Raw genomic sequence first — 57671 nt, 5'->3', positions numbered from 1 at the left:
ATATTGGTCGGGAGCCTTCTTGAATTAAAGCTCCGAAATTCTTGAAAACTTAAAAGGTTCTCTAAAACCTCGTTTTTACATAATGAAGAACATTATTACATAAAATGAACTCCATAGTTATAACTAAACTATAATAATTTTCACCAGTTACATAAGCGTTTAGTTTATGAGTCCGCCCTTCTATCATGGATAAACATTTTGATACATAAAAACCGCCCTCTGAACAGGCGGTAATATTAACTATTTTTCTTCTTTTCTTCAACGAATTCTAAAGACATGTCTCCTAATTTTTCTCTAGTATAACAAGTGAAGAAACCAGTGGTACCAATCCAACTGGACTCTGAGAAACAACCTTCCATCCCTCTTGAAGAAGCTGATTTAACTCGTTTAAGTTATTCTTTTTATCGGATTGATAATTAACTGTTATGGCCTTTTGCATAATACACCTCCTCGAACCCAATATGCTGTACGAAACACACCATTTATTCCCTTTTTATATAAGAGCGACAAACAGAAATTACTTTAGATAATTATATAGCCGTAGCTTATCATAAGAAATAACCTATGGCGCCATCCAGTAAACTCTTCCGTCAGTAATAAAAAGAACATTACTGATTTAGTGCCTGTATCTAAAAAAGGTGTTCAATTTAATACCTTGTACGTTTTTCTCCATTAAAAGGTTTCAAATTCCTGTAATTATCCCGAAACTGAGTCTTCAACAATCCTGCCCGATTGTCGAACATCACTGAATTACTATCTAACGCTAACATTAACATATTTTGGATGTTTTTTCTTTGCCATACTCAGTAATTTTCTATCTTATTCATTTTATTCAAACCAAAGATTTAATTCGTATCATACACACTGATCCGAAATCATCAACAGTAATAGTAATGTAACAAAGGGGTCCAATTATTTAGGTTTATACATAAACTTATTATTTTGATTTGGTTCGTGATCAGTTCAAACAAACCTCTATTACCTATCTTTTGTCTATCGCCTTAATACCCTTCCACGCCAAAAGAAAGCGTTATCATTAAAGGTAATTATGGTAATATATAGTTAAAATGAAATGGGGGACGTTATGAGCACGGTTGTTACACCTGAAAAGCACGTTAAGATCCAAAGAAGGAAATGGCCGTATTATCTACTTGGGGGTTTTTCACTTTTACTGGTCATTGCTATCGCTGTAAGCTTCTGGTTTGTTCAAAACACAGCTCCTAAGACAAAGGGGGAAATGATCCTATCAGGCTTGGAGGAATCTGTTTCCATATATCGAGATGAGTCGGGTATTCCTCATATTGAAGCCTCCTCTACTAAAGATCTCTTTATGGCTCAGGGATTTGTCACGGCACAGGATCGCATGTTTCAAATGGACTTGAGTCGTCGGCAAGCTTCTGGAACGCTTAGTGAAGTCATTGGTGAATCAACAATTGATAAGGACAAATTCTTTCGAACGCTTGGTTTAAGAAGAGCTGCAGAAGATTCATTTGATGCCTACTCTCAGGAAGCGAAACAAATTCTTCAATGGTATGCTGATGGTGTAAATGCCTATATGGCTCAAGCAAAAGAAGAAAGCTCATTACCACTTGAATTTACACTTGCGGGTTATGAGCCTAATGAGTGGGATCCAATCGATTCTCTTACAATCGGTAAATATATGGCTTTTGATCTTGGAGGCCATTGGGAAGGTCAAGCCTTTCGTTATTATCTTCTGCAGAATTTCTCAGAAGAAGAAGCTGTGGACTTGTTCCCAAGTTACCCTGAAGAAGGCTCAACTGTGATTCAAGAAATTAAGGAAAGTAACCTGGATATGTCAAAAAGCTTTACGAAATCAGTAATCCCAGATCAATATAATGGGAGTAACAATTGGGTCGTTTCTGGAGATAAAACCGCTTCGGGACAACCGCTTCTAGCCAATGATCCTCACCTGGGTCTTGGTACTCCACCGATATGGTATGAAACTCACTTAAATTCACCTGAATATAATGTAAGTGGCGTTATCTTTGCTGGTGTGCCAGGTATTATCGTTGGACGAAATGACTCCATTGCCTGGGGCGTTACCAATGTGGGTCCTGATGTTCAAGATCTTTATATTGAGAAAAGAAATCCTGATAATCCGACTGAATTTCAATATAATGATGAATGGGAGAAAGCAGAAGTTATAGATGAAAGCATTTCTGTAAAAGATAGTGAACCAATTCCATATGAAGTCGTTATTACGCGCCACGGGCCTATTCTCTCTGAATTTGCTTATGACGACCAACCTGATACCGCATTGTCTTTAAGGTGGACAGCCCTTGATCCATCTAGCGAGCTTGAGGCCGTTCTAATGATGGATAAAGCATCTAACTGGGAAGAATTCAAAAGTGCCTTAACCTCTTTTCATACACCCGCTCAGAATTTCGTTTTTGCTTCTACTGACGGCACGATTGCCTACCGGGCGAATGGATTAATTCCTATTCGCAAAAATGGTGACAGCATGGTGCCAGTCCCTGGATGGAATGATGAATACGAATGGGAAGGTTATATCCCATGGGAAGAGCTTCCCACAATTGTTAATCCTGACGAAGGCTTCATTTCAACAGCAAATAATAAAATCACAACGGAAGACTACCCCTATCACATCACACATACATGGGCGCAACCTTATCGTCAAGATCGCATTCGAGAAGTTTTGCTTGAAAGCGATGAACTTGAACCAAAAGACATGATGGCGCTACAAAATGATTTCGTGAATTTGCAGGGAAAAGAATTTACTCCTCTTCTCATAGAGGAACTTAACAGTGAAAACTTAACATCTGTTGAAAAAGAGGCGCTATCTGTCCTTAATGAATGGAATTATATTGATGGTAGAGATGAAGCTGCTCCCCTACTCTTTCACCTCTGGTTAGTAGAAATGGAGAAAGTTCTTTTTGATGGTAAAATTGAAAAAGAGATGATGCCGCTTTTTGATGGTAAAAGCCAGGTGGTTGACCAGCTCATAAGACGAGCTGCAAGCGGGGATGAAGGGGCATGGATAAAGAAGTCTGGAGGGTTTACATCCGTAGTCACTGAATCTTATCAGGCTGCAGTTTCGAGAGCAGTTGATTTACAAGGGCGTACACCAGAAAAATGGGCATGGGGTACGTTCCATTCGGTTCCATTTGAACATCCGCTAGGTGCGATTAAACCGTTAAACCTCCTGTTTAACCCTGATGTAAATGCAATGGGTGGCAGCCGCGTTACGGTAGGTGCTGCTGGATGGAACACGACAACTGGACTTGTAACCCATGGTGCACCATGGAGAGGCGTTACTGATTTATCAAACATCCAAACAAGCTACAATGTCATTTCACCAGGTCAGTCCGGCTTCGTTTTTAGTAAATGGTATGATAATCAAATTACGGATTGGGTTGAAGGAGAATATCATGAAACAAAGATGAATAATTACGAAGAAAATGCACAGCACCTCATTCTAAAACCATAACAAAAGGCTCTCTCAGTCAATGAGAGAGCCTTTTAGCATTCTTATTTTACAGAAACGGTCCAATTCTGCGTATCTTCTAATTTTCCAGTTTGAATTCCTGTGATTGTATCATAAAGCTTTTGAGACAGTTCCCCAATTTCATGATCATTGATGACCATTTTCTTACCAGCCCAGTTTAATTCACCTACAGGGGAGATAACAGCGGCCGTTCCTGTTCCAAATGCTTCTTCAAGCTGCCCTTTTTGAGATAGCTCGTACAGCTCTTCAATGGAAACTTTTCTTTCCGTAACAGGGATATCCCATTTCTTTAACAATTCAATAACCGACATTCGCGTAATGCCGTGGAGAATGCTACCGTTTAATTCAGGTGTCACAACTTCCCCATTGATTTTAAAGAAGATGTTCATGCTTCCCACTTCTTCGATGTAACGCTTCTCTACCCCGTCCAACCAAAGAACATCAGCATTTCCATCTTTATATGCTTTCGCTTGCGCTTGATATGCAGATGAGTAGTTACCAGCCGTTTTGGCCATACCCGTTCCACCTTTAACAGCTCTTGTAAATTTATCCTCTACGCTAATTTTCACTGGAGTTAACCCTCCTGAGAAATACGACCCTACTGGTGAGAGAATAATCATCAATTTGTATGTGTGGGAAGGGGCAACAGATAGATTTGGTTCCGTTGCAATAATATAAGGACGTACATATAGAGACGTTCCAGGTGTTGAAGGCACCCAATCTTGCTCCAAGCTAATTAATTCCTTAAGATAGCCCATTACACGCTCTTCATCAATATGTGGAATGCTTAAACGTTCACTTGAAAGGTTCAGTCTCTGTAAATTTTTCTCAGGTCTAAACAATAAAATTCGATTATCAGAACGATAGGCTTTTAACCCTTCAAAAACGGTTTGACCGTAATGAAAAATCATTGCAGCAGGATCAAGAGTGATTGGCTCATATGGAATGATGCGAGGTTCAAACCACCCTTTTTCAGTTTCATAATCCATTACAAACATGTGATCTGTGAATGTTCTTCCAAAAGGAATTTGATCCTTCTCAGGCTTCGCTTTCAAATTAGTGCTTTTCACAATTTCTAAATCTGTACTCATGGCCAGGACTCCTTACTCTCTTGAAAGTGGTTATGATAATGAATTCATACTCCTTCCACATGAAGGCAGTAGATTAACTATTCATCTATTGTACTGCCAAACTCTGCTGAATTAAAGCTTTATAGTACAGAAAGGTAAAAAAATTCAGTTTTTAACACCTAGCTCTATCATTTCATACAAATCCTAGCTTTCCGGTCCTGCTGGTCAGCATTTGAATCACACTTTTTTCACCTTTTACTGTAAGCGATTTCGAGTGAATAATAGCAATGTTTTTAACCAGAATAACAACCAGTTCAGATATTGCCTTTTAATATTTGCTATTGCAAGAGAGGCGATTTTTATGTAAATTAGTCAAGTATGTTTATTAGGAGGTCTCATCATGAATCAAACACAAAATACTCAACGCGTGCAAATGGTTACAGCTGATCCATCCGCTATTGGATTATTCGGGCTTGCTATGGTAACGCTTGTTGCATCATCAGCCAAGCTTGGTTGGACAGATGGCGTCTCATTTGTACTCCCTTGGGCGATTTTTCTAGGGGGCATTGCACAGCTGATCGCTAGTTTTCTAGATGCAAAGCACAATAATACATTTGGTACGACAGCCTTCGCAGCTTTTGGACTGTTTTGGCTTGGAGTAGGAACGTCATGGTTAATTGAATTCGGTGTCTTTGGAGACGCTGCGGCTGCCGCTGTGGATCCAAAGCAATTAGGCATTGCATACATCGGCTATTTGATCTTCAGTGTCTTCATGACAGTTGGAGCTATGGAAACACATAAAGTACTTTTCTTTATTTTTGTCTTTATTGATTTCTTATTTATCGGACTCACATTCTCCACTTTAGGTATTTTCCCTGAAGGCATGCACTTCTTAGCCGCCATTGCTGAGTTCTGCATTGCTATTTTAAGCTTCTATGGCTCAGCTGCGAGTGTTTTGAATACTCACTTTGGCAAAGTCACACTCCCGATTGGCAAACCATTCGGTATTTTCAAACAAGCTTAGTATCACGTAAAGAGACAGATGAATCTAGATTCATCTGTCTCTTTTATAATTTATAAAGATTTATGAAGATCATGGAGCCTTAGAATTGCCTTAGTGCGAATCAATTTCTAATCAAATGATTTGTACCGCCTATCTTCTCCACTGCGTTCTTCCACCTTATCACACTTCTATATAAACAATAATATCATTATGTAAACTTCATTAGTGATTAACTATCAAAAAACTCTATTATCTTATTCCATCTTAGCCAGGATAAGTGAATTGATTCCCTCCAAATCATTTTAACGCATTATGTAGATTATATATTTTCAATTAATTTTGAAATGTTAAAAAGAGATACAAGGCTAACCTCGTATCTCCAATTTATCTTCAACATCCTTATTCACTCAACTTATTAATCTGATCGATAATATTATTTATCTCAGCTAACGTTTGAAAAGCTTCTGTATTTTCAACCATCGAAAAATCTAAATTCCTAGTTTTTATGTTCGTAAGACTCGATCACCTTTGAAGATTAGTTCATATACAATTCAGAAAAATTCAGTTTTATTAACCCTCTTATCATCAAGTAAGGAAGCCTTTTGATTATGCCGAATGATTTTGTGTTAATTCATCACTTAGTTTTGTTCTCATAGCCATTCGCCCACGATGTAGACGAGACTTCACTGCCCCCGGTGATAGCTGCAGTTTATATGCTATTTCACTTTCCTTTAAATGATCATAGTAGTGAAGCTTCATAACCACTCTTAATCTCGGGGATAACAAATAGATCTTTCTTTTCACAGATTCTTCAAAAAGAAGAATCTCACAGTCTTCTTCTACGTTACAATTGTGATCCGCTTGATTCATGAAAGTATCTTCCGTATGGAACAGAGTCACTTTTTTTTGCTTTCTTAATTGATCAATCGATTTTCGAGCGGCAATGGTTGAAAGCCAAGATCCTAGCTTCCTTTCACTTTGCACTTCGTCTAATCGATCATACGCTTTTAAAAAGGTTTCTTGAAGCACATCTTCGGCAAGTCCGTGATCTTTCAAGACTCTTAATGCAGTATAGTAAACGCGGTTGTAGTGTTTTGTAAAGATATCATTAAAACATACTGTTCTCGAGTCTTTCATTGTTGTTGATCCTTAAAATAATCTTGCACAGAGCCTGGAGCATTTGAAGAGTCAAAGGTTAACACTTCATAATACCCTCCTTTTAAATCCTCATAATGAATGCCAACTAAATAATCCCCTTTCTCTCCTTCTTGGCTGCTTAATAATATCGTTTGGATTTGCTTCTTATCCTTTATCTCAAAAGGTTCAACGGATTCATTCTCTACAATTTGATCATAAGCTTCTCTCGGATATTGATTTTGTGCTTCATCCCATGGATAAATGCTTACATGATCAATTTCACCTTCGTCAATAAAAGCATCCTCATAGAAGCCTTCTTCTTTCAACCAATTAACAGTATTTTCATAGGAATTATAGATCGAATTGTCTTGCGGATAATAGTATTCCTCTGTCCAATCGGAACCTTCTCTTACTTCAGATACATGAGATCGAATCCCTTTTGGATGAATCAATTGATCATAGGATAAATTGTAAATGTCCTCTCTTACATGTTGATAGAATTCTTGAATTTGCATTGGATCAAGTATAGATACTTCTTTATTAACGGGTCCTCCAGGTTGAAGAGTGACTTTTTGAACTTTTGAGGGGTCACTATTTAAGACAGGGTAAGTTAACTCTTTGTATTCCTTTGTTTCCATTACACGCTTAAGAGCTGCCTGGACGTTCTTTCGATCGACTTGATACGTACGTTGCACGCGATCCCCGTTTTTTAATTCATAAGAGATGAAATACATCATTCCTGTAGAATTAAACTCATCGTTCTGGTTAATCATCTCTTTTTGTAATTGTATAACTGCATTAATTGCACCTTCTGATTCAATTAAATCAGGTGAAGTATTTTCAATAAGTTCTTCTAACTGATAGATATTGTCACCTATATAAACATTTTTAACTTCACTCGTTTCTGGAACGTAACTTTCATAGTTTAACCAGAACAATGGCAAAATCCCTATAATTAAACCAGCTGTTGCTCCGTATACGAACAAGCCTTTAAAGTGCTGCCAGTGAAACACACGCCAGCTTTTATCTAACACCATTGAAGAAAGGAAATATCCGCAGATCCCACCTATAACGTACCCAAAAATCAACCACGATAACATTAGTTGAGTTTCTCCAAAATAGGTACCACCGACTAGAGCAAAGCAGAAGGTCATTCCAAACTGAAAGACTGGCTTTAACACGTTAATGGCAATCGTCTGTGTAGCTACTTCTAATGGACGTTTCTTATAGATGACTTTTCCACTAAAGTAGAATACTATTGAAGCGATAAAATAGATACCCAACAATATATACTGAACGGGGTGAAACCCCTCCTGTGGGTCATTAGGGTAATATTGAAAAACGTTGACAAGGGGTGAATAGTTACCTACCGTATGATTGATTACCACCAAGTCTGAAAACCCAGCAATAAAGAAGCTAAGATGTACCGCTACAAGAACATAGATCCCTGCCGGAAGAAGCATAAGGATATAAGTTAAAACAGCTTGAACGGTTGATAATCCAGTTAATGTACCAGCAAAGACACAAATCATAAACGTTAGAATGCTTACAATGATCATCATCAGCGTCCAATAACCAAGCTGGCTAATTGAATAAAAAGCTGACACGTCAGTAAACAAAAAGAACATGAATAGAATAAGACTAGTCAACAAAACAGGCGCAATGAGCAAAATCATTCCTGATAAAGCGTGATGGCGAAATAGATGCTCTCTGCTAATTGGTAAACTGTGAATAAAGTCTGAAGCACCTTTCACGTGAATGTAACGAAAAAGAAATACAGCCATTAAAACGGGCATTAGAAATAACAGCATAAATTGTACTTCAAACATAAATATCGGATCAAAAAGCCCAGCTCCGCTTGCTTCTATCCTATATTCATCGTTAAACGCCATGAATAATTGGAGCGGCAAAGTAAAGGCAAGACCACAAAAAAACAAAATACTAATCCAACCAACATTTCTAAAATCTCTTTTGAACATTTCTCTTCTAAACAAGGACGTTTTCGATAGCATATCCAACACCCTCCATTTCATAGATGAATATTTCTTCTAATGTAAGTGGTAATCGATCCATTAAGACTGGACCAATTTTCTCGATTTCGGTCATCACTTTCTTTTCTTCTCCTTTTACGATCAAGAGAATAACACTTCCCCGTTTTTCTTTATAGAGAATATCAAGATCGCTAGAAGTCAAATCGTGTTCTCCTGAATCTTTGAATGCGACTTGTACTTTATGTACGTCTTCCTTTAATGCATCTAAATCACGTTCAAGAAGAATTTCACCATGGTGAAGAATCCCGACATGATCACAAATCTCCTCAACTTCTCTTAAATTATGTGACGAGAGCAACACAGACATTTCTCTTTCAGCCACATCCTGAATGATCATGCTTCTTACTTTTTTTCTCATAACGGCATCCAAACCATCAAAAGGCTCATCTAAAATAAGCACATCCGGCTTAACTGACATAGATAAGATGAAAGCCACTTGTCTTTGAAGACCTTTAGAAAACTGGCTTACTTTCTTGTTCTCATCGAGCTTAAACAAATTCGTTAGATTTGTGTAGCGCTCCTCATCCCACTGTTCATATAAACTAGCATAATAATTGGCTAGCTGCCTCATTGTATATTGTGGTAAAAAATAAAGGGCATCTGGAATAAACACCACTCGTTGCTTCGTAGAGACACTTTCATAAATGGGATGGTCCAGTACGAGAATTTCTCCTGAATCTTGTCTCAGAATACCGGAAATCATTCGCATAAGTGTTGTTTTTCCGGCGCCATTTGAACCAAGCAAACCATATATTGATCCAGGCCGCACAGCAAAACTAACTTGATGGATGATTTTGTTAGTCCCAAAAGACTTTTCAACACCGTTTACTTCAATCATCCTTTTTCCCCCCTTCAATTTCAGTTAATAGTGACTCAATTTCCTCTACTGTCATTCCAAGATAAATGGCTTCAGCTAGTAGCTTCTTTAACTGATCTCGCACGTTTTTTAGCTCCTCACTCTCAAGCTTTTTTGAAGGATTAACAAAACTCCCCTTCCCTTTCACTGAATAAATGTATCCTTGAGACTCAAGCTCTCTATATGCCTTTTGGATGGTATTCGGATTAATTGTCAGCTGATGCGCAAGTTCACGGACAGAAGGAAGTTTCTCATCGTCTTTCATAACATCTTTAATGATCAGCTGCTTCAAACGATCAACTAACTGTTCATAGATCGGCTTTCGACTTCTAAAGTCCAATTCAAACATCAATTCACCTCCACTCTCACTAGCTATAACTGTATTAACTGTATTAATATATGTAGTACAGTTAAAGTATATCGAAAGCCGATTGATTTGAGAAGTCTTTTTTTGTAATTTTTTCTATTAATGATCAAAAATGACTTTATCAAAATAAAAATAAGCCGTAACTCAATTCCATACTTGGGATTGAGTTACGGCTATTAGTTAGTTTTCAATAGACTTCCTTGTCTAAAGGTTTATGTAAATTCGCAAATAAATCAGATCATTTTCTTTCCAATATATTATTTACGCAAAATCTTTTCCATCGCTTTTCCTTTTGCTAACTCATCGATCATCTTATCCAAATAGCGAATTTCCTGCATAGTTGGTTCTTCAATGTTTTCTACTCGTACACCACAGACCACTCCTTTGATCATCTTGCGTGAAGGATTCATTTGGGGAGCTTCCATAAAGAAGGTCTCAAAGTCTGTCTTTTTTTCTAATTGAGTTTCAAGCTCATTTTGGCTATACCCTGTCAACCAACGAATGATTTCATCCACTTCTGCTTTTATCCGCCCCTTTTTTTCCGCTTTCGTCACATAATGGGGATAGACGCTTGCGAAGCTCATTGTATAAATTTTATGTTTTGTCATAAAAAAAGCCTCCTTTGATTACTAAAGTAAAGATTTGCAACAGCTTACATATTCGTCTTCACATCTTACTGTCCCTCAACCTTTAATGTTATACAATTTCATCAGTCAACGTTCCCTGATGAAAAATCATCTCCCACTTTCCATTATTGTTTCTCCATATGGAACTTCTTAAGGTCTTTTGTGATCTTGTTTTATCATGGATGCGATATGTTGCAAGAACGGCAGCCTCTGATATTGGGTGTATTTCGAATTCACTTAGAATCATTTCTCTATTGGAAAGACCATTAATGTGATTCCCCTCTTTATGCCACACTTTCCCGGAACTGCCAAACTCAAAGAAATCATCTGCAAGTAGCTGATTTAATCTATCTGGATGAGAACGTATTTCAGGCTTTAATAGTTCTTCTTCTAATTTCAATAAATGATTTTTTAACTCTATTTCCTCGATGATAATCACCCCCACTTTTTACTTATTCATCCATATTGTACTCTTTTAAAACGACAGAACGTGATATTCTTCACGAAATTATTGATGTAAGCGGTTAAGTATGAGGCTATGCATTGAAATTCGCTCAAGGATAATTTAACCTATTAGAGTAGGTATAAAAGATGACTGGATGATGGACACTTTATAGGGAAAAATAAACAGAGTGAAGTCCAACTTTTCTTCTATCTCTTGATTAGTAACTTCGTTTCTAATCGGGTATAAAAATACCTTAACATGGTTTTGCCTTACTATATAACAAATAAGCGTAACTGCTTAAAAGAAGGAGAAGTGACTATGTCAGAATCAATCACAACCGAAACAGGCGAAAAACGCGTCCCTACTCAAGACGAACGCGAACTGCTTGATCAGCTTTTGGATCCTAAAGTTCAAGAGTCACTAAGCGTGCTTGTAAAGGAACTTCCTAAAGTAACGGAACTTGTTAATATGATGTCTAAATCATATGATACGGTCCAAGCTCTTGCAACAGATGATGTATTGAAGAATGATACAGTAGAATTTATGTCTGAAATTCTTCATCCTGTTACAAACTCCGTGAAAGACGTTGCAGCAAATGCAATTGAAGCAAAAGATGAAGCTGAAAAGAGCTCAGAAGTTATTGGGGTATTCGGTCTTTTGAAAATGTTAAAAGATCCTCAAGCTCAGAAGCTTTTCAGATTCGTGAATGCTTATCTTAAAGTTTCAGGAGAAAAAAGTAACCAAAAATAATACTGATCTGCTAGAAATGGAGGAACAATCATGTCAAAACAAATAGTCATTTTGGGCGCAGGTTATGGTGGGCTTCTTTCTGCTTTATCCGTACGTCAATACTTAAATGAATCAGAAGCTACTGTTACATTAATTAATAAAACACCTACTCATCAAATCATTACAGAGTTGCACCGTCTAGCTGCTGGTAACATCTCTACAGAAGCAGCGGCACTTCCACTGGACAAGTTATTAAAAGGAAATGACATTAACCTTAAAGTTGCATCGGTTGATTCATTTTCTGTTGATAATAAAGAAGTTAAGTTATCTGATGGTTCTACACTTTCTTACGACGCATTAGTTGTAGCACTAGGTAGTAAAACAGCGTACTTCGGTATTCCAGGACTTGAAGAAAACAGCATGGTACTGAAATCTGCTGAAGATGCAAACCGTATCCACGCTCATGTTGAAGAACGCATCAAGAGCTTTGCAGCATCAGGTGACGAAGCGGATGCTACAATCCTTATCGGCGGTGGCGGTCTTACAGGGACTGAACTCGTAGGAGAACTAGCTGATGAAACACCAAAGCTTGCTCGTAAATATGGCGTAGATCCTGCCAAGATCAAATTGAAGCTTGTTGAAGCAATGCCTAAAATTCTTCCAATGCTTCCTGATGAATTAATTAACCGAGCGATGACTAGCCTTGAAAAACGCGGTGTTGAATTCCTTACAAACCTTCCTGTAACGAATGTAGAAGGAAATGTTGTTGAATTGAAAGATGGCCAAAAGATTGTTACAAACACATTTGTTTGGACAGGCGGCGTTCAAGGGAATCCACTTGTTGGCGAATGCGGTATCGAAGTAAATCGCGGCCGTGCAACAGTGAACAATTACCTACAATCCACTTCTCATGAGGATGTATTCGTTGCCGGTGACAGTGCCGTTTACTTCAAACCAGGTGACGAGCGTCCACAACCACCAACTGCTCAAATCGCTTGGCAAATGGGTGACCTTATTGGTTACAACTTGTATGCTTACCTTTATGACAAAGACTACAAAGAATTTGAACCAGTTAACTCTGGAACATTAGCAAGTCTTGGTCGAAAGGATGCCGTTGCTCAAATAGGTGGCAACGCAACATCCCTTAAAGGCCTTCCTGCATCTGTGATGAAAGAAGCAAGTAACGTTCGTTACCTTTCACACATCAAAGGATTGTTTGCATTAGCATACTAGGATATTGAATATGATTAAGGGTACTGTGTTAGCTACACAGTACCCTTTTTTAGTGCCTTATTATTTTAATAAGGCACTCTATTAAAAAACCACAAACAAAGCATTCATAAAAGCAGAGAACGATTACCTTCTAAAATCGCTCTTACTTCTTCATTAACTTCTAACTTTTGCTATAGCGCTATTCTCCTAAACGTACCTTCACCATACGATCATCCTCTTTAACCGGGTCTCCCCGACCATCTTTATTGTTTGTTATCGCAAATAATATGTCCTCGTCCAATAATAAGGAGCGAACTCGTCCAATATCTTCTGTCTCCGCAGTAGTACCCTGGCCCTTCAGTTCAAACGACCGAATTTCCTCGCCTCTTAAGCAAGCAACGTAAAGATTGTCATCTTGAATAATTATTCCTGACGGAGCCCATGTATCATCTCCAGAGTGATAGATCGGCTGCACCATGCCATCAGCAATTTCATCTCCTTCAATCACTGGCCACCCATAATTGTTTCCTGCTTCAATTTGATTGATTTCATCATGAGCAGACTGCCCATGCTCTGAACTAAAAAGCTGTCCTTCTTCATTCCACGCGAGTCCCTGAGGGTTTCGATGACCATAAGAATAAACATAGGAATCATTAAATGGATTATCTTCTGGTACGTTTCCTTCCAGATCCATACGCAAAATTTTGCCCGCTAAACTATCTTTATCCTGTGCAAGCTCCGGTTCTCCAGCATCACCTGTTGTAATATAGAGCATACCGTCTAGTCCGATTTTCAGTCTTCCTCCGTTATGAAACTGTGAGCCAGGAATATTCGCAAGAAGCTCATCCGTTTCTTCCCAGGTGTCCTCTGTAAGTTTAACCTTCACCACCCTATTAAATGTGTTTCCACCTTCTAAATAAGTATGGTAGAGATAGGCTACTTTAGACTGAGAAAAATCTTCAGCTATTGCCATCCCCAAAAGTCCGCCTTCACCTTCACTATGCACAGGTTTTGTAAGTTGGATCGTTTGCCTCTCCAGGGAATTATCGAATTTCGCTATCTTACCCGAACGTTCTGTGAGATAAAACGTTTCTCCTGTTTGGACGATCTCCCATGGAACATTTAAATTTTCAATATAGGCTGACTCTATTTTAGTCTCCTCATCCGCACCATCGCTAGAACTTGAGTTTGGATCATTACTTGAGCAGGCTGTTACGAGGAGTAACGCACAAAGCACGCCCCCTATTTTCACCACGTCTTCCTCCATTTCTTCCAGATCTTATTTTAAACATTGCTACTCACAAATCATGAGTACATTCCCATCAGGATCTTTAAAATTAAACCAATGACCATTCTCAATATCAGTGACAAGCTCGATTCTTTTTTCTTTCATAAAAGAAAAAGCGGCTTCAATGTCTTTCGTATTGAAATGAAGAGGTGGAGTTTTGTAAAGGTTATCCTCAGAATAAATTTTGCTATCTAATACAAGGCCGTTATCTTTCATTGGCAAGACATACAAATGTCCTGCTACTATGTCGCCAGAGGCAGGAATCCCAAGTAAATCACAATACCAATTTTTTGCATCTTCAATATCTTTTACGGGAATAAAAACAGCACCAATTTCATTTAAAATCGGATTCATTTGAATGACCTCCCTTCTCAAATCATTTTTCAGTACTTACTCCTTCTTTCTTATTTGATCCGATCCTTCTAAAACTCACTAAAAATATGTACACCACATTATTGAGGAAGAAATGATGAACATGTATGATATGCTTGATTTAACAAATATCCCCACAATAAATCACTCTACAAAAAGGAGGGGACTAGTCTGAGTACAATTAAGAATATTTTCTTAATCTTTTTTTCAAGTGACCATTCTCAAAACGACCTTGCAGAGCTTCTGGTAATGCCTATAGGACTATTTTTAATACTATCGATTCATCATTTTTTTCATGTTGTTCCGCTAAACTGGAACTCGTTACGGTCAGCTGTCATTTTCATAGCTATTTTTACACTCTTCTATTCTTTCATGAAACTAATTAGAAAAAAACTAGGAACCAAAAACAAAAAGCTCTCACCTTATGTCATTTACATGGCCTATTTTGTTGCCATACTCGGCGGATCAGTGATCATGGCCTCATGAACTAAACCGCACTTTCCCTTTAGTAATCTCCCCAAAAAGCTCGAAGCAGCAATGCTCCGGGCTTTCAAATCAGGCATGAAGAATACACTCATCCACAGTCACTGAAGCTACCTGCGGCTGGTTAGGAATTATTATTATCTCTAATCATTTAATCCTTTTCCCTGTAGAATTTGCTGCATATATTTCTCGATCCTCGCTTCTCGTGTTTTGGATTGTTTAGCTTTAGAAAAGTAAAGGACATATGCTCTTTGCCTTCCTGGTGTTAAAGCTTCAAATGCAGATTGTAACTCTGGTACTTCATTGAATTTATTTTGAAGTTCTTCAGGGATTTCTATATTCTTCTCAATATTCACTTCTATACCAGCTTTTTCAACGGCAATGGCGTTATAAATATATTCTTTCAATATGTTTTCCCTATCCACTATTTCTTCTATATCGGTGAATCTTATCTGACGGCTAGACTGTACATTTTCCGTTTGTTGAATGAGCATGTTATGCGTATCTTGTAATAAGACTCCTTTAAAAAATAATAGAGCACAATATTCTTTAAATCCATGTATTAAAACGATATTTTTCCCTTGGAATGTGTAACATGGAACCCGCCACTTCAATTCTTCAGTCAGCTCACAGTCAAGAATGATCATTCTCAATTTCTTGAATTCTTCCTGCCACTTTTGGGACTTACTGATAAAGCCATCAACTTTAGGATTCATTCTACTATTTGTCATTAAAGCACTTCCTTTCGCAGTTTTTGGATCAGCCGAAAGTTTTAAATCACTATTTACAATTGCCCCATTCATTTTCATTTACAATACTTTCATATTTACTTCTAAATAATACCACAAACCTATCCATTATCTTGAGCAGGCTTAGTCTCATTTTCGATGACCTTCCTTATTAAATTTATCGTGCAAATACAAAAAGCAGTTCAATGTAGGTGACTAATCTATCCTTGCACGCTACACTGAACTGCTTCATTTTCATGTTATCTTAAGTTTCTTGTTTAGTTATGGCTACTTCAATGTCATAATCTTCCGGGTCAAGTTCTGTTTCCGTTCCGAGCGCAAGTCTAGCGAGCTCAAGTCCTAGATACGGGCCAACTGTGAGTCCAGAAGCCCCAAGACCATTAGCAGCAAGTAGATTCTTACTACCTGGCACATAACCAAACACTGGTAAAAACCCTGGTGTGAAAGGACGGAACCCTACTTTCGCTCCTAGAAACGTACTATTCGCTAATCCTGGGGCGACGGATAGGGCTTTAGTGAAGATTTCCTGCAGTCCTCCAGCAGTCACACGCTGATCCATACCAGCTTCATTTTCATGAGTTGCCCCAACAACAACGCGTCCATCATCAAAGCTTAATAAGTACTGATCGTTAGGCGGCATCACGACTGGCCACTCATTCGTTACCGAGTTGTTCATTTCAAGGTGGACGATCTGAGCTTTCTGAGAAGTAACATTAAATTGAAAGCCCATTGGAGATAAAAGCTCTTCCGCCCAGGCTCCAGCCGTCAATATTACTTTGTCCGCTATAAAGATCTCGTTACCTAACGTAACACCATTCACTTCGTCTTCTGATAAATAAAGCTTAGCATCACCATACAGGATGGTAGCACCATATTTTTCAGCTGAGCGAAGTAGCGCATTACGAAGAGCTGAACCGTTCACTCTTGCCGCTCCACTAACAAATACAGACTGGTAATCTTCAGCTATAGGGGGGAACATCTCTCTTGTTTCCACAGAAGATAGCTTCTTGATGTCCCCGATTTCTGGGGCATCTTCTCGACGCTTTTTAGCACGTTCGATCATTTTATCTAATTTTGTCTCATCAGTGTGGAGGCTGATTGCTCCTACTTTCTTATAACCCGTTTCTGTTTCTCCATCCTTTATTAATTGTTGAATCAAGTCTGGATAATATTTTGCTCCCCCTTTAGCAAGTCGATACCAGACTTTATTTCGACGTTGGGAAAGCCATGGACAAACAATACCAGCTGCCGCTTCTGTCGCTTGTCCAGGTTCATTACGATCAATAATCGTAACGTCTATTCCTTCTTTTGCAAGATGATAGGCCGTTGAAGCTCCAAGGATGCCGGAGCCGACAATAATTGTTGATTTCATATGTAACACCTTTTTCATTGATTTCGATTCTTTGTTCATTTTACATAAATTCAGTTAAGCACACAAACCGACTGTATTGACTAAAACTCTTTAAATGAAAACCTACCTTTTTTCAACCTATTTCTTCAGGTGAAGCCTTTCATTATGCTAAAATAACACCATTACATGAAGAAGGAGTCTCACTATGAAAAAAACATTAGACCACATTGGAATTGCAGTCAGACGTTTAGATGAAGGAGTTCAGTTTTATACAGAAGTATTAGGTGGCGAGCTTTTCGACCGTTACCGTAGTGAAGCAACAGGTGTAGAAAGCGAAATTGCCGTTATAGATCTTGATGGCAGTCGTATCGAACTGCTGATGCCTACGAATAATTCCACTTCGCCAATCGCACGTTTTATGAAACAAAAAGGGAAAGGCGTCCACCATGTTGCCTATGTTGTCGATAACCTTGATGAGGCAATAAAGGAATTAGCCGTACAGAATATTCGCGTAATGGAAGATACGCGACGAGTGAACAAACACGGCAGAAGATTAATTTATTTAAATCCAGCTGACACAGAAGGAACAATCATTGAATACTGTGATTATCCTGAATCAGCTAAAACTACAATTGAATAACTGCCAGTCGAATGACAAGAATCATAAACAACAAGAATGTAAGTACAAGTAGTACATTCAATCTTGTCGGTAGGTCATTATTCCGATTATTTTTATCGCTCATATGATTTCTCCTTCCTTATATGTTAACTACGATCAAAAAGGCGGTGCTTATGAAGCATATCTATAATCTTTTTTACTTCGGTTACTTGCAAGCCATTTCTTGTCTGTTTCCATTAATTATTTTTGTAACGCTAGCATTAAGCGAAAGAATGACGCCATTTTTTCTACCAAGGTATGATTTTATTCTTATCGTTTGCATTTTAGCACAAATCTCCTTATTAATAACCAAATTTGAGACAATTGATGAAATGAAAGTGATTCTTGTTTTTCACATTATTGGTTTGGCACTCGAGATATATAAAGTTCATATGGGTTCATGGTCTTATCCAGAGGAAGCTATTTTCAAAATAGCTGGCGTTCCACTATATAGCGGATTCATGTATGCAAGCGTGGCTAGTTACATGTGCCAGGCATGGCGACGACTGAATTTACAATTAAAGAATTGGCCTACATCTTGGATGACGATCGGTTTAGGAATTGCCATCTATGGAAACTTTTTCACCCATCATTTTCTATATGATTTTCGCTGGGTGTTGAAGATCCTTGTTGTGGTTCTTTTCTTTCGAACGATGGTGTACTTTACTGTCCATCAGACAATTTACAGGATGTCTCTCCCTATATCTTTCGTACTCATTGGTTTTTTCATATGGATTGCTGAAAATATTGCGACGTTTTTCGGAGCATGGGCGTATCCAAATCAACAAAGTGATTGGGAAATCGTACATATTGGTAAAATTAGCTCGTGGCTTTTATTAGTTATTGTGAGCTTTATGATCGTAGCTCAGTTAAAGCATACAAAATACGAAAAATTAGCTCATAACAAAAATGCAGCTCTTTAAGAGAGCTGCAATTTATATTCCACTTATTTCTAAGGCGATGTTCATCTCCTGACGAACATTACCTTTTCCTACGAACTATGAATGCTACGATATGGCAATTTCCATCCATAACGGAGGGAGAGCATTCTGAGAAAGACGATGGCACCAAATAAGAACATGAGCTGAGGCAGTTCTTGTGGATAACCAAGACCAATTAACAACCCTGCCATCATGGCCCACACAGCATAAACCTCTTTTTGTAAAACGGTCGGTTTCCTTCTCGCTAATAGATCACGAATAATTCCACCACCAGTTCCCGTCATGGCTGCAGCAACCATGGCAGCAATAAAAGGGTGACCCATTTCTTCTGCGAATAGCGCGCCCTGAATCGCAAATGCAGCAAGCCCAATTGCATCAAAGAAGCTCCCCCACTTCTCCCAATAGTAGTTAATCCAGCTTGCAGGAAAAACAAAAATGATCAGGATTGTACCGATCGCAATCATAATAAGCACATCCTGTTCCCAAATCGAAGCAACCGGCACCCCTATTAATAAATTCCGTATAATTCCACCACCAAATGCTGTAGCAAGTCCAAGAACAATCACACCGAGAAAATCAAACTCCTCCTCTAATGCAACGAGTGCTCCACTTGCAGCAAAGGCAATTGTACCAATGATATTTAGTATTTCCCAAGTCACATCATTACGCCCTTTCACGATCTATTGAAAGTTAAAGTGTACGTCAGCTTTCAACTGTTATCAACCCTTATTTTTGGATAGCAGAATTAAAAAAACCTCCTAATGGAGGTTTAAGACGAAAGATGATAATACATTTCGATGATGTCCTCATCTGAATGAGGAATTTCATTTCCTTTCACAATTTGAGCACCGTTGATACATCCACTTGTTAGAAGGATAATATCCTGTTCGCTGCCAAGTTGTAAAGACTTTAAGACGCCCTCTCTTCTTGTATTCGTTCGATAAATATTAGGGTCATTGGGATTCGAAAATCCTGACATAACCTTGTCGACAATGAGAGATGGCTCATGGTAGCCGGGATGATCAACTGTGACGATAATTTCATCTGCTCTACCTTCAATTGCTTTCGCCATTTTAGGCATCTTCTCAAAATCCCTGATCCCAATTCCTGCAATCATTACAATAAGCTTGCGATGATCCATCTTTTTCACTTCATCTACAAGACGTGTTAAAGCTACTGGAGTATGCGCGTAGTCCAGGATGATTGTTTCCCGGTTAGGCCCACTAATTACTTGGAAACGACCTTCAGGGCTTTCTAATTGCGGAAGCACATTAATAATCGTTTGCAATCGGTATCCAAGTAACAAAGCTGTTCCGACAGCAGAAAGCACGTTTGCAACATTATAATCAGCAAACACTGGTACAAAAACATCGTACGTTTCACCATGTGAGAGCAATTTGAATGAGGTACCATCTAGTGTATATTCCAACTCAGTGGCTACAAGATCCGCTTCTTCATGTGGATTTAAGCTATAAGTCACTATGCGATGTTCATAAGCTCGGCTAAGCTCAACACCCATTTCATCGTCTACATTGACCACAGCCGCTTTTGCTTGATTGAAAAGTTTTTCTTTACAAGCTTTGTAGTGTTCAAAAGTATGGTGATATTCCAGGTGTTCTGGAGAAATGTTAGTGTGAATAGCGACATCAAATTCAATTCCTTCTACGCGCTTTTGATCAAGGGCAATAGAAGAAACCTCCATCGCTACTCCCCCATCTCCTTCGCTTATCAAATCCTTGAAGATGCGATGAAGGTCAAGTGACTCAGGAGTCGTTGGCGTGCTTTTCTTATAGGGAATTTTCTTTTTGGAGGACCAAATACCAGTTGTTCCAATAGATCCTGTTGGCAATCCAAGCAGTGTAAGTAACGAGCGTACATAAGCTGCAACGGTTGTTTTACCATTTGTACCTGTAACGCCAACCGTCTTTAATTTCTCATCTGAAGAGCCATAATATTGTTTCGAAAAGGATGCCATTGCTTTTCTAACATCATCGACAAGAATAAAAGTACAATGAGGATAACTGTGAGCAAGACTTGTAATGAGATCATCTTGATCTGCTACTACGGCTACTGATCCATTCTTAATCGCATCTTCTATGTATTTATGTCCATCGTGATTCTCGCCTTTAATTGCAAAAAAAACAGAAGAAGACCCTGACATTTTTGAATGAAATGTAAGGCACTTAATCGTTTGAATGTCTGGTCCATATATATGGATGATCGGAGTATATTGAAGTTGGTTAAAATTAATCTTCATGGTGAATTCCTCGCTTCAGTAGTATCATTTACTTTTATTGGAAAATTTTTATATCGAAAGTAAATAATATATTTTTACTTAAATTCCCCATTTTTCCTTACTTAAAACAACATCGTTACATTTAGCATACTCAATTAGTACCATGCTTCATTCATGCAAAATCAACAGACAGCTAATGAGCTGTCTGTTAGGTTAATTATTCTGCCGCGTTGTAATGATTGCGAACTAGGTCTGTTAAACTCAGTTCATCCAATAAGTGTACAGGTACTAATAATGTAATCGTGACAACACCAGGATGCCTTCCTATTTCAATCGATCCAGTGATCGTCGCTCTATTCATAACTTCTGGAACTGATATTCCGAGAGTTTCTGCTGCACGATTAAGGCCGTTATCTGTTGCCTCATTAAGGTTTGCTCCTGTGCCTATAAAAGAAAGAGGCAAAGATTCTTCTATTTTTGCTACCCCATACATATCTGCTACTTGTTTAGCTGATGCTTTTTCCTTATCGGTGAAAGGTTTAGCTAAATGAGGTAGATCTTCTAGCACCGGGAGTAAAATAGGGCCTTCAATGTTAAGGTTCTTAATTACCTTTGCTTGAAGGTTAACGATACCGGATACGTCAGCAGTATGCCCAGCGATTTCTCCATTCCCCTGCATAGCATGCATATCCCCAATATAAACGCCTCCACCTGGGACCTTTACAGGACAAATGAGAACCGCACCTTCTCTAACGCGATTAATATCCATATGCCCATCTGTACGATCTTCTAATTCCTCTTTCGTTACGCCATAATCATGCGGAGCATCAATGAGAAATTGACCGAAGTCTCCTGCATTATGAGAATCGGGCAATGGACGTGAAGGAGTTGTTCCGAGCTGCCCTAAAAATGGACGGAGCCTAGCCATTGTTCCAACGAGGTCACTTGGCGCAAAAGTAACGACTGGATTTTGTACAGAGTTCTCAGGAGTAGCCATAAATGATTTCCCATGTTCTGCTATGTACTTCGCAGCTGCCTCATCCACTGTCACACCTATTGTTCGATTCGAATCAAATGCCATTGTATATCCATTCGTAAACACAAATGGCGTCACATCTTCTCCACAATTTGAACACCGAATAGCTTCTGGTCCTGTACCTTCAATCTTAGTCTCTGGATATAGTTCCCCACAGCCAGGACACTTGACAGCAACGAAAGGATCACCGACAAACCTACCATCAACGGGTCGATCATTTCCTGAAGAAGTAGCCATAGATGTAACTTGAACGGATTTAATACGAATCGCTATGGCGTCACCAACTTCAGCTCCTTCCACAAAAACAGGTTTTGTTACTTCATGGCCACCTCTTAAACATGGGGTGATCATGGGTCCCCAACAGCCAGGTGCAGTATTTGCAATAATATGACCACCGTCTTTCAACGGTCCTAACATCTCTTCCTTTGGATCCAAAATACCATTCGTAAACTCATTTACAAAAACGGTTTGCTTCGCTTCCATTGCCTCTCCCCTTTTCATCATTATTCCTACCTACATTATAAGAGTAATGTCGATTCATGTAAAAAATTAATTGGCTAAATACAAAAAAACTTTGAATTCAAAGAAATATCCCTTCTCGAATTCACTTCTTATCAGTGATTGACGAAATGCAAAACCTTCCCTATACTGAATAAACGCAAACGTAAAGACAGGTGATGAAATGGAATTTAAAATGCAGTATCTTTCCTTTTATTTAATACAAGTAGAAGGAAGCGGAGAAAGTGAAGAACGACGTTACAAGCATTATCAAACTCTTGACGCAGATGCTTATGAGGAAAGCTCGTTAAAAGACTTTCTAAACGGTGAGTTAACGAAAATCATGAAACGTAAAGTCGATCGGCATGCGAAGTCAGAAGGAGCACCTACGAAAATTGGGCGCTTTATTGTTGAGCAAGGTCATGATTTAACATCTAATCCAAATTATAATTTATTCGATCGGACACGTTATGCTGAATCAGCAGATGATTTCGAAACTTCATCCGATCAAATTGTTCAAATGTATTTGGATACTAGCGCAATCAGAGGTGGTGTGTTAATTGTGGCCACATCAAAGCTTACAAAACTCTTTGATGACCCTTTTCTCTTCATCTTAAAGTGCGATTTTGAACCGAAAGTAGCAACAATTACTGATGAAGATACGCTAATTCAGAATGTGGAAATGGCGATCACAACAAAAAGTATGAAATCCGTCCAATACCCCTACATGCCAGAAGAAGGCATGATCGACAGTGCTGAAATCAAAGTCCACCAGTCTTCTCATGCACGCTACTTCGAAGACTTCTTGAAATGGGTCGAATATGAAAAGTCGATGCCTGAAATTGTGAAAACGCAAACGATGGGCATGGTTCAGGAGCACATACAGGAAACCTACCAGGAAGAAAGTGAAGAGAAAGAAGAGTTCGAACAAGCGATAGAGGAATGGTCTCAGAGTCCAAAGCGAGAGCTACAAGAGCGGTTTACGACCGAACAGGTCGTTGAAGCTACTTCACAAATCGTGGAGCACTCCCCTGACGTTGAGTGGAAGCTAAAGCTTGACCATGTGTCCGTCAAAGCGATGCTGTCTGACTTCGGGGAATCGATTCATCTTGCGAAGGTGAACGGCAAGTACGTGCTTGCGATTGAAGCTGATTCGATAACGTTTGAGAAGGGTTTTTCTCCTGTCGAGTTTCATAAGCCTGATACGCTTCAGGAAGTGGTGGAGCGCATTTATAAGAAAAATGAGAATGAATCATAATTAAAGCATTTTGGTCTCATGAAAGTCCTGATAAAGGAATATCCATTTAATTTCTTAAATAAGGTGCCTCGCAAATGGAAAGAACATTTTGCGAGGTATTTTCATTTTCGTATTGCTCAGTGAAACGAACAAGTTAGAAAAAAGAAGCTTAGAAAGCAAAACCGATTTCCTATCCTCACCAAATGCCGTTATCGATTTCTTACTACTTAAGACGGAATAACTCCTTAATGGATGATAAAACTAGTAATCTATTTTGATATAGTGACTGCATATTCTCTTGCCATTTCTTATTCTATCGCGTTTATTTTTCCCTTTTTCTGGGTAGAAAATTATATCATTTAATTAAAGGTGGAATTGAACTTATGACATCCTTCGAAAATGCATTAAAACATCAAGTAGGATTAGGCACTGCTCCTTTAGGTAATATGTTCAGGGAAGTTCCAGAAGAAGAAGCACGCAAAACGATTCAAACCGCGTGGGATCAAGGAGTACGTTATTTTGATACTGCCCCTTTCTACGGTGCAGGTTTGGCAGAGATGCGCCTTGGTAACGTACTATCACAATATAACCGTGATGACTACTTATTAAGTACAAAAGTCGGTCGTTATATCACTGAAGATACAGAAAATAAGGAAGGTTTATTCCAATATGCCCGGAATAATAAAGTGATTACGGACTACACGGAAGATGCAACGAAACGATCAATTGAACAAAGCCTGGAACGATTAAAAACTGATCGATTAGACTTTGTCTTTGTGCATGATGTTTCCCCTGATTTTCACGGGGATGAGTGGCTAGCCAAATTTGATGAAGCTCGTGAAGGAGCTTTTCGTGTGTTGACACGCCTGCGCGAAGAAGGAGTAATCAAGTCGTGGGGCCTTGGTGTTAATACGACAGAACCGATTGAAAAAGCAATGGAACTTGAAGAAACTCAACCGGATGTATGCTTGTCGGCTACCCAATATACATTGCTACAGCATGAACAGGCTTTACAAAAAATGATGAAAAAAGCTGTAGAAAAAAATGTAGACATCGTCGTTGGATCACCTTATAACTCCGGTGTATTGCTAGGCGGGGATCATTACAATTATGAGAAGGCGGATGCTGATATTATTGCCAGAGTTAATCAGCTAAACGAAATAGGTCAGAAATATGATGTCCCATTAAAAGCAGCAGCTCTTCAATTTTCAACTTCTCATCCTGCCGTAAAATCAGTCATTCCGGGATCAACACGTCCAGATCGAATTAAGGAAGATCTCGATATGATTCAACTCGATATACCGAAAGAGTTCTGGGATGAATTGCTCAGCAAAGGGTTCATTTCATCAAATGCCCCTTTGCCTAGCAATGTTAGCTAAATTATTTTTCTCGGTAAGTTGCGCTTAACTAAAAGAGCAATAATTAAAGCTCAATTAAAGAATGGACTTCTCTTCTTGAGAAGTCCATTCTTTATTTTATATTTTCAAATGGCACTTTAATCCTAAACAGATATTTTATCGAGTTCAACTCCATAGCCAAACTGTAACAATTACTTTCTAAATATCTTTCGCTTATGCCACTTGAAATACACTTTATTTTCCTTATGAATGCTGATTTTTGCTCGCTCCACTAATCCGTATATTTCGTAGTCTTTTTCTTGCATGATCGAAGAAATATGCAAGCGACCCTGACCATCAAACGCAATTAGCCCTTCCTCATATAAACCAGCGTGGTTTCGACAAAGTAACAATCCGTTATAAGGATCCAACCGCTCATCATTTGAACAATCCTTCCACGGTTTAGAGTGACTAGCCTTCAATAATTCCGGCAAGTTAATCGCACATAATGCACATTGTTCTTCCCATAACGGGGCTACTTCATTTCTAAATTTAAGCTTGCCCCACCTCATTTTCGTTTTTGCTTCTGATTCCGTTTCTGTAATCACCGGAACGAGCGTATTCCGATCCGTTCGTCTTACTTCATCGACTGTAAGCTCTAATTGCTCTTCATTTACTCGATAAAAATTCGACTCACTAATAAGCTCAAGCATTTTAATCGTTAATGCTTCATTACAAGGATATAAGTATCCAGGATTCCCACTAGCATCAGTTTGAAACGGCGAATATTTAAGAGGTAATAAAGGAGAAATCTCTTGAAACTTCTCTTTCACATTCACCGGAACATCTAATTCTTGATATTCCAACTTCACTAAATATCCCTGTTTGGATTCAGTTTGATTCCAAAACGTTGACGGTTGCATTTCTTCGCTACAGTCAACCTTTGCAATACTAACGGCAACAATATCTCCTTTAACATAGTGGAAAATAGGATCTCCTTGCCTCACTTCTTTCAGCCTTTTCCAAGAATGTGGTACCTGACCTCCCCTGTCTTCTTTAGGAGACCAGATCACTCCCGCTTCTTTTTCCTCATGGTATGTATCTCCTTGCATGACAATAAAACTATTCATCTTTCTTCCCCCACCTGACGAGCATATTCCTCTAGTTGTTATTCTACATGAAACATAAGGTTATTTTCCTTCTAAAACGTTATTCCTTGTCTTAGTATGAGTATATGGTGGATGAAAGAATCATTCAAGTAAAGTCTACGCAATTTTTCTTACAAAAAAACCCAATAAGATAGTTTCTATTGCATCATTTGCATGACCACACACAAATAATCGCACCACCACACGAGCAATATCATCTGCGTATAAAGCTTTCACTGAAGAAGTATGAACGAAGTCAGAAAGCCTTTCTTGTAGTTGCCCAATAATCATGCGTTAAATTCATACGCGAACTCAAAAGAGACCAACAGATTTTCCTTTGTTGGTCTCTTACTTGGTATATCCATGTCGTTTGAACTCTATAAATTGAGAGCTTCTCTTAATTCGTTCTTCAATAATTCTAGCTGATCGAGATCTGGAATAAAGTAAGAAGGACCACTTACCTCAGGCGTCGTTCCCTTTATTTCTTTCGTTTCAATCGCAGTTGAACTAAGTGATGGGAACTCTCTCTGAAGAGCGAGGATCTCTCCAGGTGTAATATTTGTCTCAACATTATTTTTCAATACATTTGAAATTTTATTAATCTCAAAGATCGTGTCTCCAGACTTCATTTCGTCGACCGTTGCTTTAATAAACTGCCTTTGACGCTCTTCTCTTGAATACACCGTATTTATATCACGTTTCCTCATTCTTACAAAGGCTAGTGCGTCTTCACCATTCATTTCGGTTAGGCCTTCATCGAAATAGATGCGATCATTTGAGTAGTAGTTTTTTTCCCAGAATGGGTATTTAACATCAACTTCCACTCCGCCGATTGCGTCAACAATATCATGAAAACCATCAAAATCCACGGCTACATACCGATCTATCGGAATATTCAATAGATCTTCCACTGTTTCTACGGCTAATTTCTTCGCCCCGTAATCACTAAGATATCCGTATGTATAAGCAGCGTTTATTTTATGACTACCATCATATTCCTCTCCTACTTTCTCTATAGGAACTTCTACCTTTGTATCTCTTGGGATACTTGTCATAGTAACATTCTTTGACACAGGATCAAGTGTGAGAACAATTTGGGTATCAGCTCTTCCACCCTTTCCATCTGAAGAGTAGTTTTCAATTCCAAGAAGTAGAATCGAGATCGGCTCTTCTCCAATGTCCACTTTTGTCTCTCTCAATTCTGAAATATCATTATCCCTATCAAGCTCACTATAAGATTGCTTTGCCGTGTTATAAACCTGGAAGCCTAGATAGCCACCAATACCAACGATCACCAGTAATAGAATTGAGACACTAAACAGGATTTTCTTTTTACGCTTCTTTTTCCTTCTATGAGCTAATCTATTTTTCATATCTTTCACTGCTAATTATTCCTTTCTTTCACTTGTTCTGTGTTAATGACTATCGATACTTTTGGCTCATTTACGCTCTATGTTGAAAAAGGATTGAAGTAAATGTTTCACTCGAATATAGCAAAAATCATACTATCAACAATATAAGTTCATATCGTTAATTGCACAAAAAAAATTATCTAAAACAAACTCATCTACAACATGAGCCACTCTCTAAAGCTATCATCAGAATACCACTATTTATCGTAACATTAATTTACCAATTATTTCATGATTTTTTAATAGGTTATATTCACTTTTTATTTCGTTGATCTGAAAAACAGATGAAAATCCTTGTGAATCTAGTATTAATTAATAGGTATATTCAACTTTAAACTATACATTTCAAACTATTAAGAGGGGGTTATCATTTCCTTAATTTGGTATATTTTAAACGATAACCTTTCTAGATGTTTTACTGAAAATAAAAAATGAAATGGTGAAAAGATGAGAAAAATTGTTGCATCTCTTATTATAGCTCTGATCAGCGTCCTGCTTATATCCGTTTTTTTGTGGTACGAAGGAATCATTATCCCTAACGCTTCTAATATAAAACCTTTTCCTGTGAAAGGTGTCGACGTTTCATCTTATCAGAGGGAGATTGAGTGGACCAAAATACAGGACCAAAGTATGTCCTTCGCTTATATTAAAGCGACAGAAGGAAGCTCATTTATCGATCCATATTATCAAACGAATTGGAAAAATGCTCAAAAGACTAACTTACGAATCGGCGCCTATCATTTCTTCAGTTTTGATAGTAAAGGAGCGACTCAAGCCAAGCATTTTATCGAAACCGTACCGATTGATAAGTATGGATTACCACCTGTTATTGATGTTGAATTTTATGCTGATAAAGAAAAGAATCCTCCTGATAGAAGCGAAGTAGAGTCAGAGCTTCAGACAATGATAACGATGCTGGAAGAACACTATGAAAAAAGGTCATTCTTTATACCACTCACGAGGCATATGAGCTCTATATCAAAGATTCAATCAGTGTGATCTTTGGATAAGAGATGTTTTAACTAAACCAACCTTACCTGATAATCAATCTTGGACTTTTTGGCAATATACTGACAGAGAACAGTTTAATGGGTATAACGGAGAAGAAAAGTTCATAGATGTTAACGTATTTCATGGTAACAAGAAGGAGTTTGAAAAATATGGTTATTAATTCCGAACCTTTTAAAAACTCAAATGAGCTAGAGTTGTTATTTACAGAATATCCCTTATAAAAACAACCCACATTTCTGTGGGCTGTTTTTATAGTAAATCGCAATTGTAAATTCGTTTATACCCTGGCATGTGATTCCTTTAATTTACATAACGATATTCCATTAAACTATTTAAGAAATAGACTTCCTGTAACAATTCTTCTCCAACATTCGTTTCGCGAACCTTTTTCCTCTCTAACTCCTTATCTACCAACCTTTTTACCGATAAAACATCTGCTCCATTTAGTAAAACCTCATCTTTGGAATTAAAATGTTTATGTGCGACAAGTTGCATGCCGTACGAATTAAACAGTAACGTGTATCCTGCAATACCTGTGGTTGATTGGTAAGCCTTAGAGAAGCCACCATCTATCACTATCATTTTACCATTTGCCTTAATTGGGTTCTCTCCGTCTATTTCTTTTACTGGTGTATGCCCGTTAATAATATGACCTTGATCTGGATTAAGATCAAATTCTTCAAGAATATCTCGGCAGGTATTCTCGTTTTCACGTAAATAGTAATATGGGTTCTTTCTTTCTTTATGAGTTGCTTTATCCTTAATAAAATAACGTTCAAAAGTGGTCATTTCTCGTTTACCAAAAAGTGATGAATATTGGCCGGTCCACAAATACCAAACCATATCCGTTGCAAGATCGTCTGTTTCATCAGGATGTGCAAACGCATGTCGAAGATAATTTTCAAAAACGTCAAGCAGTTCACGACCTCCATAGGATTTGTTTTCGATCATCATTTCTTCCATATTACCTTTTTCATCTAAAGGAATACATCCATGTATTAATAAATTCCCGTTGTACTTCAAATATAGAGAACCTTTTTTCATCAAGAAATTCATATGCCTTGCCAACTTTTCAGAGTGTTGGAGAGAAAAAAGCAGCTTATCGATTACTTCCTCCTCTTCTTCTAATAACTGATCCGGTCGCTCTGGATTAACGGTCGCAAAACAAGTGTTTTCAAGCGGATACGTTTTACCATGAAGCGTAATGTTATTCTCATCAAAGTCTATTTTCTCAAGCAACAGCCTTTCCGACATATTAAAATACGAGCGCCTCTTTATAATCGGACTTTCAAGTTTGAACTGTATCATAGTTATCGCCTGATGAATTTTGGTAATTTGACATTTTTCATGATTCGATTGCTTCTCATCTGGATCTATTTTAGGTGTAAACGCTGGATTGTCATGATAGTATTTCTCTGCAAGATTTAGAAGCGGTCTAAGATTGATTCCATACACATCTTCAATAATCTCCAGATTGTTATACCTTGCGCATATACGAATGATATTAGCGAGACAAACCTTAGAACCAGCAAACGCACCTATCCATAGAACATCATGGTTTCCCCACTGGATATCAACTGAGTGATAATTAATGAGTGTTTCCATAATTTTGTCAGGTTCTGGACCTCGATCATAGATATCCCCTACTACGTGAAGATGGTCAACAACTAATCTCTGAGTCGTATATGCAAGACCAATGATGAGTTTATCAGCTTGTCCGAGGGAAATAATTTGCTGGAGAATTTTCTGGTAATACGTCTCCTTATTTGTAAGATCGTCCGTTTTGTATAGCAGTTCTTCAATCACATAAACAAACTGAGCAGGTAAAGCTTTTCGTAATTTGGAACGTGTATATTTGGAGGACGCATAAGAGATGAGCTTAAGCATCCGCTCTATGATTTCAGCGTACCATTGGAATAATTCTTTTTCATTGTCAAAAGCATTCTTAATTAACTTTATTTTTTCTTCAGGATAATAAACTAACGTGGCAAATTCATTAATCTCATTCTCTGGTAATATCTCTTCAAAAAGATCAGTTATTTTCTCCTTCACTTTCCCAGAACCGTTTCTTAAAACATGTTGAAAGGCTTGATATTCTCCATGTAAATCACTCACAAAATGCTCCGTACCCTTTGGTAAGTTAAGAATGGATTTAAGGTTGATTATTTCAGTGACTACCTTTTCTTCACTATCATATTTTTGAGCTAATAAATCTAAGTATTTCGTGTTCATGATTATGTATCCCCTTTCAAAATTAATGACTATGTAAGTTGGATTACCGTCTTTTATAATCTGTTCTAGTAGGTGATCGCATGTTTCTTTATTTCCGGGCTCATTCATTACTGCTGAAAGGAAAAGGCACTCACTGATCATCACTTCTGTGTGAAGCGATGAATAAACAATTCATTATCTATGATAGTATCACATTTTTATCTACTGAAATAAGAGACTATTATAAAAACTATGTTCGTTCGTATAATTGATCTCCTTACTTGATTCCATTATGTTCATAACCAAGATGGAATGATTGAATTAAAAAAGCAGCTTAACTTGAAGGACAAATTAAGTATTTGTCCTCCTACATTAAACTGCTTGTCATATCTTATATTATTTTAACGAACTGTTTTCTCAGCTGCAATAACTGTATGCTTTAGTAGCATAGCAATTGTGACAGGTCCAACTCCACCTGGGACAGGTGTGATATAGGAAGACTTTCTAGCAGCAGCCTCATATTCAACATCCCCGATATTGCCTTTGTTGTACCCGGCATCGAGCACAACCGCTCCTTCTTTGACCCAGTCGCCTTTAATAAATTCTGGTTTCCCTACAGCAGCTATCACAATATCTGCTTGACGAACATGAGAAGCAAGATCTGCGGTTCTTGAATGACATGTTGTAACTGTAGCATTCTGATTTAATAAGAGAGCGGATACTGGTTTTCCTAGAATTGGACTACGACCTACAACAACAGCGTGCTTTCCTTCAGCTTGAATATCATATTCTTCCATGATTTTCATAATAGCTGCAGGAGTACAAGACGGGAAAGTTCCAAACCCAAGAGCTGTTTGGCCATATCCAGCACTTGTTACGCCATCAACGTCCTTCTCAATAGCAATGGTTTCAAAAGCAAGACGCTCATCAACTTGCGATGGCACTGGATGTTGAAGTAAGATACCGTGAACGGATGTATCATTGTTTAATTCTTCGATAGTTTGTACTAACGTTTCTGTTGTCGTGTCTTCAGGGAGATGAATTTTTTTAGACGTAATTCCTACCCGTTCACAAGCGTTGCCCTTCATTCTCACATACGTTTCAGAAGAAGGATCATCTCCAACTAGAATCGTTACAAGACTTGGTGTAACTTCTTTTTCTTTAAGAGAGGCTACTCTTGTTTTCAGATCTTCCTTTATGCGATTTGCAACTGCTTTACCGTCTAAAATTTTAGTTTCAATTGTCATTTCTATTCCTCCTGAAAAATGGTAAAGAATGAGGTCACTCAGTTCTTCGCCCAGACGACCGGCATTATACACCGCAGCTCCCTCGTGGTTATTTCCACATTTGTCGTCAGTTACTGCAATGAATCTTTTCTACGGATATAGTAGCATAATTCATTAAAAAACAAAAGAATCACACCTAAAAAAGTCTTTAAAAGTGAATAAACACTATTATATTATAAGTATCGTTCGGTTTTCCTAATTTTCAGCCATGTTCGCTCATACTATTGCATTTTGATTTTGGCCCATTCGAGTGAAATCTTCGTTTCACTCGCCTTTCATTCCGATAAGTGATGATCTACCGAAAGACGAGGTAGCTTCATTTCAAATGTAGACCCTTTCCCTTCTTCACTCTCAATTAATAACTCTCCTCCGTGTTGTTCTATAATCTTCAAACACACTGATAACCCTAGCCCAGTACCACTCTCTTTTGTTGTAAAAAATGGTTCCCCTAGTCGATCAATATCTTCTTTAGAAATGCCTGCTCCATTGTCGGTAATCCTCACAGATATAAACATCTCTTGAACATCCATACTCAAATGAAGATATTTCGATTGTTCCATATGACTCATTGCTTCAATAGCGTTTTTCATGAGATTAATGCATACTTGCTTCATTTCGTTAGGGTTAGCAAAAACAACCGCTTCTTCATCCCCAAAACTCGTTTGTAATGTCACATCGTTCAATAGAGCATTAGACTCAATCAAGGCCGAGACCTGCTTTAATAAACTTTTCATTTCAACATTCGTAAATAACGTACTATGCGGCTTTGCTAGTGTTAGAAGTTCACTTAGCACTAATTCGATACGTGATATTTCTGAAAAGATTATTTCAAAATACGGCATAGTGGATTCCTTCTTCTCAAGCAGTTGAAGAAATCCTTTTACTGATGTTAGAGGATTCCGAACTTCATGAGCAATGCCAGCGGCCAGCTGTGCAGCTGATGCTAAATTTTTCAGATTTAACCGCAAGGGCTTCATTTGTTTTAAGCAATCGCTCTTCTGATTGCTTTCTAAAGGTTTTATCCTTAATCGTTCCGGTCATTCCTTCAAATCTTCCTTTAGAGCTATATTCGTATTTAATAAAGACCTCACACCAGACGAATCCCCCGCCTTTTTTCTGAACCCTGAATTCAAATACTTTAGAATTACTGGCGCCATCCTGGAATCGAGATAATTCTTTATGTAAATTCAGCCGATCATCTGGATGTATATAAGATAAGCTGTATGTGCCTAATGATTCCTGAACGTCGTAACCAGTTAACTCTCCCCACGCTTGATTCAACCAGATCCAACTACCATCTATTCCAGTTTGAAAAACAACTTCGTTTAAGCTGTTTATGACACTATTATAGTTTTCTGATAGTTTACGATATTTTTCCTCACTATCTTTTAATTTGGACAGAAGTATGACAGAGCGATCATAATATGACGAGTACCACCAAACAATTACCATAACTGAGATCGTAAAGAATATGTCCATTAACCAATTGATTTTAATTTCATTAACAGAATAAAGCCAATAATCCCATAATAAAATCGCTATAAAAAACGTTACAACAGATATAATTCTTCCTTTATATCGCTTCATTTCGTCACCATTTCCTAAGTGATATATTAATTACTAGTTTATTGGAAATGGAGCGTATGTGCAAACACACATGTGCCATTAATAGGATAAAAAAACTCCTTGAATAAGTCATCTTATTCAAGGAGTTATAAGTATGCGCCTTAGAGGATTCGAACCTCTGACCCACAGCTTAGAAGGCTGTTGCTCTATCCTACTGAGCTAAAGGCGCACGATATGAATGGTATTTCATCTCAACAAAAGTATACCATGATTAAAATCAGGTTGTGAAGTAGCTTTTAAAACTCTTCTACAATATGTAATGGAGCGGGTGATGGGGATCGAACCCACGACATCAGCTTGGAAGGCTGAGGTTTTACCACTAAACTACACCCGCAAAATGGCTGGGCTAGCTGGATTCGAACCAACGCATGACGGAATCAAAATCCGTTGCCTTACCGCTTGGCTATAGCCCAATCATGGTGGAGGGGGACGGATTCGAACCGCCGAACCCTGAGGGAGCGGATTTACAGTCCGCCGCGTTTAGCCACTTCGCTACCCCTCCATGATGAAATTGTAATATGGTAGCGGCGGAGGGGATCGAACCCCCGACCTCACGGGTATGAACCGTACGCTCTAGCCAGCTGAGCTACACCGCCACTTAAATTATGTATGGTGCGCCCGAGAGAAGTCGAATCCCTAACCTTCTGATCCGTAGTCAGACGCTCTATCCAATTGAGCTACGGGCGCAAAATATATGGTGCGGGTGAAGGGACTTGAACCCCCACGTCGTAAGACACTAGATCCTAAGTCTAGCGCGTCTGCCAATTCCGCCACACCCGCATATGTTGTGTATCAGCGACGTTTAATAATATACCATTGAACCATTTGAAATGTCAATCATTATTCTAAAAAAATGTAGAAAGTTTCTTTTGAAGAGAGTGAAAGCGTTGACATGCTCTTCTCCCTCTCATACGATAAGTTGTAGAAAAGGAGCTGTTACATATGAGTTTATCACAGTCCATTACATGCGCAAAAGAATTCGACAAGAAAGACCCTTTAGCCCATTTTCGTGATAAGTTTTACTTAAATCCAAATACGCTATATTTCGATGGTAATTCACTTGGTCTACTATCAAAGAATGCAGAAGCCTCCCTTCTTCGATCTCTTGATGACTGGAAGCAACACGGAATTGATGGCTGGTCTGATGGTAAGCAGCCCTGGTTTTATATGGCAGAAAACATCGGCGAGATGTCATCAACGCTAATCGGTTCACATGCTTCTGAAACAATTACTACCGGTTCAATTACAACTAACCTTCATCAAATGCTCGCTACTTTTTTTAAACCTTCAGGAAACAAAACAAAAATACTAGCCGATTCTTTAACATTTCCATCTGACATTTACGCTATTCAAAGTCAGCTTGAACTCCATGGATTATCCCCAGAAACTAATTTAATACAAGTTCAGAGCCGTGACGGAAGAACAATCCTAGAAGAGGATATCATTGAGGCCATCGATGATACTGTAGCCCTTATTCTCCTCCCTTCCGTACTTTATCGGAGTGGACAATTACTAAATATAGAAAAAATCACACAAGCAGCCCATTCTAAAGGGGTAATCATTGGCTTTGACCTGGCTCATTCAATCGGAGCCATTCCTCATAAACTTCACGACTGGAACGTTGACTTCGCGGTTTGGTGTACATACAAGTACTTAAATAGCGGCCCTGGTGGTGTAGGTGGACTTTTTGTGCACGAAAATCACCTTGGCAGACGACCCGGCCTTGCTGGATGGTTCAGTTCCAAGAAAGAAATGCAATTCGATATGAGTCATACGCTTACTCATGCTGAAACCGCCGGCGCATTTCAAATAGGCACTCCCCACATTTTTAGTATGGCTCCTTTAATAGGAGCTCTGGAATTGATGAACGAAGCTGGCATAGATGCGATTCGAGAAAAATCATTGTCTCTTACCAACTATTTAATGTGTCTTATTAAAGAAAATCTTGCTGAAGATGGTTTTACGATCACTAATCCATCAGAAGATGATCGACGGGGTGGGCATATTTGCCTCGAGCACGATGAAGCTGCTCGAATTTGCAAAGCGCTAAAACAAAAAGGCGTCATTCCAGATTTCCGCTCACCAAACGTCATTCGCCTAGCACCAATTGCTCTCTATACATCATTTGAAGATGTCTATCATGTTGTCCAAATTCTAAAGAGTATTATGATTGAAAAAACGTATCAGCAGTTTTCTAACGAGCGAAACGTTATCGCTTAAGTGAGTATAATTTGGTTTTTCTCCATTCATACTATGTGAAATGAAGGAGGGAAACAGGATGACTCAGCTGAACGAACTTGAACTTCAAAATCTGCGTCACATGATCGGCGGGCATGAAACACTCGCAAACAAACTTGATTCCTATGCCCAATCTTGTACTTGTCCGCAGCTTAAGCAAATGCTTCAAAAGGATGCACAAGAAGCACGCAACACACAACAACAATTAATCGGCTTCTTAAGTTAAGGAGGGATTTTATGAATGAGAAAGATATGGTAAATGATTATTTATCCGTATTGAACAGCAGCTTAAGTAATTACGGGAGCGTCATTTCTCAAGCTGACAATCCACAACTTCGTCAGGCTCTTCAACAAATTAGAAATACCGATGAGCAGCGACAATATAACCTTTATCAATACGCTAAACAAAAAGGGTATTATCAGCCAGCCGCCCCAGCACAAACCAATGAAATTCAACAAGTTAAAAACCAACTAACAGCTCCGCAGCAACAACAGAATAATCAGCCGCCCCAGGTCCATTAATCCAGAGCCGGTGAAAACCGGCTCTGTGTCTTTATGCTCATTTTTTCATAATTTTGTAAATAGCGTTTCACCCTCCCTTTATATGGATAATTAAATGAGTATTACCTATAGGGAGAGATTGATATGGACTATATTCTTAATGCAATAACTGAATTTTCCGCGTTCATCTGGGGTTATCCTATGATGATCTTACTCTTAGGCGGTGGATTATTTTTAACGATCCGCCTCGGTTTCTTTCAAATAATCTTTTTTCCCCATGCTTTAAAACATACCATCGGTAAAATTTTCAAAAAAGAGAAAGGTGATGGCACAATTTCTCCATTTCAAGCCTTTGCCTCCGCTCTCGCATCTACTGCAGGTGCTACAAACATTGTTGGGGTTCCTGTGGCAATCGCTTTTGGAGGACCTGGCGCTATTTTCTGGATGTGGATTGTCGCTATTATTGGAATGTCAACAAAATTCTCAGAAATTGTTCTCGGGATCAAATACCGAGAGGAAGACAAAAACGGCGTTTATGTTGGCGGCCCAATGTATTACATAAAAAAAGGCTTGGGATGGAAGTTCGCTTCATCTCTATTCGCTTTTGGACTGATGATTGAAATCATTCCAAGTGTCATGGTCCAAACTAACTCCATTTCAACACTCTCAGAGAGTTCTTTTGGATTACCGACCTGGGTAACAGGTGTCTTATTAATTATCCTTATATCAATTGTTGTATTCGGTGGAATACGTAGAATTGGTTCTGTAGCTGAGAAGATTGTTCCATTCATGGTACTTACATATATTGCAGGCGCTATCGGTGTTATGGTGATTAATATAGAAGAGTTTCCAGCTGTTATGAAACTTATTTTCGTACATGCTTTTCAACCGATCTCAGCAGCTGGAGGTTTTGCCGGAGCTGGTTTTGCTGCAGCTGTTAGATGGGGCCTTGCTAGAGGGCTTTATTCAAACGAAGCCGGTATGGGTACGGCGTCTATTGCCCATTCTGCTGCACATACGCCTCATCCATGTAGACAGGGATTATGGGGCATTTTCAGCGTCTTTATCGATACAATCGTTCTCTGCACAGTAACAGCTTTTACAGTGCTTCTTTCAGGAGCTTGGAAAGACGTTAAACCCTCAAATGCAGCTGATATGGTTTCAGATGCTTTCTCTGGACTAATGGGAGCAACATGGGGGCCCATCTTTGTTTCTTCCCTCCTATTAATTTTTGTTATCAGTACGATAGGTGTCCTTGTCTTTTATGGTGAGAAACAAGCTGAATACTTATTTGGCACACCCTTTTCTAGAGTAATGCGATTTGTTTATATTCTTTCTATTTTTGTTGGGGCTATTGGAGGACTTCAATTTGTTTGGGAGCTAGTCGACATTACACTCGCCTTGTTTGTTATTCCAAACGTTATTGCGATCTTATTCCTAAGTAAGGAAGTGAAAGAATTAACAGATGACTACAAATTAAATTTCTTAAAGCAAGCTCAAACGAAAGACAAAGGCATTAGTTCATAAGAAATTCACATGGGATATTCACCTAATTTAGGTTCCTCTCCGCTCCTGCCTATATCTTTTCTAGACGGAAACATACAGTGGTAAAGAAAGAGAATTTAAAGGGGGACCTAATATGTATCATGCAAACAATGCACCATACGGAAATGAGCCTTATCAACCAGTAGCTGGAGCTTCTTACGGCATGCCTTGTCACAGGCCAGCTGGAAACGGCTTTGCGCTAATTGTTGTACTATTTATCTTGCTTATTATAGTAGGAACAGCTTTTATTAAATGTTAGTTTTTACAAGCAAGAGCCACTTGGTTCTTGCTTGTTTTATTTACGCTATGTTAGCTTAATTTTCGATTTATAATTCATTTTTTGATAAGTCAAAAATCAAAAACATTCATTCCATATCCTTTCCTGAACAATTGTTCCAATTAACATTGCCTGTTATAGTGATAAAGAATGTATGATGAAAGAAGTGAGACAATGAAAACCTTATTAATCGATATGGATTCGGTTATATGTGACCTTATGTCTGAGTGGCACCGGAGATACAATTATGATTACAATGACGACTTGTCTGTTGAGAAGCTTGAATGCTGGCGATCTGAAGACTATGTAAAAAATGAGTGTGGTGATAAAATTTATGAATACCTTGATCAGCCAGGTCTATTTCTTAAACTCAAGCCTCTACCAGATGCTATTGAAGTATTGGAACGTCTTTCATCCGTGTATGACGTTATGATTGTCACGAGTAGCCGTACATATGCTTACACTGAAAAAGAACAATGGGTAGAAAAACACCTTCCGTTTATCGGCAAAAGAAATTTGATTTTCTCGCATAGAAAAGAAATGATTCGCGGAGAATTATTATTTGATGATGCTCCACACAACCTCATCGCATTTAAAAATTCAGGCAGAATGGCCATTGCGATGAACTATCGTTATAATCAATATGTCGACGTCCCTCGCGTGAATAACTGGTTGGAATTTGAAGAATGGCTTTCAACATGGAAGTGAGGTTACGGTGGTGACTCAACGAACAGATTTGCTAATTATCGGTGGAGGACCCGCTGGAATTTCTGCTGGGATATGGGCTAAAAGACTAGGCATTAATCATTTATTGCTTGAAGCAAAGGATAGCCTTGGGGGGCAATTAAGTACAATCTATAATCAAATTGTAGACTACCCAGGTATGGTGGTTGCAAACGGTCAGGTTCTACAGGAACAGTTCATCAAACATGCTGAGGAAATCAAGTGTGATTATGTTACAAACACTCGCGTACAGTCGATCGATTGGACTAATAGGATACTTCAAACAGCAGAAGGTAATTCATATATATTTCGCTCTTTGCTTATTGCTTCAGGGTCTTCCCCACGTAGGCTAGATGTTCCTGGTGAGCAAGAAATGATTGAGCAAAATGAAGTATACTCGGCATCTCGAGATAAATTGAAATTCAAAGGCAAACATGTTGCTGTAATCGGGGGCGGAGACCGCGCATTCGAAGGAGCTCTTCTTCTTGCTGAAGCTGGGGCTCGAGTTACACTAATACATCGTTCTGATTGTTTTAAAGCTCGTATGGAATACAAAGAGCCTGTCATGCTCCACCCTAACATCGACATACTTACCAAAACATACATTACACAAATAGATGGAAAAGGAAAGAAGAAACTATTCCTCGCTGACGAAGATCATCATTTTACAATGATGGTAGATGGTCTGTTTATTCGAATTGGTGTTAAGCCTAACACTGAACCTTACGAAGATGGCATTGACGTCGATCAGGAAGGATACATTCGATGCAACTCTTATGGTGAAACATCACTGCCATTCGTTTATGCTGCAGGAGATGTTTGCACTAGACCGCTGTTATCAAGTATTGCCTCCTCTGTTGGACAAGGAATGACCTCTGTCAAACAGCTATCGTTCTTTCTTGAAAATTAAAAAAAGGACCCTGAGGTCCTTTTTTTAATTTTCAATGTTAGGTTTGAAAGTTGATTTTAAGGAAAAGTTCGATGTCTTTTTTGAGAAGAGTGACTTCTTCCAAAAAATAAAGAAAGTAAAATTACCACAAAAACGCCGATCCCAAAATAGAAAATGTTTTCACTAGACAGAAATGATGCTGTTTCCTCATCTTTTACTTTTGCTGCTGGTTTTGTTTCACTTTCCACAATTGTCGCATCTTTGTCTTCTTCTAAAGAATTCACTTCAAGAAAATCATCATCCAAAATGGAGACATATGAATCCCCTTTACTTTCAAGGATATTGTTATCAGATATGGTAAGATCTAGCTCGTCATCTCCAACTTGATAAAGGGTCATATCCTCAGAAAGACTATATTCCTCATTATTTCCAGCTCCTAATTCAGTCCCCTTCTTATACTCAACCGGCGTGAAAGCATTAAACCCATAGTTAAGCATGGATAATGTGTCCTGATAAGCGATTTGATCATCGTTTGCTTTCATCGTAACAGCAATCAATTCTTGACCGTCTTTTGATGCGGTTGTCACTAAAGTGAAACCAGACTCTGAGACATACCCATTTTTTCCACCTGTAACAAAATCATAATCGAGTAAGAGTCGATGATGGTTAATAAGCGTCGTTTCCCAATCTTCTCCAACCCATTCTAATTTTTTGATTCCTATCACAGATCGAAACTGCTCATTTTTCATGGCGTACTGTGTTATTCTAGCCATATCTTCTGCACTCGTTACATGATTCTCATTAAAAAGTCCATTTGGATTAACAAAATTCGTATTTTTGACACCAATTTCTTCACGTAAAAATTCGTTCATATCTTCAGAAAACGATTCCACGCTTCCACTTAAATGCTCAGCTATAGCGATTGCAGCATCATTTCCGGAATTAACCATCATTCCTTTAACTAACTTTTCTAACGAAACGATTTCTCCTTCTTTCAAATACACTCTAGTACCATCTGCTTTACGTGCACGCTCGCTTACCGTTACCATATCATCCATCTCTCCGGATTTAACAGCCATAAATGCAGTCACAATTTTTGTAATGCTCGCTGGGTACATTTCGTCATTGCCATTCTTATTAAAAAGAATTTGTCCTGTTTTGCCATCGATCAGTATAGCGGTTTCGCTTCTTACACTTGGTGGTTCCTGTGCTTGCGTTACTGATGGAAATAAGCTTACAGTTAAACATATGACCATTATAAGATACGAATAGTGTTTTAGAATCATGGAAGCTCCTCTTTCTTTAAAATGCTATTTAAACTGTTCGTTACATGTTTTCATCCATTGTCTAGTATAAAAGGCCTGATCCGTTTTCTATTATAGCTAAGAGTGGTAAAACAGAAAATAGTTATTTCTTTACACCCTTTCTGATAACTTTTAATATAAAAGTATTGGAACGAACTAATTTTTCATTTTCTTTTATTTGAATTCTAAATTTGAGAGAAGTAAAAATCAATTCAACCATAATAAAAACCGCTCAGGGCGGTTTAGTTAAGAAGCATACGATCCTTTCCACTGCTCTACCATGGTTTGAGGGGCACTCCAGCAGACCCAGGATACAAGCACTTTATTTTCTTCAGATATCACCAACCAATATTCCAACCTTCTTTTATCGAGGTTTTGATAAAATCCTGTCTTAGTAATAAAGCGATCCATTCTTATATCCCTCCAGTTCGTTAGTCTCTAAATAACATATTCGTTATCTAAATACAGAACCCTCTAAATTTTCAGAAAATTAACTTCTTAGTAACTACCAAAAAGTTCCTATATTAAGATTGTATATCATTCTTTACTCCTGAGCATTATATTAGTCAAGGAGGTGTACACAACATGGCAAACAACAATAGCTCAAACAATCTGGTAGTCCCTGGTGTACAACAGGCTTTAGATCAAATGAAGTACGAAATTGCTAGCGAATTCGGCGTTCAACTTGGCCCAGACTCCACTGCTCGCTCTAACGGTTCTGTTGGAGGAGAAATCACTAAGCGCCTTGTCCAAATGGCTGAACAGCAAATGGGCGGCGGAAGCTACTAATCACCAACTGCATAGTATGGATATAGAGGGCGGAGCATTCCGCCTTCTTCTTTATTCTCCAAGTAATGTTGAAGTTTGTACAGCATGTGCAATTAACTCCGAAAGATCACTTATTTGATCTTCATTAATTCGACGGTTAAATTCTAAAACAATGTGAGTCTTTAATTGTTCCTCATCCTCGTATGGAAAAGATATCGTTTGTCGGATAGCAGGTCGATAACCCCAAATACTTCGGATATCTTCTTCAATCTGTTCACAGTCCTCTGCATCGGATATCGCAACATCAAACAGAATTTTGATTTCACATCCTGCTTGAACATGCTCTAGCTTAAGCTGTTCCGCACTGAAATTAGCTAGATCAGCAAAAAGTTCGATCGTTACATTCACATGCTCATTTTCACTAAACTCTACTTGATACTTTCTTGAAAGAGAAGCTAAATCAACCAGATCTTTTCGATTGATGATCGAGATCTCACCATCAAGATCTCGATCATATAGCTCTCCCTCAAGAACTACTTTTACATTCTCATATATAGTTGGATCAAACATCCAGTCCCCCTCCTTGCTTTCTCACTATATCATGAATTACGGAGGGAAAAGTCATTAAGAATTAGCACGTGGATGTGATCGAGCAAATTGAATAAAGGTTTCTTCGTCTCCAATTTCGCCACAAGCCCCACATTGAACTCGTATACTTGGTCCTTTATAAACCATATGGAATGGATCAGCTTTCCCCTCTTCTATAATAGACATCACTTCTCCAGATTGAGGATCTAATTTAACTGAAGTCGCTTTTTGCTCAATTTTATTAAATCTCATTCGATTGGTTTTACATCTTGGGCACAAATACGCAGTCATAAACTCACTCCCTTTTTCTTTAGTGTTACTCAAAAAAAGGGAAATTTATTCATTTCAGTATGGTATGTGAAATTAATTTTAAATAACGAGCCTCAAGCTCGTTATGTTACTTGCTCAATTATTTTTTCAAGTACATATTCAACAGATTGTACACGCTCATTAAATTTCTTAGGTCCAGTATCTTTCTGCCAAGCCACGACTGAAACCATTTCGATATTTTCGAATGTATTTTTTATTTGAATCGGATATAAATATTTAGGTTTGTTTTCCATTACCCATGCTCTTGCTAATGGCTCCCATACCTTCAAAATCTCAAGTGCTCGATCGGCAAAAGGTTTCACTTCCTCATAGAAGTTAACTTTGTACGTATCAAGATGTGTGCGAGTAGTATATTGAATCCTCGCTTCTTCATTTATTGTGATTAGCTGCTTTGTTAGCTTTAGTAATTTTTGTGTATCTTCCATTTCATTCACCCCTACTCCCTTATCCTACCATACTCACTGGTTACCAAACACATACAAAAACCTTATATCCATTTAGGACATAAGGTCAGAAGGGAACGTAATGATCTCTAGAAACTGAATAAACTCATGATCCAGGGACGCTTGCCTTTGCCCGTCGACTGACCTACTGCCTCTTGTATCGAAGTGTGATCCTCAAGCTCAGATAATTTTTCTTCTAATGAAGAAACTTTCTTTACTAGCTCTTCCAGTTCAGATCGATGCTGAAGAACTTGAACGGTGATAACCTCATTAGCTTTTTCATCCAACTGTCGCTCAAGCTGTTCCAGCCTTACTGAGAAGCGATCTAACCTTTGCTCAAACCGTTCCGGTGTTACCATTGCTACTTTTGAATTGTTTTTACCAGCTGATTTAATTTTCTCCATTGAGTAACCCCTTCTTAAATCGTTTTTAATCGATTTTAGCTCCTCAAGTGTTTCATTAGAAAATAAAAAGTGGCCAAGTTCATTCTTCTCACATGATAAGTCAAAATACTTAACCCAACGCTGAACAGTAGTAGGGTTTACACCAAGTTCATCTGAAACTTGCTTTGTTTTTAATAACATGCAATCCCATCCCCTCTGTCATTCTCAGGCCTTCGCCTGTTAGTTTGTATACGTAATATTCGCCTTTCTTTTTTGTTTGCCTTCCCCGTTGACAAAACTAGTACAGTTTCGGCAAAGGTAGTGGTTTAATGCTAAAGGAAAAGGATTTCGACAATGAATAGGAATGTTTTTGTAACAACTGCTCAAACTAAAGTAAGGAGGTGTCAAAATAATGACCAAAAAGCAAAAGCTTGATCAAACAAAACGTAAGGGTAAAACTGAGGAAGAAACTAGAACTGGATATGGAAATAAGAAAATGGAAGGACCAGATCGACCTTCCACTTAAAAGCAGGGCTATTTCCTGCTTTTTTGTATGAGCAGATTTTCCACTTCCATCGCAATTCTGATCTGACTTCTCTTTCTTTCATACCAATCTGAAATGAGAACTTTATCTGGTAATTCTGATTCAACTTTCATCATTTTTTTAACTAGTAATTGACCTCTAAACCAATCTTTCTTATCCTGTTGATGATGAGGAATAATTGGATAAACCTGTCTTAGCATTGGTCCCTCTCTTCTTTTCCCCATGAACCTTTCATAATCGTAGCGTGATCCCGTTGGAGTAACTTTCATTGCAAAATGATAAAATGCACTAAAATAATTAGGATGAAAGAGAAGCTTAGCTAAGCTTTTTCCTAGCTTTATTCGGTTACACGTATGACGAAAACCACTAACTGATAAACCAAATAGCTCTCCCCTCACTGTCGGAAAAAGAACTGTGCTAAAATGGAACCAATCTTGAATGGTGAATAGCAATGAATGAAATACCTTCTTAGCATATAACTGATGTTCCATAAGCGGTCCTTCAATCACATGCTGCTCATTAATAATTAGCGCCGTCATTAAACGATCCTGATCACCCAACTCAATAAAAGTTTTCCATTCTTCTAACATAAAGCACGATATTCCAAGATCTTTACCAAAATGAAAGAAGGAAGATTTTGCTTTCTTTCCTAGCTCATAGAGCAATAGCTGTGGGGCTGCATCTGCAAATATGATCCAATTAGCTCGTTCATATGCCAGGAATAACTTCCTTAACTGCTCTTCCTTGATTGCCTTAGGAAACCATTCCCCTTGTAAGTCAGTCATACTCCAACCGGCATTTCTAGAAACCATTGCGGCGAGGAACGACCATTTTATTTCTGGATTCCGAATGAAAAATTCCTGATAAAATACGGTACGTGAAATATTGTCAATGTTCCATTTTTCTATCGCTTTTTTGATTGTTTTAGTAACGTTCTCCATAATTTTTTTCACCTGCTTGAAACATTTTTGTCGTACAACTCGTAATAAGTAAAGTAAAATAGATTCAGTGCACCTTTTATACAGAAAGGATGGTTAACGTGCCGATTCGATATCCGAACGGAAAGCCGTACGTCCCTTCGGCTCAGAATCAGCTAGCAAGTCAGAAGCAAAAAACATACAGCAATCGTGGTATGACATTAGAGGATGATATTAATCATAGTAATACGTATTATCTCTCAACAGGCAAAGCTGTTATACACAAAAAGCCTACGCCTGTTCAAATTGTTAACGTTGATTACCCCAAACGAAGCGCAGCCGTGATAAAGGAGGCCTACTTTAAGCAGGCATCTACAACTGATTATAATGGCGTATACAAAGGTAGATATGTGGATTTTGAAGCGAAGGAAACAAAAAACAAAACTGCTTTTCCATTAAGTAACTTTCATGAACATCAAATTGAACATATGAAACAAGTTCATGAGCACAACGGAATATGCTTTGTGCTTTTACGTTTTTCAATCACTGACGAAGTTTTCTTAATGGATGCCGCTATGCTCTTTTCCCACTGGGAAACAATGAAAAATGGTGGGAGAAAATCCATAAAAAAAGAAGAGATTGAAAAGCAGGGAACGCTTATTCCTTATACCTATCAACCGCGCATTGACTATATCAAAATTATTGATAAAATGTACTTCAGTTATTAAACAACTGGTTTTAATTCATAAAATGAAGGATTCATTCGAATCCTATTAACAGTACAGGCTTGAAAGGCAGGAATATTCATGAGTGAATATCAATCACGTCAAGAACGACGTAAATCAAATGACAAGAAAAAGAAGTCCCCGAAGAAAGCTGGGAAGAAAGGTATTTTCAAAAAAATCTTTCTAACCCTGGTTGTTTTGTTTTTAGTTGGTTTAGTTGCTGGGGGAATCACCTCAATTGCCTATATCAACAATGCACCAGAGCTAGATCCAGAAAAGCTTACGAATCCACAGTCCTCCATCATACTGGATAAAAAGGATGAAGAAGTTCAAACTCTTGCAGGAACCGATGCAAGAGAAGTTGCTAAAATTGATGAGATTCCGGATATTCTAAAAAATGCTTTTGTCTCTGTTGAAGACACTCGTTTCTATGACCATTTTGGAATTGATCCACGAAGAATTGGCGGAGCTGTTCTTGCAAATATTACGCAAGGGTTTGGCGCTGAGGGTGCTAGTACGATTACACAACAGGTCATCAAGAACTCTCTCTTAACATCCGAAAAATCATTAGAACGAAAAGTTCAAGAAGCTTATCTATCCATTAAGCTTGAACAAGAATATTCAAAAGATCAGATCTTAGAAATGTATTTAAATAAAATTTACTTCGGTAATGGTGCATGGGGAGTTGTTGATGCAGCCGAAACTTATTTTGGCAAAAACATTACTGAAGAAGACTTAACACCTGGCGAAGCAGCATTACTAGCAGGACTTCCGCAGCGCCCTACCTACTATAATCCATATGAATACGCTGATCAGGCCGAACAGCGTAGAAATGTTGTTCTTAGCTTGATGGAAAAACAGGGCGTTATTACAGCTGAGGAAGCTGACAAATATCAAGCAGAAAAAGTTAGTGACATGGTTGTTGCATTAACAGAAGATAAAGAAACTGATCAATATAAAGTCTTCATGGACCAGGTTGTGAAAGAACTTCGAGAACGTGATGATATTTCTGAAAAGGATATCTACTCAGGGGGACTTGAAATTTACACAACCCTTGATACGCGCGCTCAAGATATTACAACTGATGTGATTGCAAACTATCCTTATTCGAATGAAGATATGCGCTCCGGGCTAGTCCTGATGGATACTAAGACCGGTTCGATTAGAGCCATTGGTGAAACACGTAAAGATGAGAACGTAATTACTTACGCAACGACAGGAAAGTTTCAGCCAGGATCAACAGCTAAACCGATTGTTGCTTATGGTCCTGCAATTGATACCGAGCAGTGGTCAACTGGCCGCTCCATTAAAGATGAGCCTCTAAAAATAGGTGACGCTAATATTCGTAACTGGGACCGCGAGTATCGTGGTCAAGTATCAATGAGACGTGCTCTCGAGATGTCTTATAACGTTCCGGCTGTTAACACTTTCCTTGAGATTGGTGAAAAACCTGCTCAAGAGTTTGCTAACAAGCTTGGTATGGATTTGAAAGATGAAGATATGGTACCTACTGCTGCTATCGGAACATTTAGCACATCACCCCTTCAAATGACTGGTGCTTATGCTGCTTTCGGTAACGGTGGAACGTATAATGAGCCTCACACGGTACGAAAAGTGGTCTTTCCCGACGGAAGAGAGATTAACATCGAACCTGAACCAGTAAAGGCAATGAATGATTACACAGCCTACATGGTTAGTGATATGCTTAAATCCGTCGTAAACGAAGGAACTGGAACAGATGCTAAAATTTCCGGTCTACCTGTCGCTGGTAAAACGGGTACGACAAACCATCCTCAAGAAGTCGTGCAATCACAAGGATTCCCTACATCAGGTATTGTAAGAGATGCCTGGTTTGCTGGATATACTACGGAGTATTCCATGGCAGTATGGACAGGATTTAACGAACCAAATAAGCACTATTTAGATTCTAGCAAAGGCGAAGATGATACTTCCAAGCTCCTTTTCAAAGAAATTATGAGCCAAGTATCCGAAGGTATTAATACTGCCGACTTCCAGAAGCCCGACTCGGTCGTAGAGGTTGGCGTTGAGAAAAGCACTGGTCTATTGCCTAGTGACTACACACCAAAAGATCAGATCGTCTATGAGCTATTTGTAAAAGGTAGTACGCCAGAAAAGACTTCTGATAAGTACAAACAACCAGACGGCGTCAAAGGACTTTCTGGAAAGTATAATGCTGACTCCAATAGCATTTCACTATCATGGCAGCCTGGTGAAGATAAGAGCTTCACTTATAAAGTGGAAATGGCTGTAAATGGTGGGGGTTATCAAGGGGTTACCGAAACAGGAGATACTGGATTTACGTTAGAAAATGCCCAAAAAGGTAGCGAATATAAATTTAAAGTAACAGCCGTTTCAGACTCAGGAGTATCAACGAAGCCTGCTGAAACATCCGTATCAGTTCCTAAAGAAGAAGAAGAACAGGAACCTGAGGAGCCTTCAGAAGAAGATACAAACGAAGATAGTGAAACACCGCCGGACGAAGGTAATGATGAAAATAGCGATGCTGGAGACGGAAACAGTGGTAACAATCAGGGAGAAGAAGAACCTCCAGCTGACGACCAAAGTGGAAACACTGATGAAAGTGGTAACGGAGGCCAGGATCAAGGAAACGATGGTTCTGGAGAAAATTCTGGTAACGGGTCTGGGAACGGTTCTAGTGACGGTTCTGGATCTGGCAATGATTCTGGATCTGAAACTGATAATCCTGGTGACACAGGAAACACAGGTTCAAACGCTCCACCAGCCAGCACACCACCTAATGAAGATGAATAGCTTTAAAGCCCAATCTGCAATGCAGATTGGGCTTTATTTATACTTATTTGATTTAAAGACGAACTAGTTCTGTTTATTATTTCATTATAATACATAAGATCTATTTGCCTTTACGAGCTCGCTGATTCATTCTCTTCTGTCCTTCTCGGCATAGCTCAAGAAGTGGACAAATTTCACATTGCGGAGATTGAGCTTTACAATGGTACCTTCCAAAGAAAATAAAGCGATGGTGAGAAACGGACCACTCCTCTTCTGGAATTTTTCTCATGAGCGTCTTCTCAACTTCGAGAACGGAATCCTTCCATCTGCATATGCCGAGCCTCTTGCTCACTCTCTCAACGTGGGTATCCACGGCGATCGCCGGAACATCAAAAGCTACTGAAGCAATGACGTTAGCCGTTTTTCTTCCAACACCTGAGAGCTCCATTAGCTCTTCCCTCGATTCAGGAAGAGATCCGCCATATTGTTCAACAACCGTTCTGGCAAGCTTTTTTATATTTTTTGCTTTATTTCGAAATAAGCCGATCCTTCTTATATCGTTCTCGAGTTGTTCTATGGGTACTTGAAGAAAGTCTTCAGGACCGTTATATTTTTCAAATAAACTAGGAGTAACTTTGTTTACTAGCGCATCTGTACATTGAGCTGATAGTACAACTGCAATAGCAAGCTCAAATGGAGTAGAATGATTCAATTCACAATGGGCATCTGGAAACATCTCTCCCATCGTATCAAGCACTGTCCTTACCTTGGCTTTCGTTAGCAAAAGTTCTTCTTCCTTTCTTATGTCTAGTATAGGCTATAAGTTGTTCATAAACAAAAAGCGGAAGCAACACTTCCGCTTTACATATGACCTATCTTCCAAGCCAGTTATATATAGGAGCACTCTGACCTGAATCTTTCTTCACATCAGGCTTAGCAGGTGCTTTTTTATCATATTGGTGCTTTCTAAACTTCTCTCCGTAGGAACGTGCCTGCTCTAATGTCTTAATGCCGTTCCGCTTCCATTCAAAGAGTATGCGGTCAATGTAGCGAAAGTTTAGCTTTCCAGCAAGAACAGCTTCTTTTAACGCCCCTTTAATTAACTCAGCATCATGCTTATCCCCATCTATCCACATGGCAAGCGTCTCGCATTCAATGGGGGAAAGTGGCCTTGCAAATTCACGCTCAAACAATGTGTAAAGACTTTCTTCATTTTCATCGTTTTTCGCAGCAGCCTTCTCTGCTTCTTCTTGCTCGATCGCCTTAAAAATTCGCTCCCACAGCGGGATTAGCGAATAGACTTCAGAATAATAATTCTTCGATTCATTCTGGTGTTCCTCGATCGTTAAAACACCTTTTTGCATAAGCTGCTGTATTTTATCTAGACAAGCTTGTGGTGAATATGTCATTGCTTGGGCAAGTTCCTCCGGTGTTGGAAAAGAATTCCCCTGTTCAATAAAACTGTGTAATCTAATTAAAAAGAAGGCATCTTCTTCATGTAAACCAACGCTAACATAGTAATTGAGCAAGAGCCTTGGTACTGAAACATGACCTTCATTAATGATTTGAATGATGTGTTCCTTCTTCATCCCATCCACCTCTACCTTTCATTATAGCACGCCGGCATTTTGTGACGGGAGTAGAAAAATCTGGCTATGTACATTCACGTACATACCATTTTTTCCTCTCATCTTCTAATCTTATCCATCTTCACTTCGTGAAATGCTTTCACCTACGGCTTTTTTATCAGATAAAGACGCTTCTTTCACATTGAAAGAAGCGTCAGCTTTGTTAGTTTATCACGGATATAGTCTATTTAAAAGACGTGGGAACGGAATTGTTTCACGCACATGTTCCACACCAGATAACCATGCCACAGTGCGTTCTAGTCCAAGACCAAAACCTGAATGTGGAACAGAACCATAGCGGCGAAGTTCAAGATACCATTTATATGCATCGTCTGTAAGACCATGTTCTTCATATCGCTGCTCCATAAGTGCTAAATCATCAATTCTCTGACTACCTCCAATGATTTCACCATAACCTTCTGGAGCGATTAAATCAGCGCATAGAACGACTTCTTCACGCTCAGGATCAGGCTTCATATAGAACGCCTTAATGTCCTTAGGATAATTAGTAATGAACACTGGTTTCTCAAAGCTTTCAGCGATTGCAGTTTCATGAGGAGCACCAAAATCTTCGCCCCATTCAATATCTGTAAAGCCTTTATCTTTCAATAGCGTAATCGCATCATCATAAGAAATGCGAGGGAATGGCGCTTGAATCGCTTCTAGTTTCGAAACATCACGTTCCAGCGTTTTTAACTCAAGTTGACAATTATCTAATACAGATTTTACAAGGAAGCTAACATACTGCTCTTGAACTTCAAGACTTTCGTCATGATTCATAAATGCCATCTCAGGCTCAATCATCCAAAATTCGATTAAATGACGGCGCGTTTTTGATTTTTCAGCGCGGAATGTTGGACCAAAAGAAAAGACTCGTCCGAAAGCCATAGCTGCTGCTTCCATATAAAGTTGTCCACTTTGTGATAGATAAGCATCTTCTTCAAAATACTTTGTATGGAAAAGATCCGTTGTACCTTCTGCAGAGCTTCCTGTTAGAATAGGCGGATCAATTTTAACGAAATCATTTTCATTAAAGAATTGATAAGTTGCACGAATAATCTCATTTCGAATGCGAAGAATAGCGTTTTGACGTCTAGAGCGAATCCAAAGGTGACGATTATCCATTAAGAATTCTGTACCATGCTCTTTTGGCGTAATCGGATAATCCACAGCTTCATGAATTAATTCAATGTTAGTAACAGTTAATTCATATCCTGATTGTGAACGATCATCTTCACGGACAACTCCTGTTACCCATACTGAAGATTCTTGAGTTAAATTCTTAGCAGCTTCCCATGCTTCTTCTGTTACTTCCTTCTTAACCATAACGCCTTGAATGAATCCCGTTCCGTCGCGAAGTTGAAGAAACTGGATCTTTCCGCTTGAACGCTTATTATGTAACCAGGCTCCAATTGTAACGGTTTGTTCAACCTGTTTATTTACGTTAGAAATCGTTGTTTTCACTTCTTATTTCCCTCCAACTAATTAGAAAAAATTGGCGCACATTCTTTATACCATAAGAGAATAGCGCCATGAATTAATTTGTTTAAATAGATGAATCTATTGTTCGGTTCTTATTATACCGATTATTTGACCATACAACAACTTGCTTAAACTGTCTGTTTCGTTTTAACAAATCGTTCAATTCGATTTATGGCTTCAAGAATCACCTCAAGTGATGTTGCATATGAAAGCCTAACATTATCAGGAGAACCAAAGCCGGATCCAGGTACAAGCGCTACTTTCTCTTCTTCAAGAAGGCCTTTTACAAACGCATCAACAGAATCAAAGCCTGTCTTTTCTGCCGCTTCTTTAGCATTAGGGAAAAGATAGAATGCTCCTTGGGGCTTCACACATGTAAATCCAGGAATCGCATTTAATTGTTCATAAACGGTGTTTAATCTACCTTCAAATGCTTCTTTCATTTCACCAACAGGCTCCTGTGACCCTTCATATGCCGCTAGAGCTGCATATTGGGAAATGGAAGTTGGATTTGAAGTGGAATGACTTGCAAGGTTTGTCATTGCTTTAATGATCTCTTTTCTCCCTGCAGCATAGCCGATTCTCCAACCTGTCATGGAATGAGATTTGGATACTCCATTAATAATAATCGTTTGATCCTTCAATTCAGATGAAAGCTGTGCGATAGAAGTATGTTCTGCTCCATCATACACAAGCTTTTCATAAATCTCATCAGAAACAATGAGAATGTCATGCTCTAAACAGAATGCACCTATTTGCTTAAGCTCTTCAGGTGTATAGATCGATCCTGTTGGATTAGAAGGAGAATTAATGATCACAGCTTTTGTATTGGACGTTACTGCTGCTTCAAGTTGAGAAATTGTCACTTTAAATGACTGTTCTTCTTTACCTTCTACATAAACGGGCTTGCCACCAGCAAGCTTAACTTGTTCAGGATAACTAACCCAGTAAGGTGTAGGAATAATAACCTCATCACCTTCATCTAGTATTACCTGGAACAATGTGTAGAGAGCATGCTTCGCTCCAGTACATACAATAATCTCATCAGCTTTGTACGTTATATTCTGATCTTCTTGGAATTTAGCGATAATGCTTTCTTTTAGAGGAAGAATGCCTCCAGAAGGAGTATATTTTGTTAACCCTTCATCCATTGCTTTCTTCGCTGCTTCAAGAATGTGAGATGGTGTATTAAAATCTGGTTCCCCTGCACCTAATGCGATTACGTCATGTCCTTCAGCCTTCAATGCTTTTGCTTTTGCAGTTATTTCAAGCGTAGCAGACGGTGTAAGAGCTGCTACACGTTTAGATAAATTCATTTCTCTTCCTCCCTTAATCACATTAACTTTGTTTTATTGAACGAGATCGCCAATATTCACCATTACTAAAATAATAATATGCAAATGTATAGCGGTTGTCTGTATCAATGAATGTGGCTTCCCATACAAGCACTTGCTTCTCTTCTTGATTGATTTCAATACCTGGTTTAATATTAATGACTTCTTGTGGAGAAAATTCTTCAGAAAGCTTCTTTTTGATGGCTTCTAACGTAACGCCGTCTTCTATTTTCTTTGTGACAAGCGCCCCATCCTTTCGTGGCACGAAAACATAAACCTGATCTCCATCTGCATCGCTACCTTTTAAGACAACATATGCGCTGTTTGTACCATGATATTGAACCGCTTCATCAACTTTTTCTATCACCGATTCCGATTCAGCTCTCTCAATCGCTTTTTCTTCTAGCCGATCAGGATGATCGGTTACGGAAGAATAAAATGAAATGCCTTGCCAGATCAAAACTGCTAAAATCACGCCTGCAATTATTCCTATTACTCGCATTCGCTCACCCTATTATGTACGATAGATTGTAAAAATCATCTGGTCCTGGTCTTCTTCATCAAGTGCAAGTCCAAACATTAAATCTTTTTCTTTTAAGGTGCGATTTAACGAATCAACAATTTTGTAAATATCGAGGGATTTACTAACCTTCACAGTCGACAATACTTCAATGTTGCTTTCCATTGCTGTCATCTCCCTATAGTATGTGTTTTAAGCTGCCAATCCTTTTATAGAGACGTTTTCTCACTCAGGGATAAATTTACTACTTATAGTTGCAAAAAGGTGTGACAAACTATAAGTACCGTCAAAGACGGTGCACTATATCTGCTCCACTTCCAACAGTGCCTGCGCCTTGCGCAGGCTATTTTAGTGGAACGATTTCATGCCATTCATTAATCCCTTATGGAGATATGAGACACTTTTTCTATAAGAAAATAGGACGGCTTCTTTTCTATTCCTATTTTTAAATAACTTACGGGATTTTGCAACAAATACTATGACGAATTTTCATCTAACTTCCTTAGTAGGAAGTGTGATAACGTCATAACGATCATGTTGCATCCTTAGGGTTACGCTTCCGATTCGGTATGGGTAATAGACATCAGTCCAGCTTTCACTTAACCGTTCTAGCACTGATTCACTTACATCAATGTTATTGTGACGAAAAATCACGGCCATTTGTGGATCGATGGCGTTCAATAATTCAGTTGAAGTTCCATTACCTGATCCGAAATTCGCAACTTTCAATACCTCTACTGCTCTCCCGGAAGACGCGATCTCTTCCTCTAGTTCGAGAGTCGTTTCTCCCATCAGTAGTAAATCCTGACTTCCTAAGGATAGCACAAATGTTACAGAACCCGCCTTAGATATGTTTATAATTTCGACATCAACGCCATCCATCAGTGTAAGCTTTTGATTTATCTTTAAGTTAGTCTTTTGAAGATGAGTTGGTATCTTTGTAAGGAATGCCTGTTCTGCTTGATCAGATAAAAATACTTCGTCTATATCAAAATATTTGAGCAATGCAGTGAAGTTTCCTGTATAAGCTTCCTCAGCATTCGTAAGCCAAACTTTTCTCAGCTCCTTCACCTGGTACATCTGTAATCGATTCATTAGCTCTTTTTCGGAAAGGCTACTTCCTGTATTAATCAGAATTGCCTCTCCATCTGACCCTTGTATCAAAACCGCTTCTCCAATTGATAGATCAAGAAAAGTTACGGCTACTTCGTGGTGCTTAAGGTGTAAGTCAACAGATTGGATAGCTGCGTCAGCACCCGGACAAGCCAAACTAAAAAAAAGGAAGCTCGCACTAAGTAAAAGTATTTTCTTCATCACAAACCCTCCTGTAGAATTAGTTTGTGATGAAGTGGAGCTTTATAACCAGAGATCTAATTCATTTACTAATTCTTCCGTTGTCCCTTTCATAAGAGGAACGTCAGGGAGTGACTTTACAAATGAACGACCGTATCTTGTAGAAATGATTCTGCGGTCAAATACAAACACAGCTCCTCGATCTCGCTGTGACCGTACAAGCCGACCAAAACCTTGTTTGAATCGAATGATGGCTTCTGGTAGAGAAAGTTCCATAAATGGATTTCCACCTGACTGCTTCAATTGCTCTGATCTAGCCTGAAAAACGGGATTATCTGGTGGTGAAAATGGAAGACGAACAATGATAAGGCAGCTTAAGTCTTCGCCTGGTATATCTACGCCCTCCCAGAAGCTGCTTGTACCAAACAGAATCGCTTCTTCACTTTCCTTGAAATTCTTCGTAAGTCTTACTCTACTTCCACTATCTACGCCCTGACTGATCAAAGTTAACTCGTCATGAACAATGAGCTCCTTCATACGGTGATGAGCTTTTTTGAGCATATCATAAGATGTAAAGAGAACGAGCATTCTTCCTCGAGTCACGCGGGCAATTCGAAGAATCGCTTCTGTAATATGGTCTACAAACTGATTGTCCGATACATCTTTAATCATTGGTAAATCAGTCGGAATCATTAGCCTTGCCTGTTCACTATAATCAAATGGAGAATGATATTGGTGAATAAGTGGCCCAAACTCCTCTAATCCAAGTCTGTTAATGATAAAATCAAACGAATTTCTGACAGTTAGCGTTGCAGAGGTAAGCAAAATACTTTTTTTCTTTCCAAAATAGTCGCTTGATAGTAATGAACCTACCTCAACAGGTCTACTAAACAAAAAGGCTGAATTTAATGAGCCCTTCGGATCAATCTCCACCCACTTCACATCATTTTCGCTTTCGTTTAGTAAGAGGTAATCTACTTTTGAAAGTTCCTCCAAAACAGAAGCATGAATTCCTTTAAAATCAGCTGAAGTGTTCAATTGCTCTCTTGTGAGTTCATCTTCTTTTAAATCAAGTTCTTTTTCTACCTTCTTTAAACCTTTATCCAAATCTTTCAAGTAGAACACTAATCGATGCGCTGCTTCTTGAATAGCTTCCCATGTAGGACCGTTCTCATCAGAAATACGATAGCTTAATCGGCCAATTTCATTCGAACGACGAGTGTTTTTCTGAACGTAACGATGAAGCATGCGAAAAAGCTCATCTACATCACCAAGAATCGTCTTCACATAAGCATCAATTTCCCTTTTGGTTTCATCTATTTCAATTTCAAGGTTTTTGAGGATACTAATTACCTTTCCGTAAATGCCATCACCATCTTTTAATCCCATCCGAACAAACCCTTGTAGAATAGAAAAGTAATCCGTTTTAATACCGAAGAATTCTGTAGCAATATCTTCTAGATGATGGGCCTCATCAATTACTGCCTGCTGATAAGCGGGTAATAATTGATGGTCGTTAATTAAATCACTAAATAGTAAAGCGTGATTGGTGATGATTAAATCAGCATTCATCGCAAAGCGCTTTCTTCGATGGTAAAAATCACGGGAGAACCACGGAGAACGGTGGTTTGCAGATACAGCGGCATCGCTTTTCACCTGTTGCCAAAAAAGCTTGCCTCCACTAGAAAGATTTAATTCCTCCACATCCCCATAGTCTGTTTCTAGCAACCATACGAGAATTTGAGCTTTCGTTAAAATCGTATCATAATTATCTTCTTCTACATGATGAAGCTGCTGTTCAAATCGCGTTAAATCCAAATAATGACTTCTGCCTTTAATAATCGTGGCTCTAAAAGGGAACGGCAAAATATCACGAAGAAACGGTAGGTCTCTTTGTAATAGCTGTTCTTGTAGTTGGATTGTATGCGTACTAACAACAACAGGCTTACCTGTATTTTTGGCATGAACAACCCCAGGTAATAAATACCCTAAAGATTTTCCTATACCCGTCCCAGCTTCAATCAAAATGTGCTGATTTGTTTCAAAAGCTTCTGAAACCTGCTTCATCATGTCACTTTGACCTTCTCGCACTTCAAAACCGGGGATAATCTTAGACATTTTTTCCTCAAATTCATTTTGGGCATCATGGAACGCGATACGCTTCTGAAGTGACTCAACTTCGTCTACTTGTTCTTGTAATTTAATCGCTATATCCCGAAACACTTCAAAATTGCCTTCAGGCTCAATCCGTCTCTGCTTATCTTGAATAAGCTCATGAAGGACTACTTCTATATCACTATAAAGCCGAGTTGAAAGCTCCTCGAGCTGCGTTAACGTTACGATCGGTAAATCATCCATCTTATCAAATAGATAAAGCAAAAGTTCCGCTGTTACCTCCGCATCACTGTCTGCTTGATGCGGATTATCATGCTGGATTTCTAAAAACTCTGCTAGTGAAGATAATTTATAGGCCTCTGCTGTAGGCAAGAGGATTCGTGCAAGTTCTACTGTATCGAGCGTTGGTCCAGTAAAAGCCTCATATCCACTTGAATCAAGTTGTGCATTCATGAAATTAAGGTCAAATCGAACATTGTGCGCAACAAA

At 38.6% G+C, this 57671-nt stretch carries 54 protein-coding genes, 7 tRNA genes, 1 pseudogene and 1 riboswitch (1 of these 63 only partly in view); of the genes and pseudogenes, 19 read left to right on the top strand and 43 right to left on the bottom strand.

Annotated features, from left to right (window positions below; translation table 11 throughout):
- Positions 1 to 283: 283 nt before the first annotated feature.
- A complete protein-coding gene (locus tag Q4550_RS06210; protein WP_273854300.1) occupies positions 284 to 439 on the bottom strand; it encodes a hypothetical protein in 156 nt (51 codons plus the stop codon).
- A 645-nt stretch (positions 440 to 1084) separates the two neighbouring features.
- Between Q4550_RS06210 and Q4550_RS06205 the strand changes: the two genes are divergently transcribed.
- Positions 1085 to 3469 (top strand): penicillin acylase family protein, encoded by a 2385-nt coding sequence (locus tag Q4550_RS06205; protein ID WP_303531076.1) that lies wholly within the window; start codon positions 1085 to 1087, stop codon positions 3467 to 3469.
- Positions 3470 to 3510: 41 nt separating this feature from the next.
- Here Q4550_RS06205 and Q4550_RS06200 read toward each other — a convergent pair whose 3' ends face one another.
- Positions 3511 to 4578 carry a branched-chain amino acid aminotransferase gene (locus Q4550_RS06200; protein WP_303531075.1) on the bottom strand — a complete coding sequence of 356 codons (1068 nt, stop codon included), beginning with the start codon at positions 4576 to 4578 and terminating at the stop codon, positions 3511 to 3513.
- A 379-nt stretch (positions 4579 to 4957) separates the two neighbouring features.
- On the opposite strand from Q4550_RS06200, the gene Q4550_RS06195 reads away from it, so the two are divergent.
- Positions 4958 to 5581: an acetate uptake transporter gene (locus Q4550_RS06195; RefSeq protein ID WP_255622575.1), complete on the top strand. Its 624-nt coding sequence runs from the start codon at positions 4958 to 4960 to the stop codon at positions 5579 to 5581.
- 585 nt (positions 5582 to 6166) lie between these two features.
- On the opposite strand, the gene Q4550_RS06190 is transcribed toward Q4550_RS06195, so the two are convergent.
- From Q4550_RS06190 to Q4550_RS06165, 6 genes are all read right to left on the bottom strand, one after another.
- Positions 6167 to 6697, bottom strand: a complete 531-nt coding sequence (locus Q4550_RS06190) for an RNA polymerase sigma factor (protein WP_303531074.1) — start codon at positions 6695 to 6697, stop codon at positions 6167 to 6169.
- The gene (locus Q4550_RS06185; protein WP_303531073.1) at positions 6694 to 8709 is read right to left on the bottom strand and encodes a DUF6449 domain-containing protein; all 2016 of its coding nucleotides are present in this window, start codon (positions 8707 to 8709) and stop codon (positions 6694 to 6696) included. Before Q4550_RS06185 ends, Q4550_RS06190 begins: the two co-directional genes overlap by 4 nt.
- Positions 8684 to 9586, bottom strand: coding sequence for an ABC transporter ATP-binding protein (locus Q4550_RS06180; RefSeq protein ID WP_303531072.1), 903 nt, complete (start codon positions 9584 to 9586; stop codon positions 8684 to 8686). The genes Q4550_RS06185 and Q4550_RS06180 overlap by 26 nt, the downstream gene beginning before the upstream one ends.
- Positions 9579 to 9953 carry a GntR family transcriptional regulator gene (locus Q4550_RS06175; protein ID WP_194221853.1) on the bottom strand — a complete coding sequence of 125 codons (375 nt, stop codon included), beginning with the start codon at positions 9951 to 9953 and terminating at the stop codon, positions 9579 to 9581. Before Q4550_RS06175 ends, Q4550_RS06180 begins: the two co-directional genes overlap by 8 nt.
- 275 nt (positions 9954 to 10228) lie before the next feature.
- Entirely contained in the window at positions 10229 to 10579 is a 351-nt protein-coding gene (locus Q4550_RS06170; protein WP_194221854.1) for a DUF2200 domain-containing protein, read from the bottom strand.
- Between the two features lie 88 nt (positions 10580 to 10667).
- A complete protein-coding gene (locus tag Q4550_RS06165; RefSeq protein ID WP_303531069.1) occupies positions 10668 to 11042 on the bottom strand; it encodes a nuclear transport factor 2 family protein in 375 nt (124 codons plus the stop codon).
- 318 nt (positions 11043 to 11360) lie between these two features.
- Here Q4550_RS06165 and Q4550_RS06160 point away from each other — a divergent pair, with 318 nt between their 5' ends.
- Both Q4550_RS06160 and Q4550_RS06155 read left to right on the top strand, forming a co-directional pair.
- Entirely contained in the window at positions 11361 to 11792 is a 432-nt protein-coding gene (locus Q4550_RS06160; protein ID WP_194221855.1) for a helical membrane plugin domain-containing protein, read from the top strand.
- A gap of 30 nt (positions 11793 to 11822) precedes the next feature.
- The gene (locus Q4550_RS06155) at positions 11823 to 13004 is read left to right on the top strand and encodes an NAD(P)/FAD-dependent oxidoreductase (protein WP_283154090.1); all 1182 of its coding nucleotides are present in this window, start codon (positions 11823 to 11825) and stop codon (positions 13002 to 13004) included.
- A gap of 178 nt (positions 13005 to 13182) precedes the next feature.
- On the opposite strand, the gene Q4550_RS06150 is transcribed toward Q4550_RS06155, so the two are convergent.
- The 4 genes from Q4550_RS06150 to Q4550_RS06135 form a co-directional block, all read right to left on the bottom strand.
- Entirely contained in the window at positions 13183 to 14238 is a 1056-nt protein-coding gene (locus tag Q4550_RS06150; RefSeq protein WP_303531067.1) for a PQQ-dependent sugar dehydrogenase, read from the bottom strand.
- Positions 14239 to 14277: 39 nt separating this feature from the next.
- Positions 14278 to 14625, bottom strand: coding sequence for a VOC family protein (locus Q4550_RS06145; RefSeq protein WP_303531065.1), 348 nt, complete (start codon positions 14623 to 14625; stop codon positions 14278 to 14280).
- Between the two features lie 644 nt (positions 14626 to 15269).
- Positions 15270 to 15857, bottom strand: coding sequence for a YdeI/OmpD-associated family protein (locus Q4550_RS06140; protein ID WP_303531141.1), 588 nt, complete (start codon positions 15855 to 15857; stop codon positions 15270 to 15272).
- A gap of 262 nt (positions 15858 to 16119) precedes the next feature.
- On the bottom strand, positions 16120 to 17247 hold the full coding sequence (locus tag Q4550_RS06135; RefSeq protein ID WP_303531063.1) for an NAD(P)/FAD-dependent oxidoreductase: 1128 nt from the start codon (positions 17245 to 17247) through the stop codon (positions 16120 to 16122).
- Between the two features lie 184 nt (positions 17248 to 17431).
- Between Q4550_RS06135 and Q4550_RS06130 the strand changes: the two genes are divergently transcribed.
- Positions 17432 to 17866 (top strand): VOC family protein, encoded by a 435-nt coding sequence (locus Q4550_RS06130; protein ID WP_303531061.1) that lies wholly within the window; start codon positions 17432 to 17434, stop codon positions 17864 to 17866.
- A 152-nt stretch (positions 17867 to 18018) separates the two neighbouring features.
- Positions 18019 to 18807, top strand: coding sequence for a DUF817 domain-containing protein (locus Q4550_RS06125; RefSeq protein ID WP_303531059.1), 789 nt, complete (start codon positions 18019 to 18021; stop codon positions 18805 to 18807).
- A gap of 68 nt (positions 18808 to 18875) precedes the next feature.
- Here the strand turns inward: Q4550_RS06125 and Q4550_RS06120 are convergent, their stop codons facing one another.
- From Q4550_RS06120 to Q4550_RS06110, 3 genes are all read right to left on the bottom strand, one after another.
- Entirely contained in the window at positions 18876 to 19484 is a 609-nt protein-coding gene (locus Q4550_RS06120) for a trimeric intracellular cation channel family protein (protein ID WP_226613615.1), read from the bottom strand.
- Positions 19485 to 19594: 110 nt separating this feature from the next.
- A complete protein-coding gene (locus Q4550_RS06115) occupies positions 19595 to 21082 on the bottom strand; it encodes a UDP-N-acetylmuramoyl-L-alanyl-D-glutamate--2,6-diaminopimelate ligase (RefSeq protein ID WP_303531055.1) in 1488 nt (495 codons plus the stop codon).
- 196 nt (positions 21083 to 21278) lie between these two features.
- Positions 21279 to 22580 (bottom strand): acetamidase/formamidase family protein, encoded by a 1302-nt coding sequence (locus Q4550_RS06110; RefSeq protein WP_303531053.1) that lies wholly within the window; start codon positions 22578 to 22580, stop codon positions 21279 to 21281.
- Positions 22581 to 22779: 199 nt separating this feature from the next.
- Between Q4550_RS06110 and Q4550_RS06105 the strand changes: the two genes are divergently transcribed.
- Positions 22780 to 23853: a DUF3900 domain-containing protein gene (locus tag Q4550_RS06105; protein WP_303531051.1), complete on the top strand. Its 1074-nt coding sequence runs from the start codon at positions 22780 to 22782 to the stop codon at positions 23851 to 23853.
- Positions 23854 to 24215: 362 nt separating this feature from the next.
- Complete coding sequence (locus Q4550_RS06100) at positions 24216 to 25211, top strand: aldo/keto reductase (RefSeq protein WP_303531049.1); 996 nt, start codon at positions 24216 to 24218, stop codon at positions 25209 to 25211.
- Between the two features lie 170 nt (positions 25212 to 25381).
- Here the strand turns inward: Q4550_RS06100 and Q4550_RS06095 are convergent, their stop codons facing one another.
- Positions 25382 to 26299: an HNH endonuclease gene (locus tag Q4550_RS06095; RefSeq protein ID WP_303531047.1), complete on the bottom strand. Its 918-nt coding sequence runs from the start codon at positions 26297 to 26299 to the stop codon at positions 25382 to 25384.
- A 395-nt stretch (positions 26300 to 26694) separates the two neighbouring features.
- Complete coding sequence (locus Q4550_RS06090) at positions 26695 to 27690, bottom strand: LCP family protein (RefSeq protein WP_303531045.1); 996 nt, start codon at positions 27688 to 27690, stop codon at positions 26695 to 26697.
- Positions 27691 to 28176: 486 nt separating this feature from the next.
- Between Q4550_RS06090 and Q4550_RS06085 the strand changes: the two are divergent.
- A pseudogene (locus Q4550_RS06085) lies at positions 28177 to 28900 on the top strand (GH25 family lysozyme).
- Positions 28901 to 29040: 140 nt separating this feature from the next.
- Here the strand turns inward: Q4550_RS06085 and fbp are convergent.
- From fbp to Q4550_RS06030, 11 genes are all read right to left on the bottom strand, one after another.
- Entirely contained in the window at positions 29041 to 30972 is a 1932-nt protein-coding gene (gene fbp, locus Q4550_RS06080) for a fructose-1,6-bisphosphatase (RefSeq protein ID WP_303531044.1), read from the bottom strand.
- A gap of 380 nt (positions 30973 to 31352) precedes the next feature.
- A complete protein-coding gene (locus tag Q4550_RS06075) occupies positions 31353 to 32198 on the bottom strand; it encodes a bifunctional 5,10-methylenetetrahydrofolate dehydrogenase/5,10-methenyltetrahydrofolate cyclohydrolase (protein WP_303531043.1) in 846 nt (281 codons plus the stop codon).
- A gap of 41 nt (positions 32199 to 32239) precedes the next feature.
- Positions 32240 to 32322: riboswitch (ZMP/ZTP riboswitch) on the bottom strand.
- Positions 32323 to 32512: 190 nt separating this feature from the next.
- Positions 32513 to 33214 carry an ATP-binding protein gene (locus Q4550_RS06070; protein WP_303531041.1) on the bottom strand — a complete coding sequence of 234 codons (702 nt, stop codon included), beginning with the start codon at positions 33212 to 33214 and terminating at the stop codon, positions 32513 to 32515.
- Positions 33144 to 33824, bottom strand: coding sequence for a PAS domain-containing protein (locus tag Q4550_RS06065; RefSeq protein WP_303531039.1), 681 nt, complete (start codon positions 33822 to 33824; stop codon positions 33144 to 33146). Before Q4550_RS06065 ends, Q4550_RS06070 begins: the two co-directional genes overlap by 71 nt.
- A gap of 134 nt (positions 33825 to 33958) precedes the next feature.
- Positions 33959 to 34032: transfer RNA gene (locus Q4550_RS06060), tRNA-Arg, on the bottom strand.
- Positions 34033 to 34123: 91 nt separating this feature from the next.
- Positions 34124 to 34197 (bottom strand) — tRNA-Gly (locus Q4550_RS06055).
- 4 nt (positions 34198 to 34201) lie between these two features.
- Positions 34202 to 34276 (bottom strand) — tRNA-Gln (locus Q4550_RS06050).
- Between the two features lie 4 nt (positions 34277 to 34280).
- Positions 34281 to 34365 (bottom strand) — tRNA-Tyr (locus Q4550_RS06045).
- A gap of 17 nt (positions 34366 to 34382) precedes the next feature.
- Positions 34383 to 34459 (bottom strand) — tRNA-Met (locus tag Q4550_RS06040).
- A 14-nt stretch (positions 34460 to 34473) separates the two neighbouring features.
- A tRNA-Arg gene (locus Q4550_RS06035) sits at positions 34474 to 34550 on the bottom strand.
- Between the two features lie 8 nt (positions 34551 to 34558).
- A tRNA-Leu gene (locus Q4550_RS06030) sits at positions 34559 to 34643 on the bottom strand.
- Between the two features lie 162 nt (positions 34644 to 34805).
- On the opposite strand from Q4550_RS06030, the gene kynU reads away from it, so the two are divergent.
- The 7 genes from kynU (at position 34806) to Q4550_RS05995 (ending at position 40057) form a co-directional block, all read left to right on the top strand.
- Positions 34806 to 36083, top strand: a complete 1278-nt coding sequence (gene kynU / locus Q4550_RS06025) for a kynureninase (protein WP_303531038.1) — start codon at positions 34806 to 34808, stop codon at positions 36081 to 36083.
- A 58-nt stretch (positions 36084 to 36141) separates the two neighbouring features.
- Complete coding sequence (locus tag Q4550_RS06020; protein ID WP_303531036.1) at positions 36142 to 36327, top strand: hypothetical protein; 186 nt, start codon at positions 36142 to 36144, stop codon at positions 36325 to 36327.
- 11 nt (positions 36328 to 36338) lie between these two features.
- The gene (locus tag Q4550_RS06015; protein ID WP_303531034.1) at positions 36339 to 36623 is read left to right on the top strand and encodes a spore coat protein; all 285 of its coding nucleotides are present in this window, start codon (positions 36339 to 36341) and stop codon (positions 36621 to 36623) included.
- 123 nt (positions 36624 to 36746) lie between these two features.
- On the top strand, positions 36747 to 38129 hold the full coding sequence (locus tag Q4550_RS06010) for an alanine/glycine:cation symporter family protein (protein ID WP_303531032.1): 1383 nt from the start codon (positions 36747 to 36749) through the stop codon (positions 38127 to 38129).
- A gap of 112 nt (positions 38130 to 38241) precedes the next feature.
- Positions 38242 to 38406, top strand: coding sequence for a YjcZ family sporulation protein (locus Q4550_RS25145; protein WP_370314233.1), 165 nt, complete (start codon positions 38242 to 38244; stop codon positions 38404 to 38406).
- Positions 38407 to 38598: 192 nt separating this feature from the next.
- A complete protein-coding gene (locus Q4550_RS06000; protein ID WP_303531031.1) occupies positions 38599 to 39132 on the top strand; it encodes a 5' nucleotidase, NT5C type in 534 nt (177 codons plus the stop codon).
- 10 nt (positions 39133 to 39142) lie between these two features.
- Positions 39143 to 40057 carry an NAD(P)/FAD-dependent oxidoreductase gene (locus tag Q4550_RS05995; RefSeq protein ID WP_303531030.1) on the top strand — a complete coding sequence of 305 codons (915 nt, stop codon included), beginning with the start codon at positions 39143 to 39145 and terminating at the stop codon, positions 40055 to 40057.
- 56 nt (positions 40058 to 40113) lie between these two features.
- Here the strand turns inward: Q4550_RS05995 and Q4550_RS05990 are convergent, their stop codons facing one another.
- A complete protein-coding gene (locus Q4550_RS05990; RefSeq protein ID WP_303531029.1) occupies positions 40114 to 41322 on the bottom strand; it encodes a D-alanyl-D-alanine carboxypeptidase family protein in 1209 nt (402 codons plus the stop codon).
- Positions 41323 to 41586: 264 nt separating this feature from the next.
- Positions 41587 to 41751 (bottom strand): hypothetical protein, encoded by a 165-nt coding sequence (locus Q4550_RS05985; protein WP_194221881.1) that lies wholly within the window; start codon positions 41749 to 41751, stop codon positions 41587 to 41589.
- Positions 41752 to 41925: 174 nt separating this feature from the next.
- On the opposite strand from Q4550_RS05985, the gene Q4550_RS05980 reads away from it, so the two are divergent.
- Positions 41926 to 42129: an alpha/beta-type small acid-soluble spore protein gene (locus Q4550_RS05980; protein WP_098443926.1), complete on the top strand. Its 204-nt coding sequence runs from the start codon at positions 41926 to 41928 to the stop codon at positions 42127 to 42129.
- A gap of 51 nt (positions 42130 to 42180) precedes the next feature.
- Here the strand turns inward: Q4550_RS05980 and Q4550_RS05975 are convergent, their stop codons facing one another.
- The 5 genes from Q4550_RS05975 to Q4550_RS05955 form a co-directional block, all read right to left on the bottom strand.
- Positions 42181 to 42678: a hypothetical protein gene (locus Q4550_RS05975; RefSeq protein WP_194221882.1), complete on the bottom strand. Its 498-nt coding sequence runs from the start codon at positions 42676 to 42678 to the stop codon at positions 42181 to 42183.
- Positions 42679 to 42732: 54 nt separating this feature from the next.
- Complete coding sequence (locus tag Q4550_RS05970; RefSeq protein ID WP_194221883.1) at positions 42733 to 42987, bottom strand: DNA alkylation repair protein; 255 nt, start codon at positions 42985 to 42987, stop codon at positions 42733 to 42735.
- 101 nt (positions 42988 to 43088) lie between these two features.
- Positions 43089 to 43451: a YppE family protein gene (locus Q4550_RS05965; protein WP_303531028.1), complete on the bottom strand. Its 363-nt coding sequence runs from the start codon at positions 43449 to 43451 to the stop codon at positions 43089 to 43091.
- Positions 43452 to 43558: 107 nt separating this feature from the next.
- A complete protein-coding gene (locus Q4550_RS05960) occupies positions 43559 to 44053 on the bottom strand; it encodes a MerR family transcriptional regulator (RefSeq protein WP_283154077.1) in 495 nt (164 codons plus the stop codon).
- A gap of 333 nt (positions 44054 to 44386) precedes the next feature.
- Positions 44387 to 45337: a DUF2515 family protein gene (locus Q4550_RS05955; RefSeq protein ID WP_303531027.1), complete on the bottom strand. Its 951-nt coding sequence runs from the start codon at positions 45335 to 45337 to the stop codon at positions 44387 to 44389.
- A gap of 98 nt (positions 45338 to 45435) precedes the next feature.
- Between Q4550_RS05955 and recU the strand changes: the two genes are divergently transcribed.
- Both recU and Q4550_RS05945 read left to right on the top strand, forming a co-directional pair.
- Positions 45436 to 46041 (top strand): Holliday junction resolvase RecU, encoded by a 606-nt coding sequence (recU, locus tag Q4550_RS05950; RefSeq protein WP_303531026.1) that lies wholly within the window; start codon positions 45436 to 45438, stop codon positions 46039 to 46041.
- 78 nt (positions 46042 to 46119) lie between these two features.
- Positions 46120 to 48831: a PBP1A family penicillin-binding protein gene (locus Q4550_RS05945; protein ID WP_303531025.1), complete on the top strand. Its 2712-nt coding sequence runs from the start codon at positions 46120 to 46122 to the stop codon at positions 48829 to 48831.
- Positions 48832 to 48931: 100 nt separating this feature from the next.
- Here the strand turns inward: Q4550_RS05945 and nth are convergent, their stop codons facing one another.
- The 8 genes from nth to dinG form a co-directional block, all read right to left on the bottom strand.
- Positions 48932 to 49594 (bottom strand): endonuclease III, encoded by a 663-nt coding sequence (gene nth / locus Q4550_RS05940; protein ID WP_303531024.1) that lies wholly within the window; start codon positions 49592 to 49594, stop codon positions 48932 to 48934.
- Between the two features lie 88 nt (positions 49595 to 49682).
- Positions 49683 to 50399 carry a DnaD domain-containing protein gene (locus tag Q4550_RS05935; protein ID WP_194221889.1) on the bottom strand — a complete coding sequence of 239 codons (717 nt, stop codon included), beginning with the start codon at positions 50397 to 50399 and terminating at the stop codon, positions 49683 to 49685.
- A gap of 210 nt (positions 50400 to 50609) precedes the next feature.
- Positions 50610 to 51902: an asparagine--tRNA ligase gene (gene asnS / locus Q4550_RS05930; RefSeq protein ID WP_194221890.1), complete on the bottom strand. Its 1293-nt coding sequence runs from the start codon at positions 51900 to 51902 to the stop codon at positions 50610 to 50612.
- Positions 51903 to 52048: 146 nt separating this feature from the next.
- Positions 52049 to 53236, bottom strand: coding sequence for a pyridoxal phosphate-dependent aminotransferase (locus tag Q4550_RS05925; protein ID WP_303531022.1), 1188 nt, complete (start codon positions 53234 to 53236; stop codon positions 52049 to 52051).
- A 22-nt stretch (positions 53237 to 53258) separates the two neighbouring features.
- Positions 53259 to 53756: a cell wall elongation regulator TseB-like domain-containing protein gene (locus tag Q4550_RS05920; protein WP_303531020.1), complete on the bottom strand. Its 498-nt coding sequence runs from the start codon at positions 53754 to 53756 to the stop codon at positions 53259 to 53261.
- 12 nt (positions 53757 to 53768) lie between these two features.
- Positions 53769 to 53939, bottom strand: a complete 171-nt coding sequence (locus tag Q4550_RS05915) for a YpmA family protein (RefSeq protein ID WP_098443938.1) — start codon at positions 53937 to 53939, stop codon at positions 53769 to 53771.
- A 324-nt stretch (positions 53940 to 54263) separates the two neighbouring features.
- Positions 54264 to 55088 carry a ComEC/Rec2 family competence protein gene (locus Q4550_RS05910; RefSeq protein WP_303531018.1) on the bottom strand — a complete coding sequence of 275 codons (825 nt, stop codon included), beginning with the start codon at positions 55086 to 55088 and terminating at the stop codon, positions 54264 to 54266.
- Between the two features lie 42 nt (positions 55089 to 55130).
- Positions 55131 to 57671 carry the 3' portion of an ATP-dependent DNA helicase DinG gene (dinG, locus tag Q4550_RS05905; RefSeq protein ID WP_303531016.1) on the bottom strand. Its footprint extends 255 nt past the window's final position, so only the last 2541 of its 2796 coding nucleotides appear in the window; its start codon lies off the right edge, out of view; its stop codon occupies positions 55131 to 55133.

This window comes from Anaerobacillus sp. 1_MG-2023, from assembly GCF_030547345.1.
Classification (GTDB): domain Bacteria; phylum Bacillota; class Bacilli; order Bacillales; family Guptibacillaceae; genus Guptibacillus; species Guptibacillus hwajinpoensis_B.
The sequence above is the reverse complement of the archived record's forward strand: the minus strand, read 5'-3'. Positions and strand labels throughout refer to the sequence as shown.

Excerpts from the sequence above, each read along its gene's own strand:
- Q4550_RS06210 (WP_273854300.1), bottom strand. The coding sequence starts at position 439 with ATGCAAAAGGCCATAACAGTTAATTATCAATCCGATAAAAAGAATAAC.
- Q4550_RS06205 (WP_303531076.1), top strand. The coding sequence starts at position 1,085 with ATGAGCACGGTTGTTACACCTGAAAAGCACGTTAAGATCCAAAGAAGG.
- Q4550_RS06200 (WP_303531075.1), bottom strand. The coding sequence starts at position 4,578 with ATGAGTACAGATTTAGAAATTGTGAAAAGCACTAATTTGAAAGCGAAG.
- Q4550_RS06195 (WP_255622575.1), top strand. The coding sequence starts at position 4,958 with ATGAATCAAACACAAAATACTCAACGCGTGCAAATGGTTACAGCTGAT.
- Q4550_RS06190 (WP_303531074.1), bottom strand. The coding sequence starts at position 6,697 with ATGAAAGACTCGAGAACAGTATGTTTTAATGATATCTTTACAAAACAC.
- Q4550_RS06185 (WP_303531073.1), bottom strand. The coding sequence starts at position 8,709 with ATGCTATCGAAAACGTCCTTGTTTAGAAGAGAAATGTTCAAAAGAGAT.
- Q4550_RS06180 (WP_303531072.1), bottom strand. The coding sequence starts at position 9,586 with ATGATTGAAGTAAACGGTGTTGAAAAGTCTTTTGGGACTAACAAAATC.
- Q4550_RS06175 (WP_194221853.1), bottom strand. The coding sequence starts at position 9,953 with ATGTTTGAATTGGACTTTAGAAGTCGAAAGCCGATCTATGAACAGTTA.
- Q4550_RS06170 (WP_194221854.1), bottom strand. The coding sequence starts at position 10,579 with ATGACAAAACATAAAATTTATACAATGAGCTTCGCAAGCGTCTATCCC.
- Q4550_RS06160 (WP_194221855.1), top strand. The coding sequence starts at position 11,361 with ATGTCAGAATCAATCACAACCGAAACAGGCGAAAAACGCGTCCCTACT.
- Q4550_RS06155 (WP_283154090.1), top strand. The coding sequence starts at position 11,823 with ATGTCAAAACAAATAGTCATTTTGGGCGCAGGTTATGGTGGGCTTCTT.
- Q4550_RS06145 (WP_303531065.1), bottom strand. The coding sequence starts at position 14,625 with ATGAATCCGATTTTAAATGAAATTGGTGCTGTTTTTATTCCCGTAAAA.
- Q4550_RS06140 (WP_303531141.1), bottom strand. The coding sequence starts at position 15,857 with ATGACAAATAGTAGAATGAATCCTAAAGTTGATGGCTTTATCAGTAAG.
- Q4550_RS06135 (WP_303531063.1), bottom strand. The coding sequence starts at position 17,247 with ATGAAATCAACAATTATTGTCGGCTCCGGCATCCTTGGAGCTTCAACG.
- Q4550_RS06130 (WP_303531061.1), top strand. The coding sequence starts at position 17,432 with ATGAAAAAAACATTAGACCACATTGGAATTGCAGTCAGACGTTTAGAT.
- Q4550_RS06125 (WP_303531059.1), top strand. The coding sequence starts at position 18,019 with ATGAAGCATATCTATAATCTTTTTTACTTCGGTTACTTGCAAGCCATT.
- Q4550_RS06115 (WP_303531055.1), bottom strand. The coding sequence starts at position 21,082 with ATGAAGATTAATTTTAACCAACTTCAATATACTCCGATCATCCATATA.
- Q4550_RS06110 (WP_303531053.1), bottom strand. The coding sequence starts at position 22,580 with ATGGAAGCGAAGCAAACCGTTTTTGTAAATGAGTTTACGAATGGTATT.
- Q4550_RS06105 (WP_303531051.1), top strand. The coding sequence starts at position 22,780 with ATGGAATTTAAAATGCAGTATCTTTCCTTTTATTTAATACAAGTAGAA.
- Q4550_RS06100 (WP_303531049.1), top strand. The coding sequence starts at position 24,216 with ATGACATCCTTCGAAAATGCATTAAAACATCAAGTAGGATTAGGCACT.
- Q4550_RS06095 (WP_303531047.1), bottom strand. The coding sequence starts at position 26,299 with ATGAATAGTTTTATTGTCATGCAAGGAGATACATACCATGAGGAAAAA.
- Q4550_RS06090 (WP_303531045.1), bottom strand. The coding sequence starts at position 27,690 with ATGAAAAATAGATTAGCTCATAGAAGGAAAAAGAAGCGTAAAAAGAAA.
- fbp (WP_303531044.1), bottom strand. The coding sequence starts at position 30,972 with ATGAACACGAAATACTTAGATTTATTAGCTCAAAAATATGATAGTGAA.
- Q4550_RS06075 (WP_303531043.1), bottom strand. The coding sequence starts at position 32,198 with ATGACAATTGAAACTAAAATTTTAGACGGTAAAGCAGTTGCAAATCGC.
- Q4550_RS06070 (WP_303531041.1), bottom strand. The coding sequence starts at position 33,214 with ATGAAGCCCTTGCGGTTAAATCTGAAAAATTTAGCATCAGCTGCACAG.
- Q4550_RS06065 (WP_303531039.1), bottom strand. The coding sequence starts at position 33,824 with ATGAAGCGATATAAAGGAAGAATTATATCTGTTGTAACGTTTTTTATA.
- kynU (WP_303531038.1), top strand. The coding sequence starts at position 34,806 with ATGAGTTTATCACAGTCCATTACATGCGCAAAAGAATTCGACAAGAAA.
- Q4550_RS06020 (WP_303531036.1), top strand. The coding sequence starts at position 36,142 with ATGACTCAGCTGAACGAACTTGAACTTCAAAATCTGCGTCACATGATC.
- Q4550_RS06015 (WP_303531034.1), top strand. The coding sequence starts at position 36,339 with ATGAATGAGAAAGATATGGTAAATGATTATTTATCCGTATTGAACAGC.
- Q4550_RS06010 (WP_303531032.1), top strand. The coding sequence starts at position 36,747 with ATGGACTATATTCTTAATGCAATAACTGAATTTTCCGCGTTCATCTGG.
- Q4550_RS25145 (WP_370314233.1), top strand. The coding sequence starts at position 38,242 with ATGTATCATGCAAACAATGCACCATACGGAAATGAGCCTTATCAACCA.
- Q4550_RS06000 (WP_303531031.1), top strand. The coding sequence starts at position 38,599 with ATGAAAACCTTATTAATCGATATGGATTCGGTTATATGTGACCTTATG.
- Q4550_RS05990 (WP_303531029.1), bottom strand. The coding sequence starts at position 41,322 with ATGATTCTAAAACACTATTCGTATCTTATAATGGTCATATGTTTAACT.
- Q4550_RS05985 (WP_194221881.1), bottom strand. The coding sequence starts at position 41,751 with ATGGATCGCTTTATTACTAAGACAGGATTTTATCAAAACCTCGATAAA.
- Q4550_RS05980 (WP_098443926.1), top strand. The coding sequence starts at position 41,926 with ATGGCAAACAACAATAGCTCAAACAATCTGGTAGTCCCTGGTGTACAA.
- Q4550_RS05975 (WP_194221882.1), bottom strand. The coding sequence starts at position 42,678 with ATGTTTGATCCAACTATATATGAGAATGTAAAAGTAGTTCTTGAGGGA.
- Q4550_RS05970 (WP_194221883.1), bottom strand. The coding sequence starts at position 42,987 with ATGACTGCGTATTTGTGCCCAAGATGTAAAACCAATCGAATGAGATTT.
- Q4550_RS05965 (WP_303531028.1), bottom strand. The coding sequence starts at position 43,451 with ATGGAAGATACACAAAAATTACTAAAGCTAACAAAGCAGCTAATCACA.
- Q4550_RS05960 (WP_283154077.1), bottom strand. The coding sequence starts at position 44,053 with ATGTTATTAAAAACAAAGCAAGTTTCAGATGAACTTGGTGTAAACCCT.
- Q4550_RS05955 (WP_303531027.1), bottom strand. The coding sequence starts at position 45,337 with ATGGAGAACGTTACTAAAACAATCAAAAAAGCGATAGAAAAATGGAAC.
- Q4550_RS05945 (WP_303531025.1), top strand. The coding sequence starts at position 46,120 with ATGAGTGAATATCAATCACGTCAAGAACGACGTAAATCAAATGACAAG.
- Q4550_RS05935 (WP_194221889.1), bottom strand. The coding sequence starts at position 50,399 with ATGAAGAAGGAACACATCATTCAAATCATTAATGAAGGTCATGTTTCA.
- Q4550_RS05925 (WP_303531022.1), bottom strand. The coding sequence starts at position 53,236 with ATGAATTTATCTAAACGTGTAGCAGCTCTTACACCGTCTGCTACGCTT.
- Q4550_RS05920 (WP_303531020.1), bottom strand. The coding sequence starts at position 53,756 with ATGCGAGTAATAGGAATAATTGCAGGCGTGATTTTAGCAGTTTTGATC.
- Q4550_RS05915 (WP_098443938.1), bottom strand. The coding sequence starts at position 53,939 with ATGGAAAGCAACATTGAAGTATTGTCGACTGTGAAGGTTAGTAAATCC.
- Q4550_RS05910 (WP_303531018.1), bottom strand. The coding sequence starts at position 55,088 with ATGAAGAAAATACTTTTACTTAGTGCGAGCTTCCTTTTTTTTAGTTTG.